The organism is Anaeromyxobacter soli (assembly GCF_022808855.1).
In the GTDB taxonomy this organism is placed as follows: domain Bacteria; phylum Myxococcota; class Myxococcia; order Myxococcales; family Anaeromyxobacteraceae; genus Anaeromyxobacter; species Anaeromyxobacter soli.
Genome location: NZ_JAKZLF010000012.1, coordinates 54,923 through 112,593 on the forward strand (window position 1 = coordinate 54,923; position 57,671 = coordinate 112,593).

Annotated in this window: 44 protein-coding genes (2 of these 44 running past the window's edge); 20 read left to right on the plus strand and 24 right to left on the minus strand. The window is 66.6% G+C overall.

Features of this window, described 5'->3' with window-relative positions; genetic code table 11:
• The 19 genes from MLV88_RS10925 to MLV88_RS11010 all read right to left on the minus strand — a co-directional run.
• Nucleotides 1-1,672, minus strand: partial view of an Hsp70 family protein gene (locus MLV88_RS10925; protein ID WP_243337489.1) — the 5' portion only. 824 nt of this gene lie to the left of the window's left edge; 1,672 of the gene's 2,496 nt are visible here — the first part of the coding sequence; its start codon is at nucleotides 1,670-1,672; its stop codon lies off the left edge, out of view.
• Nucleotides 1,669-2,022 (minus strand): hypothetical protein, encoded by a 354-nt coding sequence (locus tag MLV88_RS10930; protein ID WP_242343599.1) that lies wholly within the window; start codon nucleotides 2,020-2,022, stop codon nucleotides 1,669-1,671. The genes MLV88_RS10925 and MLV88_RS10930 overlap by 4 nt, the downstream gene beginning before the upstream one ends.
• 17 nt (nucleotides 2,023-2,039) lie before the next feature.
• Entirely contained in the window at nucleotides 2,040-2,396 is a 357-nt protein-coding gene (locus MLV88_RS10935) for a hypothetical protein (RefSeq protein WP_243337490.1), read from the minus strand.
• A gap of 251 nt (nucleotides 2,397-2,647) precedes the next feature.
• Entirely contained in the window at nucleotides 2,648-3,610 is a 963-nt protein-coding gene (locus MLV88_RS10940) for a PGN_0703 family putative restriction endonuclease (RefSeq protein ID WP_243337491.1), read from the minus strand.
• A gap of 178 nt (nucleotides 3,611-3,788) precedes the next feature.
• Entirely contained in the window at nucleotides 3,789-4,298 is a 510-nt protein-coding gene (locus tag MLV88_RS10945) for a hypothetical protein (protein WP_242343602.1), read from the minus strand.
• A gap of 95 nt (nucleotides 4,299-4,393) precedes the next feature.
• Nucleotides 4,394-5,686 (minus strand): hypothetical protein, encoded by a 1,293-nt coding sequence (locus tag MLV88_RS10950; protein WP_243337492.1) that lies wholly within the window; start codon nucleotides 5,684-5,686, stop codon nucleotides 4,394-4,396.
• A gap of 40 nt (nucleotides 5,687-5,726) precedes the next feature.
• Nucleotides 5,727-5,996 carry a hypothetical protein gene (locus MLV88_RS10955; RefSeq protein ID WP_242343604.1) on the minus strand — a complete coding sequence of 90 codons (270 nt, stop codon included), beginning with the start codon at nucleotides 5,994-5,996 and terminating at the stop codon, nucleotides 5,727-5,729.
• Nucleotides 5,997-6,049: 53 nt separating this feature from the next.
• Nucleotides 6,050-8,296 (minus strand): GmrSD restriction endonuclease domain-containing protein, encoded by a 2,247-nt coding sequence (locus MLV88_RS10960; RefSeq protein WP_242343605.1) that lies wholly within the window; start codon nucleotides 8,294-8,296, stop codon nucleotides 6,050-6,052.
• Nucleotides 8,297-9,082: 786 nt separating this feature from the next.
• A complete protein-coding gene (locus MLV88_RS24815) occupies nucleotides 9,083-9,535 on the minus strand; it encodes an ASCH domain-containing protein (RefSeq protein WP_408628795.1) in 453 nt (150 codons plus the stop codon).
• A gap of 82 nt (nucleotides 9,536-9,617) precedes the next feature.
• Nucleotides 9,618-11,066 carry an HNH endonuclease gene (locus MLV88_RS24585; protein ID WP_243337493.1) on the minus strand — a complete coding sequence of 483 codons (1,449 nt, stop codon included), beginning with the start codon at nucleotides 11,064-11,066 and terminating at the stop codon, nucleotides 9,618-9,620.
• A gap of 5 nt (nucleotides 11,067-11,071) precedes the next feature.
• Nucleotides 11,072-11,848 carry an HNH endonuclease gene (locus tag MLV88_RS10970; RefSeq protein ID WP_242343607.1) on the minus strand — a complete coding sequence of 259 codons (777 nt, stop codon included), beginning with the start codon at nucleotides 11,846-11,848 and terminating at the stop codon, nucleotides 11,072-11,074.
• Complete coding sequence (locus tag MLV88_RS10975; RefSeq protein ID WP_243337494.1) at nucleotides 11,845-12,654, minus strand: HNH endonuclease; 810 nt, start codon at nucleotides 12,652-12,654, stop codon at nucleotides 11,845-11,847. The genes MLV88_RS10970 and MLV88_RS10975 overlap by 4 nt, the downstream gene beginning before the upstream one ends.
• 11 nt (nucleotides 12,655-12,665) lie before the next feature.
• Entirely contained in the window at nucleotides 12,666-16,700 is a 4,035-nt protein-coding gene (locus MLV88_RS10980) for an Eco57I restriction-modification methylase domain-containing protein (RefSeq protein WP_243337496.1), read from the minus strand.
• A 1-nt stretch (nucleotide 16,701) separates the two neighbouring features.
• Complete coding sequence (locus MLV88_RS10985) at nucleotides 16,702-19,530, minus strand: helicase-related protein (protein ID WP_243337497.1); 2,829 nt, start codon at nucleotides 19,528-19,530, stop codon at nucleotides 16,702-16,704.
• Nucleotides 19,531-19,533: 3 nt separating this feature from the next.
• Nucleotides 19,534-24,882, minus strand: a complete 5,349-nt coding sequence (locus MLV88_RS10990; protein WP_243337498.1) for a DEAD/DEAH box helicase — start codon at nucleotides 24,880-24,882, stop codon at nucleotides 19,534-19,536.
• A 418-nt stretch (nucleotides 24,883-25,300) separates the two neighbouring features.
• On the minus strand, nucleotides 25,301-25,798 hold the full coding sequence (locus tag MLV88_RS10995; RefSeq protein ID WP_242343613.1) for an SLATT domain-containing protein: 498 nt from the start codon (nucleotides 25,796-25,798) through the stop codon (nucleotides 25,301-25,303).
• 3 nt (nucleotides 25,799-25,801) lie between these two features.
• A complete protein-coding gene (locus tag MLV88_RS11000; protein ID WP_242343614.1) occupies nucleotides 25,802-26,665 on the minus strand; it encodes a CBASS oligonucleotide cyclase in 864 nt (287 codons plus the stop codon).
• A gap of 22 nt (nucleotides 26,666-26,687) precedes the next feature.
• Nucleotides 26,688-27,938 (minus strand): nucleotidyltransferase domain-containing protein, encoded by a 1,251-nt coding sequence (locus MLV88_RS11005; protein WP_243337499.1) that lies wholly within the window; start codon nucleotides 27,936-27,938, stop codon nucleotides 26,688-26,690.
• Between the two features lie 268 nt (nucleotides 27,939-28,206).
• The gene (locus MLV88_RS11010) at nucleotides 28,207-28,722 is read right to left on the minus strand and encodes a DUF2378 family protein (RefSeq protein WP_243337500.1); all 516 of its coding nucleotides are present in this window, start codon (nucleotides 28,720-28,722) and stop codon (nucleotides 28,207-28,209) included.
• Between the two features lie 337 nt (nucleotides 28,723-29,059).
• On the opposite strand from MLV88_RS11010, the gene MLV88_RS11015 reads away from it, so the two are divergent.
• From MLV88_RS11015 to MLV88_RS11095, 17 genes are all read left to right on the plus strand, one after another.
• Nucleotides 29,060-29,341, plus strand: coding sequence for a helix-turn-helix domain-containing protein (locus MLV88_RS11015; protein ID WP_242343619.1), 282 nt, complete (start codon nucleotides 29,060-29,062; stop codon nucleotides 29,339-29,341).
• Between the two features lie 949 nt (nucleotides 29,342-30,290).
• A complete protein-coding gene (locus MLV88_RS11020) occupies nucleotides 30,291-30,710 on the plus strand; it encodes a hypothetical protein (protein ID WP_242343621.1) in 420 nt (139 codons plus the stop codon).
• An 87-nt stretch (nucleotides 30,711-30,797) separates the two neighbouring features.
• Entirely contained in the window at nucleotides 30,798-31,178 is a 381-nt protein-coding gene (locus MLV88_RS11025; protein WP_242343623.1) for a hypothetical protein, read from the plus strand.
• Nucleotides 31,179-31,183: 5 nt separating this feature from the next.
• On the plus strand, nucleotides 31,184-31,504 hold the full coding sequence (locus MLV88_RS11030) for a hypothetical protein (RefSeq protein WP_242343625.1): 321 nt from the start codon (nucleotides 31,184-31,186) through the stop codon (nucleotides 31,502-31,504).
• Between the two features lie 13 nt (nucleotides 31,505-31,517).
• The gene (locus MLV88_RS11035) at nucleotides 31,518-31,895 is read left to right on the plus strand and encodes a hypothetical protein (protein WP_242343627.1); all 378 of its coding nucleotides are present in this window, start codon (nucleotides 31,518-31,520) and stop codon (nucleotides 31,893-31,895) included.
• A gap of 59 nt (nucleotides 31,896-31,954) precedes the next feature.
• The gene (locus MLV88_RS11040) at nucleotides 31,955-34,486 is read left to right on the plus strand and encodes a TraC family protein (protein ID WP_243337501.1); all 2,532 of its coding nucleotides are present in this window, start codon (nucleotides 31,955-31,957) and stop codon (nucleotides 34,484-34,486) included.
• Between the two features lie 21 nt (nucleotides 34,487-34,507).
• Entirely contained in the window at nucleotides 34,508-35,482 is a 975-nt protein-coding gene (locus tag MLV88_RS11045; RefSeq protein WP_243337502.1) for a hypothetical protein, read from the plus strand.
• Between the two features lie 197 nt (nucleotides 35,483-35,679).
• Nucleotides 35,680-36,729 (plus strand): hypothetical protein, encoded by a 1,050-nt coding sequence (locus tag MLV88_RS11050; protein ID WP_243337503.1) that lies wholly within the window; start codon nucleotides 35,680-35,682, stop codon nucleotides 36,727-36,729.
• A gap of 42 nt (nucleotides 36,730-36,771) precedes the next feature.
• Nucleotides 36,772-37,506 carry a hypothetical protein gene (locus MLV88_RS11055; protein ID WP_242343633.1) on the plus strand — a complete coding sequence of 245 codons (735 nt, stop codon included), beginning with the start codon at nucleotides 36,772-36,774 and terminating at the stop codon, nucleotides 37,504-37,506.
• Nucleotides 37,496-38,425: a DUF2381 family protein gene (locus MLV88_RS11060; RefSeq protein ID WP_242343635.1), complete on the plus strand. Its 930-nt coding sequence runs from the start codon at nucleotides 37,496-37,498 to the stop codon at nucleotides 38,423-38,425. Before MLV88_RS11055 ends, MLV88_RS11060 begins: the two co-directional genes overlap by 11 nt.
• A 10-nt stretch (nucleotides 38,426-38,435) precedes the next feature.
• Complete coding sequence (locus MLV88_RS11065; RefSeq protein WP_243337504.1) at nucleotides 38,436-40,718, plus strand: protein kinase domain-containing protein; 2,283 nt, start codon at nucleotides 38,436-38,438, stop codon at nucleotides 40,716-40,718.
• A 106-nt stretch (nucleotides 40,719-40,824) separates the two neighbouring features.
• Nucleotides 40,825-43,614, plus strand: a complete 2,790-nt coding sequence (locus tag MLV88_RS11070; protein WP_243337507.1) for a hypothetical protein — start codon at nucleotides 40,825-40,827, stop codon at nucleotides 43,612-43,614.
• 63 nt (nucleotides 43,615-43,677) lie between these two features.
• Nucleotides 43,678-44,103, plus strand: a complete 426-nt coding sequence (locus MLV88_RS11075; protein ID WP_242343639.1) for a hypothetical protein — start codon at nucleotides 43,678-43,680, stop codon at nucleotides 44,101-44,103.
• A 20-nt stretch (nucleotides 44,104-44,123) separates the two neighbouring features.
• Entirely contained in the window at nucleotides 44,124-44,759 is a 636-nt protein-coding gene (locus MLV88_RS11080) for an outer membrane beta-barrel protein (RefSeq protein WP_242343641.1), read from the plus strand.
• Between the two features lie 177 nt (nucleotides 44,760-44,936).
• Nucleotides 44,937-46,016 carry a tyrosine-type recombinase/integrase gene (locus MLV88_RS24590; RefSeq protein WP_243337508.1) on the plus strand — a complete coding sequence of 360 codons (1,080 nt, stop codon included), beginning with the start codon at nucleotides 44,937-44,939 and terminating at the stop codon, nucleotides 46,014-46,016.
• Nucleotides 46,017-46,048: 32 nt separating this feature from the next.
• Nucleotides 46,049-46,993 carry an HNH endonuclease gene (locus MLV88_RS11090; RefSeq protein WP_243337510.1) on the plus strand — a complete coding sequence of 315 codons (945 nt, stop codon included), beginning with the start codon at nucleotides 46,049-46,051 and terminating at the stop codon, nucleotides 46,991-46,993.
• Between the two features lie 2 nt (nucleotides 46,994-46,995).
• Nucleotides 46,996-47,865 carry a phospholipase D family protein gene (locus MLV88_RS11095; RefSeq protein WP_243337512.1) on the plus strand — a complete coding sequence of 290 codons (870 nt, stop codon included), beginning with the start codon at nucleotides 46,996-46,998 and terminating at the stop codon, nucleotides 47,863-47,865.
• Between the two features lie 5 nt (nucleotides 47,866-47,870).
• Here the strand turns inward: MLV88_RS11095 and MLV88_RS11100 are convergent, their stop codons facing one another.
• Nucleotides 47,871-48,815: a GGDEF domain-containing protein gene (locus MLV88_RS11100; RefSeq protein WP_242343647.1), complete on the minus strand. Its 945-nt coding sequence runs from the start codon at nucleotides 48,813-48,815 to the stop codon at nucleotides 47,871-47,873.
• Between the two features lie 98 nt (nucleotides 48,816-48,913).
• Here MLV88_RS11100 and MLV88_RS11105 point away from each other — a divergent pair, with 98 nt between their 5' ends.
• From MLV88_RS11105 to MLV88_RS11115, 3 genes are all read left to right on the plus strand, one after another.
• The gene (locus tag MLV88_RS11105) at nucleotides 48,914-50,800 is read left to right on the plus strand and encodes a type IV secretory system conjugative DNA transfer family protein (protein WP_243337514.1); all 1,887 of its coding nucleotides are present in this window, start codon (nucleotides 48,914-48,916) and stop codon (nucleotides 50,798-50,800) included.
• Entirely contained in the window at nucleotides 50,797-52,104 is a 1,308-nt protein-coding gene (gene dnaG / locus MLV88_RS11110; protein WP_242343649.1) for a DNA primase, read from the plus strand. Before MLV88_RS11105 ends, dnaG begins: the two co-directional genes overlap by 4 nt.
• 76 nt (nucleotides 52,105-52,180) lie before the next feature.
• Complete coding sequence (locus MLV88_RS11115) at nucleotides 52,181-52,723, plus strand: ORF6N domain-containing protein (RefSeq protein WP_243337516.1); 543 nt, start codon at nucleotides 52,181-52,183, stop codon at nucleotides 52,721-52,723.
• Nucleotides 52,724-52,763: 40 nt separating this feature from the next.
• On the opposite strand, the gene MLV88_RS11120 is transcribed toward MLV88_RS11115, so the two are convergent.
• From MLV88_RS11120 to MLV88_RS11135, 4 genes are all read right to left on the minus strand, one after another.
• Entirely contained in the window at nucleotides 52,764-53,261 is a 498-nt protein-coding gene (locus tag MLV88_RS11120) for a lytic transglycosylase domain-containing protein (protein ID WP_242343651.1), read from the minus strand.
• A gap of 24 nt (nucleotides 53,262-53,285) precedes the next feature.
• Entirely contained in the window at nucleotides 53,286-53,777 is a 492-nt protein-coding gene (gene ssb / locus MLV88_RS11125) for a single-stranded DNA-binding protein (RefSeq protein ID WP_242343652.1), read from the minus strand.
• Between the two features lie 870 nt (nucleotides 53,778-54,647).
• Nucleotides 54,648-57,581 carry an AAA family ATPase gene (locus MLV88_RS11130; RefSeq protein ID WP_279324246.1) on the minus strand — a complete coding sequence of 978 codons (2,934 nt, stop codon included), beginning with the start codon at nucleotides 57,579-57,581 and terminating at the stop codon, nucleotides 54,648-54,650.
• Nucleotides 57,571-57,671, minus strand: partial view of a hypothetical protein gene (locus MLV88_RS11135; RefSeq protein ID WP_242343654.1) — the 3' portion only. Its footprint extends 433 nt past the window's final position; the window shows 101 of its 534 coding nt (coding positions 434-534); its start codon lies off the right edge, out of view — the gene reads right to left on this strand; its stop codon occupies nucleotides 57,571-57,573. The genes MLV88_RS11130 and MLV88_RS11135 overlap by 11 nt, the downstream gene beginning before the upstream one ends.

Genomic DNA, 57,671 nt, shown 5'->3' on the forward strand with positions numbered 1-57,671 from the left:
TGATGCCGATGAAGCGATTGTCCGAGACTGGATCTTCGATCTCCCCTTCCCAGAGCTTCAGGTTCAACGCTCCGTCGGAACCTGCCCTCAACGACTCGGCCGCCCTGAAGGTCAGTCTTCCCCGCTTGGGCAGCGGATCGCCCGCCCTCGCGAGCCACACGAGGCTGGGCCTACCTCCTCGGCGATCGGCGACTTCTACGCCCACGGAGTGGGATGCCGGGATCGCATCGACCGTGGCCGCCGTCCGCGTCATTACGATTCGGCTCGTCTCGAGCTGGATCGGGTTGCCCGTGCCGTCGAAGGCGAAGACCTTGAAGACGTGCTCTCCGTGCTTCTGGAGCTGCACGTCGATCGAAGCACCATCCTTCAGCGGCACCCGTCCCGAAGTCCACCCCGTGTCGACGCTGTCGACCTGGAACTCCATCCCGGCTGAACCGCCAGCTCCGAGCTTCGCAACGATCCGCGCCTTCGCGTCCGGCGTCCTCGCGGTGTACGAAAACGCCACCTGGACCGGGCCGCTCGCAGCCAAGGTTCCCTTCGACGTCTTGCGCCCGCGGCTCGCATCCTCCCAATCGATCGACTCCGCGAAGAGGGCCGCTCCCTCCGCCACGGCAGTCATCGGGTTCACCTCGGTGCTGCCCTCGATTCCGAGCTTCGATGTCACCTGATCCCGAAGAGGCTTGTAGTGCGTCGGGCCCCCGACGAACACAATCCGCTCCACGTCTTCCGGAGCGTAGCCAGCCCTGGCGATCGTCTCCCGGGTGGCCTCGATCGAATCCTGAACCTTGGGTCCGACGATCCGGTCCACGTCCTCGCGCCGCAGCGGAACCTCCAGGTAGATCTCGGTCCCCTGCGTGTCCCGGGTGCGGACCTCGGTTTCCTGGAGCGCGACGATGGCTTCCTGCTTGGCCGAAAGCTCGATCTTCGCCCTCTCCGTGGCCCACGTCGCGAGCCTGGAGAGCGTCAGGTACTCTGGTTCATGCAGAAACGTCTCCGGCAAGTCGAAGTGCTCGAGCAACCACGGCGCAACGACCTGCTCGACGAGCAGCCGGTCGAAGTCGCGACCGCCACACATCGCGATGCCACCGTGGGCGAGAAGGCTCACCCTGCCCGCGATGCTCTCCGCCACTGCGACGTCGAGCGTTCCGCCCCCGAGGTCGTACACGACGAAGATCCCGTCCGCCTTGCGGCCGCGCATCACGCTCATGACGGCCGCGACGGGCTCCTGCATGAGAGCGACCTTCCCGAAGCCGGCCATCTCCGCTGCCTGGAGGGTGGCATCCTTCGCCATCTGGTTGAACGCCGCGGGCACGGTGATGACAGTCCCGGCGTCCTCGGCCGCCCTCGCCTCCTCGGGCAGATACCCGTAGAGCGCCTTCAGTATCTCTGCGGAGCACTGCTCAGGCGTCATCGTGACGTTCACGGCCTTGAGGACGACGGGCGTGCTGCTTCCCATGAGCCGCTTGAAAAGCACCGCCGCGTTGTCGGGGGTGTGCGGGGCAGAATCGTAGGCGCGCCTGCCGACGTGCTTGTTCCCACGCCGGTCCATGTAGATCGCCGACGGCGTCACGTCGTTCTGGTCCGGGCTCTTCCAGAGGCGGAGGTTCTCCCCGTCGTACGAGCAGATCGCGCTGTTCGTAGTTCCGAGATCGATCCCGACGTACTGCTTCATGTCGTCACCTTCCGCAGGAGAACCGTTCCGGTGCGCACGACGCCGTTCGGCCCCATTATGATCGGCTCGAGCATCTGGTCGACCACGAGGGTGTCGTCCGGCCCGAAGTCGGCCGCGTTGATCGCGGTTGCCGCGATCCCGGGATCGAAAGCCTGCTCCTCGATGTTGACGATCCGCAGGCCTGCGGCGTCCAGCGATTCGCCAAGCCGCTTCAGATACCAGCGGAGCTGGCTGTCGAACCGACCCTTCTCACCCGCGTCGAGCTTCGCCATCATCCGCAGGAAGACGCGGCTGAAGCGCCAGGAGTCGATCGCGAGATCGACGAGAGCGCTCTTACCGGGTTCGGTCATGTGCAGGGGCCTCTCGGTCACCGCAGGTACATGACCTGAATCTCGAGGTTGCTCACCTTACGCTCGAGACCCTGAAGCTCATCGTGGGCGCGTTCGGCCTCAGCAGACGCCGCCTTCGCGTCCTCCGCGGCAGAGCTCACGTCCCATCCGAGCGCCTCGGCCCGGTGGCTTAGGTGCCCGAGTAGGACAACGAGAACCACGAGCCCGAGACCCTTCTTCAGAATTTGATCGGCGCTCTGCGATGCCGCCGACCTGTCGCGGAGCAAGTAGATCGCGAGCACGCCCACGATCAGGACCGGTAGGAAGTACGCGAACAGCCACTCCTCGGCCTCGAGCCCGTGATACGCGGAGACTCCCGCGAGGAGCACGGCCACCACCGCGAGTGTAATCTCCTGCCGACGGTTCATCGCCCCCCCGCTCTGCGTTCCATTCTGCGAGACACACGGACACGAGCCCAGAAGCCAGCACGCTTTACGGCTTCTCGAGTTGCGCTGCCTCAAGGTTCTCGGAGCGTCGTGGGGTATCGTAGCACCGGACATAGCCGGGACAGTGTCGTGCGTGTTCGGTACCTGCATGCAGAGCGCAGGAACGTTCGCCTGCGCTTCGCTCACCATTGTTGGGCCCCCTACGTCGCCGCTCGCGCGCCCCATCGATAGCGATCGCGTTGGTAGGCGTACCAAGCCGCCAATGCAGGATCACGGATCGCTTCCGCCGCAGCGAACACGTCCTCGTACGCGGCGCTCCGATAACGGCTCGGCTGGGTGAGCAGCGAACCCCAGACCTCAGCAACCGTCGCTCCCGCCGATTGAAGAGCCGGAGCCGTGATGACCTCGTGGAACGCTCGATTCGCACGCGGGCAGACGTGGACGCAGGTCACGGTCGAGAGCCCGAGCTCGCCGTCCTGCTCGGCTGCCGCGGCAAGGAGCTGTTGCCGGAGATGCTGGTCGAACGGTTCGATCAGCAAGTCCGGTACGGTGAGCGCCCCTTCGCGACGGAAGGGGCTCCAGGGACTTGCGAACGCCGGCTCGTATATCTGGATGCGGCTAGTTCCAAACGGACTCCGGGGCTGGAATGCTGCATCCCGGTAATCCTCGGTGTACTTTGACTCGAGCAGGATTCCGTGTCGCTGGCCTGAGCGATCCCGGTACACGAAGAGGAGATCCGCGCTTGTGGCGAACTTGCCTCGTCTTCGATGCCTTCCCTTCTCACCGAGGTAGTTGGTCCCGCTTCGGCCGATCCACTCAGGCTCTGCGAGTGCGCCGCTAGGACCCGGCGGTTCCACACCCACGAGTTCCGGAACGATGGTGCGGAGCGTCGCAGCCAATGCCGCCGGACTCCTCGCCAGTCCCCACCAGAAGTTCAGCGCGCAGACCTGAGAATCCAGGAGGTTCGGCGACGGGCCTCGTGACGTGCGCGTTCCGTAGTCCTTTGTGTCTTCTTCATGCCAGGCAATGTCGTATGTCTCGAAGAACGACAGCAGTTCGTCTCTGATGGCCAGCCACAAGTTGCAGTTCGCGGATGAGGCAGGAAGGAAGTAGTCCTGCTCAATCCCCCGCCAGGTGCCTTTCTGGCGCGCGTCGAGCGGCATCTCTTCGCAAGATGCGACCTCGAGTTTCCATCGGCCTTGGGCTCGACGCTCGGCAGTCTTGTATGCCGTCGCCGGCGATTTCGCACCGGGCCTACTGCGTACGCCGCCGCTTCGCTCCGGCATTGGTGGCTTCTCCATGGGTCTGCGCGCGAGGGCCCAGAGTGGACTTGGAAGGCCTCTACGTCACCAAGAACTCCACGACTCGGTCGATCATCTCGTCCCACGTCACGTACCGGTCAGCGAATGCCATTATGCGGAGGTTGTTCTGCTTCCCCCTCGCCACTGCACCGCCGGACGCTGCCGAGCGAAGTTCCGCGCAGTCAAACATCGCATATCGAGCCGACCCTCGGGGACGGGTCGTGTCGAGAAGGACCCAGCGCACCGCACCGCTGATCACAGCGAGCTCCTCAGAAGGACGCAGAAGCATCTCGACCTGCGTGCCACCGCCGGCGTCGTTGCCGATGCCGATGCGCCCCGCGGCCGCGCTGAAGCACTTCGCCTCGAGGAAACGCACACGCGTTCCTGTCGCATGTCGCATAAATACCGCGATGTCGAGGCCGAATTTCGGAAGAACCGAAGCATCCACGCCCGTTTGCTTCAGGCGTAGCCGAATAGTGGCCACGAGCGCGGCTTCGAACGCTTTCTCGTTTTCGACGAACGGATCGCCTGATATAGGCATCTTGGACATAGCGCCCCTGCACTCACGCGGGCTCACACGTCGAGGGTATCTGCCTAGCCGCGACGTTCCGACCAGCTCTACCGTGTCGTAGCCCTGGCCCACGTCTACGGCGAAGAGGATGCTCGTTTGCGGCGCGGCGGCATGTTCTCGGTCTGCCGCGCTGAAGAACGACACCCCGTCTCCTCCGGCTTCTCGAAGGACCAGTCGAATCCGGCCTTGTTCGCGGCAGCGCACGCGTTGATCAGGTCCGCAAGCTCCAGGTGTTCCTGTTTCTCTGCGTCCGTTGCCCCTCGCCACTGCTGCACGTCGTCCGTCACGTCCTTCGTCGTGACCTTCCTGATCGAGCAGGCTTCCGTCAGGTACGCGAGCGCCCACGTTTCGCGGACCTCGTAGACACTCTTGCAGTGTTCTTTGGCCATCCCGCCGCACCATTCCCTAGACTGCTCGACGATCTTCTTAACGTCCTCGTCCTCCGGGAACTGCTGCGACAACGCGACCAAGCGAGCGTGAACGGGGTTCACGTCGCGCGGCGTAGAGCAATGCTTCTGGAAGTCTTTGAACTCTCTCGCCCAGAGGACGAAGTGAAGCCGCTGCCTCTGAACGACGTGGACGTTCGTCGGCTCGAACTTGGTCAGCTCGCTCACCAAGCGGCACGAATCGAAGGCAAGCGCCTCTTTTTCGGCCAGCGCTGAGTCAGCGTCCGAGGGGATCTTCTCGAATCCCTCGTACCGAAACTGTCTCGGTGAGTCGATCCGGGTCTTCGCGATCTCGAATTCGCTCGACAGGTCGTACCGGAACAACCCGTCGGCATCGGCGCCGATGTCATCGGAGCAGCTCAAGAGCGTGGTGCACTCCGCTGGGGCCGGCGAGATCTGGTTGCCGAGCGCCTCACCACACGTTCTTGCGCGTCTCAGCCAGGCACGGGCGATGTCTGCTCTTCCCCGGAGCTCCTTCGGGTCGGTTACGAATCCTTCGAAACGATAGCCTTTGAAGATTCCGATCGCCGCCAGTGCGGGATACTTCTTGAAGACCTTCGACTCGGCCGCTTCGTTGTCGGCTTTCTGCTCCTCCTCCGCCTGCAATGCGGAGAGGTGCTTCGACACCTCGCGCATCCGCGGGTAGATTTCGTCGATGGCGCTGCTGAGCTTCTGGATGTGCGACAGCGCGGACCGTCTGACTTCGTGAAACCGCTGCGGGTCTTGAGGTGAAGGTAGCTTGAGGGCCCCCTTGGCCGGGAACGCGGCTCGGGGATCTTGGGCACTCGCTGGCGAGAACGCCACGATGGCCAGGAGCGATGCGAGCGTCTTCCCCCTCCGGCACATAGACTTCTGAGAGCGCGCATCTCCGCCTCGGGTGTTCTTCATCGGTCCCCCGCGCTGGGCGGTATCAATCGCCACGCGCACGAGCTTCAGCTGGTCGTTGCTTGTGCCGTCTCCGTCACCGCAGCTCTAGCCGCACGAACGAGTTCCACTCGTCGATCGCTTCACTCCCGGCCTCCTGGTGAGTTCGGGCCGCCTCCTTCTGCTCGCTGACGAACTCCTTGATGCACTCTCCGTATCGCTCCACTTCGTCCTTGAAGGACTCGAGCTCACTTTCAGAGCTGAAGCGGTACGGCTTGTAGGGCTTTCTGCAGTGATGTGACGGCGCGAAGTCGTCGGCCAACGTGCTGACCGCGGCTCCAGCACCAAGCACGAACATTGCGGCCATCAGCGCCGGTCTAAGGCAGTGGCTCACGGGTCCTCCCTATGCCTGCGCTCCAGTCACTTGAATCGTTGCTGGATGAACTGCTGCATCTGGTGCCCCGACAGTTCCGCCGTGGACGCTCCCGCTCGCACGAAGAAGCGCTGATTGTCGCCCTCCTTCAGGAACGCCGGAGACCCCGCTGGCTTCGCATCAATCACGAGGACGCGCTTGTCCTCGTAGCTGGTGAAGTGCGGATGGATGTACAGCGTGAACTGGCCACCGATGCGGTCCTTAAGAAGATTGTCGAAGTGAAGGAGCATCTTGTCCTCTGACTCGAACCCGTCTTCCTCCACGCCGACAGGGGCCCCGTCGTCGGCGACGCCGATGACGAGCGTCCCTCCCGACGCTGCGTTCAGGAACCCGGCGATCGTGCGCAGAACGGTGAACTCCATCTTGGGATCAGGCTTCCGCGTGTGGAGGTTGGTGCGGAGCGTCGACTTGAACTCCGTCGTGACGCCCTCGCCACCCTTCACGAGAGCCGGAACATCGAGAACCTTCGGCTTCGCGTGCTCGTGCGCACCGACGAGTCGCGCGTAGCCATCCCGGATGACCCGCGCCATGATCTCCCGGCGCTTCTCGAGAAACTCTGAGTACTGCATCGCCGCCCACCCGTCCGGCAGGGCATGCCAGCGGTGCATGTCCAGCAGTTCCTGGGCGGCGAGCCCCTTCGAAAGGGCGGGGAGGTACTTCGCCGGCGCGTCCTTCGAAATCTTCGCGTTGTCACCCCACTCCACCAGGGCGTAGTTCGCGATCTGGTTCGTATCCCGCGCCGATGCGATTCCGACTGAGGCGAGGTGCCCCTTGGGGAAGAGGTGGTGCTTCTCGATGGCGTTCCTCGGGCCGCTCACCGACGGGTCGAGCAAGTCGGAGACCGTCTGTTTCGAGAAGAGGACGCGCGCATCGAGCAACACCAGCGCCGCGTAATAGGCGAACAGCGCCGGGCTGCGCGCAGCGGACGTTGCTAGCTTGCCGGGAAGCGTGATCGACCAGAAATCGCCGGTCAGCTCCTCGTCGCAGGCGGCCTGAAGCGTCTTCACGAACCCATCTGCGTCTTTCACCCCGCGCAGTCTCGCGAGGTCGAACTCCATCGTGGACTCGGGAGAGCTGCTGTAGCGCGCCGTGAGGCTGCTCATGAAGAACCACTGCGCGATCAGCTTCCGGAGGCTACCCTCGTCGACCTTGAACTTCGAACGGCCGAGCAGGTACAGCACGTAGCTGTAGACCAGGGCCGTCTCCGAACTCACCATCGAGTCGTTTCGATAGCCGGCCTGCCGGATCGCGTTGAAGAAGCCGTGCCAGTGTGCCAGGTCGAGCGTCTCCGCCTGCGCACCCTTGAACGTCTCGAACTGCTCCGCGCGCCGCTCAGCGGTCACCGCACCGGTGTCGAGGTCCTTCCCTCTCAGAAGGGAGTACACGTGCTTCAGCCGGGCGCGCTGGAACCCGAGCCCAACTGCGATTCGCAGAAGCTGATCCGGCGACGGCTTGATGAAGTGGTTGTGAGGTGACTTCGCCTTGGGAGCCTTCGCGTCGCGACAGAACTGCTCGAGCTGAGTGCGCCCTTCGTCCCAGTAGACGCTCATTAGCGTGAGGATGAAGTCCGACTGGACGAGCGACTTGCCCTGACTGTTGATGCGCACGAACACTTCGGCGACCTGGTCGTCCTCCACCGTGGAGGCGAGCTCGAGCGCGGTGAACGGGTATGCTCGCAGCGAATACAGGCGCTGTATCGCCTGCTCTACTCGCTGCCGTTCGCCGTCATCGAGCTGACGCACAGTCGCGATGCTCTGGAAGTACGTCTTGACCAAGTCAAAGAGGCTTAGGTGGTTGCTCCAGAGAACGGAGATGTCCGGTAGGACCGTCTTGTCTTTTCGGGTCGCCGCGTCTCCGACCTGGAACTCCTGGGTCAGCGGATTGAACGCGATCTCGATCTTCTCAGGCGTGTAGTCCTCTCGCACGACTGGCACGCCACGCAGCACCGCGTACAGCGATGTGAGCCGCTGTTGCCCGTCGACGATGAGAAGGCGCGCGGGCTTCTGTTTGCCCTCCGTGCCGATCGCCTTCGCGTCGGTGGCAAGCGCGTTTTGCCAGAACAGCAGGTAGCCCACCGGGTACCCGCGGTACATCGAATCGAACAGGTCGCGGACCTTCGCATTTGACCAGACGAAAGGTCGCTGGAGATCGGGCAGCGCGAGTTCCCCGAGCTCGATGAACTTCACGAGCGCCTCGAGGTCGTATCGGACTTCCGTGAAGAGAGTCTTGCTCATGTTGTCACCGTGTACAGCGCATCTGGTTCGTCAGTGGTTCGGGCACAAGTGGGGTGCCGCAGGAGGGGCTCACGCTCGTCTGCGACTTACGAATCGTCCAAGAAGCACGACACCGGGGTAGCGGTACGAGGTGATCGGCGAGCGTGGCCACGGTGGCGGCGAGAACCACCACGCGGCGAAGTCGTGAGGTGTCTTCCGGATCTGATGAACAACTTCTGGAGCGGCGAAAGCGTCGAAGTGCTTCGGAGCAACGTCCGGCACGGCGAACACAACCCCAGCGCGCTGTGGTGCAGCGCTGTAGGGCAGACATCGAGCATCACGTACGGCCTCGGCCATTGCTCCTCTGACGCAATCCTGCCGCTGCGCGCCGACGATGGTAGGCCACGCCTGCTTCGCCTCGAGTCCCAGTTCGAGCGAGCCCACGCGGATCCACAGGTCCGCTCGCCCGTTCCCGACGTCGCCTCTCGGCCCCGCCCGCTTCGGTGACGAGTACTCCTCGAGCGCGATCCCACCGCTGGCCCAGGCGGCAGCCGCTACCATGCTCAGGGTCGCACGCTCGTTGTACCAGTACGGAAGATCATTTGGCTGCGTCTGACAGTACTTGCCGATGAGCGTGTTCCATGAGTCGAGGACCGGGCCGAGGCTTCGGGCCCGAGGGGACGTCCACACGCCCGAGTAACTCCGAACCGGCGAAATCTTGGTGACCGCCGTCATCTGGCTATCTCCTCGTCAGTGTTCAGCGGTGCGGCAAACATCCTGGGTTCCGGTGGAGCCTTTCGCGAGCGGTCATGAACGCACGCGCTCGATGTGCACCGCGCGACGTCGCGGAAGCAACCGCGTCACGGCCGGCGTAAGTCGGACCCAGATAATCGCGCCGCGCGGATGCCGATACGCCACCGGCGCGCGCAGCCTCCGGGCGCTGCTGACGATCCATGCATACGAGCCGGGCGCCGGAGGAGTTCCGCGTGAGAACCCCGCTCGGCGAGCGTTGCGCTGGCAGTCCGCGCGCGTCAGCGGGCCGACACATCCGGTGATCGTGCAGGTACCTACGATGGTACCGGACCCGCTCTCGATCAACGCCACGGGTCCGCGAACGGCAGTGGCGCGAGACCGAATCTCCAGCGTCTTCGTGCCGGCCAGGATCTTGTCGAGCGGCCCAGGGAGGATGATGAGTCCGCGTGAGATCGCCGCTCGTTCCTGAATTGCGCCCCTCCTCTTCGAGCGCGCATGCGGACTCATCGGCAGTTGTCCTTCCTGGAAGCGAACAGGAACGGCCAGGCGACCTTACCAGCCTTCCGCGGTGAGATCCCCCGCCTCCGCATCACATCATGTCCCGGCGGTGGGCCAGAGCGTCTAGCGATGGCCGCGAAGCCTCGTTCGTGGGAAGCGCGATCGCCTTCCCCTCGTATTCCCAGTACGGCGTGTGGCGCAGGCTTCGGTCCAGCCGGACGCGCCATTCGGTGTCGAGCTCGAGAAGTCGCAGGTCAAAGAGCGTGTGCAGGTCAGCCCTGAGAAGTAGACCGTTCTGGACGTGATTGGTCTCCTCGCCGCGGAAGGGCACGATGTGAGCGGCCTCGAGGACCTCCGGCACGTCACAGCCCGTGATCGCGCACGTCGAGCCGTATGCGCACAGCAGTGAGTCGCGGAACGGGCCTTGTCCCTGCCGACGGACGATCGCCGCCATCACCGTTCGGCGCCCGTCGGGTAGGTCTTTGGGATCGAACGGCTCGATCTCTGGTGCGGCCTGCGAGGCGGCCTCGGAAGCCGGGGGCGCCGCCTCCCGCACCGAGACAGCTCCAGGACACAGGGAATGCGGCACCTCGAACCCCAGCACCCTCAGGTACTCAATCAACTCCGGCGAGTACCCGACGTGCGGGGTAACCGGCTGCCGCTGCGCTGCGATCTCCATCGCAGCCACGTGGCTCCTCCACGCTCGTCCGTGGACCTCCGCGAGCGAGCCCAGAGGGAACCTGAGCGCGAGCGTTCCAGGCGCGCTCCCGAAGACTTGGCCTTCCTGGACGGCGAGACCAGCGCTCTTGAGCGCGCCGGGCAGCCCGTCCTCGCTCCTAACGATGATCTGGCACCCGTCCGGCGCGAGCGTCAGCGCGTACGGCATCCCCACGTTGAGCCGGACGAAGCTCGGCGCGAACGTGACGGTCCAGCAGGTCCCCCCGAGCGCGTTCGCCGACAGGATGGACCGGGAGAGCATCCGCGCGGCGTCTCGCCGAATCCCGGCGTCGGGGAACAGTGCGGCCCAGCGCGCCGCAGCGTCCCGGTCGCTCTCCCGAGAAATTTCAGCCTGATCGTCTTCGCGCGCGATGCCCGCGGCACTTCCCCCCCGCTGGCGCTCGTCCGCGCCACCGAGCCGTTCGACCGCGCGGTCCCAGAGCGCGAGCAGGGCTTTTTTCGACCAGGGATTCCTTTCGGCCATCTCGAGCAGGAGCCGCCTCGCGGCCTCGTCCTGCTGGATCTCGGTTGGGTTTGGTCCGAACCACTTTGCCTTGCCCCGCGAGTCGAATCCCAGGTGAACGCCATCGTCCTGGATCGGCACGGGGACCTTCAACGGTACGTCGCCCGCCATGACGCCCATGAAGACGCCGCGGCTTCCGGGCGGCGCGGCCGCGTCGGGATCCTGCATGTAGGCAAACACGATGCCGTCGGCCGTCGCCGGCATGACCTGCCCCGTCCTCCCGTTCTTCAGCCGGTACGTCGACATGCTGGGCTTCAGCAGGTGGAAGTTCTCCTCGAATGGGCCGTAGTAGACGGCCACGTGTCTCATCGGTTCGCCTCCGCTCGGCGGAACTCCTTGAGTCGATGCCAAGTCAGGTACGTCCGGTGCTCCGGCGCGAGACGCCCGACCCGCAAGCGAGCGTCGAGCCCGAGCCATCTTCGATCGGGAACGGACAAGTGCGGGGAGACCAGGATCTCGCCGTCATCCGCGACAGTGATGAAGCCGGCGTCGAAGGCGGCATCGAGGTGCGGTGCGAGCAGGAGCCCGTTGTAGACGTCGAGCCGCTCGGCGTCCGTGCCGCACGCCGCCCACGGCTTGATGTGGCTCGCGCGGAGTAGCTCGGGGACGGTCAGGCCGGTCACGGCGCACCGGCCCTCCCAGTACTCCATCAGCCCGGCGCGGAAGACGTCCTGGCCTACCCGCTGGACGACAAGCCGCTCGGCTTCGGTGGCGCGCGGGAGCGCCTTCGTCTTTTCCTCAAAGACGTGCAGGAGCTCGTCCGGCAGGGTGCGCGCGAGCTGGTATGCCCGGCGCAACAACTCGTGCAGGACGTCGAAGCCTGGCGTCATCCGCGCAGCCGCAGCCCCGGGGGGCAGCCCGACAGTAGTCGTCGTGCCGAGCGCGCCAAGCGCGCGGTCCACGTCCATCCGGGAGAGCGCGACGACGGGCTGGCCGGCCTTGGCGACGCCGAGCCACACGCGAAGCGGCGCGTGATTGCTTCCGAACGCGAGCCAGTCGCCATGCGCGCCTCGCGGACGGTCGAACCCGTTGTCCGCCGCAGCCTTCTCGAGCCGTGTGGCCGTCAGGGGAGCCAGGCTCACGTCGCGGCTCCTCGCCTACCCTTCTGTAGGATCCGGCGGAGCTCCTCGATAGCCATGGGAATCTCCCGGCCATGGTGCACGACGCGATGGCACGTCGCGCAGAGCAGCGCGAAGGCGTCCGTCCCCTTGGGCACCTGCGGCCCCTTGCTGAGCGGGATGCGGTGGTGCACCTCGAGGACCTCGGCGTGCGAATCGCCGTACCGAGCGCCGACGTCGATGCCGCACGCATCGCAGCGGAGCGCTCCGACAGCCGCGCGAACCTGCAGGAGCCTTTGGCGGTTCGCCGCGTTGCGCTCGGTTGCCACGTGCGTCCGCAGCACCTTCCGCCCTTCCGGCGCGAGCTGAAGGTCGCCGACCTGCTCATCCACGATGGCATCGAGCGTGGGACGCGTCAGCTTGCGGGCACGGACGTTTCGTCCCCGCGTTGGGGAGCACCGGTCCGCTTCCCGGAGCAGGGCATTCAGGCGGCTCGCGATCTCGGCGGGAGGAGTGGCGTAGCTCCGCGGATACCGAAGCCACGCCCATTCCGGGATGCTGCGCCGGACGTCCGCGAGCTCAAGTGGGCGCTGCAGCAGCTTCAGTTCTCCGACCAACGACCTGAATGCAGGACGGTTGCCAAACAGGCCGCGCGTGGGCTCGTCCTCGATGACACCAGTCGCGGTGAACTGCGATCTATTGAAGAGGAAGACTGCATCGTTCCCCGGTTGTGCGTCTTTCGGCACGATCCAGCCAATCGGCTTGCCGCGGCGTGCCGCCCGCTGTAGGGCATTCTTCGCAGTGTTCTCTCCGACCAGAACCCGCAGCATCTCCCCCCCTATCAGTTCTTGCGTCGTGCCGCCTTGCGGCCCGTCTCCTCACGAGGCGGGTGCGCGACACGAGGATCCGCCGGAGACGGGTCGAGCCGCGTTCGGTACGGGCGGCGGGTACGGATAGCGTCCGCCATTGCGGCGTACACCTCCAGGATCACGCGCTTGGTGCGGTACTCCCCGTAGGCCTTCTCATCGTTCTTCCGTACGATAGGGAAAGTGTCGAGGATGTACTCGGCGTCCTCGTGGGAGATGCCGTAAAGATGGAAGAAGGCCGCGTCGAGCTCGCAGCGAAGCGCGAAGCGCCGATCGGGATCCCAGCGGAAAGGGGGGCCGCCATAGCACAGATCGTTCGCAAAGCCCTCCAGGTCCCACGCTGTGTATGTGAGCTCAAGGACGTGAGGGCGCAGCCACTCAGCGACTGTCAGGCCCGCTCCCCAAGCCGCTGGCTCGGTGTACGCTTCCGGTCGCAGTACAGGAAGCTGTTTCAGTATGAAATAGGTAAGGGAGGTCCCACCGACCTTCTGGCGCGCCGTGTAGTCGAACGGAAGCGCACAGAGATTCGCGTACAGCGCTGCAACGAGCCGGGGGTCCGCACTGGACATCATCAAAGGAAACTTATGCCCTACGGCCGCACACGGGAGCACCGAAGCAACGACGGTCCTCTCGTTGTAGCTCTTGGACACGTCTCGCCAGCCCAGCAGCCACCCGGATGCCTTCGACTGCCCGAGACGCGCTGACACGTCCTCCGCTGCGACCCAGTATCGCGGCGATGGAGAGTAGTAGGGATCGGTGAGCTTCGTGAGTGGCACGTCTGGAAGAGCGCGTGTATCCGTCCCCTCCTTCTCCGCGGGGCGATCCGCGTAGTCGCCATACCTGTGATCGAAGTGGTGCAGCATCTTCCCTTCGATCAGCGGCAGGTAGCGAGTCCCGTTCCCGACGTATCCGCTCCCGTCACGCGCACACCCGCTTGACTCTAAATCCGCTCGAGAACGGAATAGTTCCGAGTCATTCGCCATGTGAAACATGGTCATGAACCGAAGTGCCCACGGATTGCCGAGCGGATCTTGTTCGCGCCAAAGGACACCTACCCTCCGATACAGCGCTAAGTTGATGTTCGCGTCGCGCCCTGATCGGAAGGTAGGACAAGTCCTCGTGTTGGGATTGACGACGCGAAAGTCGGCTGCCGCAAGCGAGAAGTGCCGTAGCGGATTACTGAGATCAGCCACCTGGTACGCAAAGAAGAGTAAGTCGGCCCGCTCCCGACCCGATCCGATAGTGAGCAGTGAGAACTTCGTCTGCCTTGCCACGTCGACGAAGATGCCGTCTTTGTTCTCAAAGTCGTAGATGGAACGCAGTTGATCGGCGTCGACCAGCGCACAGAAGTATTCTTTTGTTGTATCGTCCGTTGCGATTCCAGTCGGCACGATGAAGCCGGCGCGCCCCGACGGTCCGAGAATGGTCCGGTTATGCTCGGCAAAGAGCGTGTACGTGTTCACGTCTCCCTTCCCGCACAGCGGGAACCGGCCTGAGTTGCGAGCCAGGTGGCTTTGACCTTCGGCCTCCCGGCTCGCCGCCTTCCAGTCGCTCCACAGGGCGGGGTCGATCCTGGGCAGGGCGCTTATGAGCTTCTTGCGGGACGCAGCATTGGGAGCATCCGCGATCTCGGGGCTGCGCGAGGCGAAGAACTCCTGTTCCTGAAGCTTCACCCGCTCCCACGGTGGGTTTCCAATAACGACGTCGAATCCTCCCCGCGCAAAGATTTGAGGGAACGCAAGGTGCCAGTGAAAGAATCGGTACTGGCTCGATAGGTCTTGCACCGACTTCTCGGTGAGCGGCGGCTGACCCCTTCCATCACGAATCTGCCTCCACAACTCGTTCGTCGGTGCTGCCTCCACAATCGGGGAGGGCTTCTTTGGTTCTAGAGGTGGCTTGGGCCAAACAAACGCCGCGCACCAAGCATCGGCCACAAGCCGTTGGTGCCGGTAGGCAGCGGAGGCGCGAAGATCTTCCCAGCGAGCTTCCTTGCTAGCCACGGCTGCTAGATCCGCATCGGGAGCCTCGTCGAGCGCGGCAACTGCTTTGGCTACCTCAGCGGACTCCCGCTCGCCAACCGGCGCTTTCGACAGATCAAACGCTCGCTGCCCTTCTGCGGCAGCCTTGTTTTTCTTCTTGAGGAGGCTCGCCGTCTTCTTGTCGTCCCCCTCGATGGGCTCGAAGGCGGCATCGGGCACACCCCTCTTCATCAACTCCGGCGTCGCACCGAGGAGCGCATTCCCGCGTTGGACGTGAGAGTCGAGGAACGAGAGCGGTTGCCCGGGCTCGACGGCCTCCATCCAAAGACTCACGCGGCAGAGTTCCACCGCCATCGGGTTCACGTCGACACCAAAGACGCACCGACTTATGACTTGGCGGAGCGCGTGGCGGTACTCCGCGGGCAAGGGAGTTCCCTCGGCTTGGAGCCGCGCCACCTGCGCCGCGAGGCGGCGCGCAGCAGCGAGAAGGAAGTGACCGCTGCCGCACGCTGGATCGACGATGGCGAGGCGGAGGAGCGCCTCCGCTGGGCTCGCGGGGTTTGCCGCGATGGTCTGCTGCACCACGGGTTCAAGCGCGGTATCGAGTAGAACCTGCACGAGCGAATCGGGGGTATAGTAGCTGCCCGTCGTCTTCCGAGCGTTCCCCTTTGTCTCGGCTCCCGTAGCGAACGTGAAGCCTCTTCCTCCTCCAACGATGCGCGGCACTAGCTCGAGGAGGCTCTCATAGACGCTGCCGAGCTCCTCAGGCCCCATGTCGCGCCAGTTCACGCGCGAGAGCCCGGAGTCCTCGCGCAGCCATGAGAGCTTGAATAGCGCCAAGAGAATGGCGCGGTTCTCAAGCCTCGCGGAGTCCAGGTGAGGACACTGGTGCGCGGCGAAGATGCCACCGAGTGCGGGCAGGGCGAGTCGCGGCTCGCCGGTAGCCACGCCGCGCAGTACGACCTTCAGTCCCTCCCACAGGTCTGAGAAGCGATCGTGTGCGCTTCGCTTGAGCGACCGATCGCGGACTCGGCGAAGGGCGTACCCGTCCGCGTAGAGCTTGCGCTGGGCTTCGTCCGCGCCGTCGGGGTGCAGCACCCCGCGCTCCTCGACGGTCAGGAGGAAGATGATCCGGTAGACGAGGCGGAGCAGTTCCTGGAAGTAGGCCTGTGTCGTCAGCTTCCCGGCGTGCAGCGCCTCGCGTAGGCCTGCGTTTCCAGGGTGTGCGAGGAAGCCCGTCCCGAGCGCGACAAGAGCGTCCTCCACCCCGTTCCGCAGGTGCTCCCGAGCACGCGTGCCCTCCTCGCGACCGGCCGCGCGCCACGCCTCGAGGGCACACTCGGCCGCCGGAGTCCCGTGCCTGCCGAAGCGGGTTTCGTGTGCGACGAGCCACAGGGCGGCGAAGTCGGCGTAGCGGGTCTCGGTGAAGATCCGCTCGAGGTCGGCCTCGAGCCAGGTCGGGCGCGTGAGGCTCGCGTTGTCACGGAGCACGCGGAGCGTGACCCCATCGCTGGCGATCCCCCACATCGCGCCGTCCGAGGCGTTCAGGTACTCCTGGGCGAGCCCGAAAGCACTTCGTCGACGCGCACCGTCGCCGAACACCGGGTTGGGCCGGTCCAGACCCGAGCCCGCAGAACCGATCACGACGGGCACGCGACCGCCAAGCGCGACATAGCCGAGGGGGTACATCCTCCCCTCCACCTCGAGCGATCCTGTCGCGGCGAGCGACGCAAAGCCGAATGCCTCGCGCAGGAGCGCCGTCACGAAGCGCTCCGCGAGCGCCTTCGGGTCCGCGCCCGCGGCCTTCCCGGCGGCGAACTCCGCCCAGTGCGCCTGCGCGATGCGCCAGTAGCGGCCGATCTCGTCCCGGACGTTGAGGCCCTTCGGGATCCGATAGTCCGCCTCTCCCTGCTGGTCCGCCAGGAGCTGTGCCACGCGCGCGAGCCACTCGGGCGAGAGGAGCCCACCTTCGATGGTGAGCGCCTCGAACGCGATCTGGACGTCACGGTCGCGGCGGCGACGGGGGGCCATCTCAGCGATCTCCCGGGAGGAGGACGTAGACCCCTACGACATCGGGCGGAAGGAGCGCCTTCACCGACCACGAGCCGCGTGCATCGGCCGCCTCGCGGACCCGCCTGTGATCAGCGAGGAGCGCCTCGGCACGACGCCGCGTGAAGGCTTCCAGCTCCGCGATCCGGTCGGAGAGCAGATTGACGGCCTTCGCGAGAACGCGCTCCACCACCCGCGCCGGCGGGTCCTTTAGCGGGGCGAGCGTCAGGAGCTTGAGGGCGTCCAGTCCCTCGACGACCCGCGGGGACTCGACACCGCCCCAGGCGAGAGCGGCGGCCTCCTCGACCAGCAGGGTGGAAACCCGTCCCCTCCTCGCGGTCAGCTGGTGGCGCAGCCGCAGTAGCGCCACGGTGGTCTGCTCCGAGACGTCCTTAGAGACCCAGCAGCCGATGCGGCCCAGCACGCCGGCATCGGGGGCCTCGCCGTTCCCGGCGTCGTCGCGAACGTCTGCGAGCGTCCGCTCTAGGAGAGTCTCCGCAAGGATCGCGACGAGTGGGTGGCTACGCTGCACGGCCCTGCACCGCGGCGCAGGAGGGGTCGCGAAGTCCACGAGCGGGGCTCCCGTCAGCCCCTCCGCCTCCAACCGTTCCCGCACGTCCTCGGGGAGCGGCGCGAGCGCCGCCTTGAAGCCCCGGCGCTTCGTCGACGAGAGGGGCTCGAGCCCGGACCCGAGGCGGGCGAGAGAACGACCCGTGAACCGCTCCACGTCCCCCTCTCCGCCGATCGCGGAGAGGGTCTTCTGCCACTCGGGGAGGACGTCGTCGGGCCTGAGGCGGCGCTGGGCGAAGACGGTGCGGTTCGCCTTTGCGACAATGGCGGCATCGCGCCAGCGATCGTCGATCGCTCTGGCCTCCGGCGTCTCGCTGAAGTCGAGCACGCGCTGCTTGCGATCGGACTTGTGTCGCAAGAAGACTGCACGCATCAACGCCTGCGTGAGTGAGTGGCTCTCGTCCGGCAGCGGGACCGGGACGCCCAACTCCTGCCGGATCTTCTCGGCCTTCCGTAGGATGACCTCGAGGACGGCGCCGTCGACCGGGTTGTTCGCGCCGTAAATGAGCGTCGCGCGGACGACAGGGCTCTTCTGGCCGAAGCGGTCCACCCGTCCCTCGCGTTGCTCATGACGAGTGGGGTTCCAGGAGAGGTCGTAGTGAACCACCGCGTCGAAGTGACCTTGCAGGTTGACGCCCTCTGACAGGCAGTCGGTCGCAACGAGGAGGCGCCGCTCCGCTTCGCCCATGTCCTCGACCCGCTCCTTGCGCTCGTCCGACGTCAGCTCGCCCGTCACGACGGCCAGCTTCACGCCACCGAAGCGCCCTTCGAGGTGCTTCGCGAGGTAGTGCGCGGTAGCGATGTACCGGCAGAAGACGACCGGGTTGAAGCCATCGTCGATGAGCTTGCCGAGGTGGTCGGTCAGGAGCTTCAGCTTGGGATCGCCGGACTGGCCAGCCAGCTTCTCGGCTTCGTCGATCAGGCCGGCCAGCGCGCGATCCTCGATCTCGAGAGGAGGCTCTACGTCGTCCTCGACCAGTACATCGCTCGAGCCATCGAAGATCCGCTCTTCGAGAGCATCCTCTTCGAACTCCCCTTCGCCTGCTCGGGCGCGGCTGCGGAGCGCCTGCGCTCCGGCGGCCGGGCTCGAGGCGACGCAGCGCATCAGCGCGAGCGTGCCCCAGAAGTTCAGGCGTCGCCGGCGCTCGTCACCGCCGGCGGCCTCCACCACCGCAGCGCAGTAGTCCAGTACGCCCTCGAAGAAGCGGTCCCAGGCACCAGTCAGCTGGTAGGTGAGCTCCTTCGTTTCGCGCTTGGGGAAGGTGTGCCCTTCCTTCCACTCGTCGAGGTCCGGCCTGCGCCGTTGAACGAAGTGGCGCGACAGCGCCTCGCGGAGTTCCTCCCGCTCCTTCCCACTCGCGTCCTTGAGCGTCCCGAACCGCGCGTCGATGAGACCGAGGAGACGATAGAAAGCGTCCTCGTCGCCGCTGTGCGGCGTGGCGGTGAGCATCACGAGGTGGCGGGCAATCGCCGCCGCGCCGCTCGCGACCAGACCCTTGAGCAGCTCGTAGCGCTGGTGCCGCCCCGCTCCGGGTGCCGCGCACGTATGCGCTTCGTCCACGATGACGAGCTCGGGGCACGCCCGCAGGAAGTCGTCCCGGCGCCGATCGCTCTTGATGTAGTCGAGGCTCACGACGGTGAAGCGGTGGACAGAGAAGATGCTCTCCGTCTGCGGCAGGTCGCGCTCGAGCCGGTTCGCCGTGCCGGCGGTCACGGCGACCGCTCGGATGTGGAAGCGGTCCTCGAGTTCCGCAAGCCACTGGTCGACGAGGTGGGGCGGACAGAGCACCGTGAACCGCTCGATCTCCCCGCGATCGAGGAGCTCTCGCGCCACCAGCCCCGCTTCGATGGTCTTGCCGATGCCCACGTCGTCGCCGATGAGAAGGCGAACGGGGTCGAGCTTCAGCGCCATGAGCAGCGGCACGAGCTGGTAAGCGCGGGGCTCGACCGAGATCTGGCCGAAGCTGCGGAATGGGCCCGCGCCGCGGCGGAGCGAGAGCAGGAGTGCGTCGCGGAGGAGGAGCGCCGAGTCCTGTCCGCCCTGCTGGGCCAAGGCCGGAACCGGGAAGGTCGCGTCGGTGACTGGCTCGGCCTCGAGGCCGAGGTGCACGACGGCGAAGTCCTCCTCGGAGCCCGAGACGGGCCGCAGCCTGAGAACCTCCGCATCGCTTCCCGTGAGGACGATCCACTCGCGCCCCCGGGCGCGCACGAGGCTGCCCGGGCTGTACTGGACGTTGGGCATGCGCTAACCCCGGAGTTCCTTCGCGAGACGCTCGAACGGCTCGCCCCAGCGGTCCTCGGTTCCTTCGAAGGCGATCACCTCGTACCCGCGGTCACGCAGCGGGCCAGCCTGCGAGGCGTCGCCGAGCACGACCGCGACGAAGAGGTCGCGCCAGACGAGCGGGTACGTCTCGCCGTTCGCGGCGAGCGGCTCCGGATCGGGGCGCGGCAGATCCCGATCGAGCGCGAGCGCGAGCCACCGGGCGACCGCGGGAGACGCGGATGGGCCTCGAGGAGAAGCCGGGGCGGCGGGCTCGGTGGACGGATCCTCCACCTGCTGGGCGAGGCCCTCCACCCTGGCTGACGCGAGCCTCCAGAGAATCTCGCGCGCCTTCTCGTCGCGGCGGTCGAGTAGCTCGTGGTCGGGCTGGTTGTAGTACGACATCACGCACCGGTAGCACGCCGCCACGCAGCGCGTCCCCGCCACGTCCCGGAGCTTCTGCGGATCCGGGGGCAGCGTCCGGCCGTCGGGGCCGAGGTCGAAGTGCAGGATCCGAAGCGCGCGGAGCGCGATCTGCGCGACCGACTCCGGCTCCGCTACGAGCCGGGTGAGCACGCCCGCGCCGCCCTCCGTCGCCTCGTAGAGCAGGAACCCCTTGCGGTCGTCGCGGGTCGGCATCGGCTCCGCGAGGATCTCGCTCTCCTCGAGTTGGAAGGCCGACTCGATGCCGCGCAGCAGCGCGTGCTGGACCGTCGCGAGCGTCTTCTCGTCGAGGCTCGTCTCGGCCGGCTTCACGAGGAGCGCGTTCTTGCGGTCGAGCACCCACGGCACGATCCGCTGACGAGGCGCCGCGGTGGGATCGCCGGTCCCGTCGCCCTCGTCCTCGTTCTTCGCCCAGTAGCCCGTGACCGGGTCGATGAGGAACCCGAGCTGCTTCCGGTTCGCGCGACGCCGGAGCCCCTTGTTGATGCGAGAGATGGTGGCCCCGGGGCCGTAGACCAGCCGGACGACCTCCCCGTGTCCGTCCGCCGCCGCGCCCTTCCGGAAGTCGAGGACGCCCTCGCGTCGCGCCCACTCGAAGGTCGTCTGGAGCTCGAAGCCCTGGCGCTGACGCTCCTCGTCGTTGGCGGTGATCCGCTCCGCCTGGAGAGTCGCCACGTTCTCGATCCGGTAGATGCTGTTCACGATCTCGGCGTCACCCAGCGGAACGCCGCAGGCGTGGCACACGGAGGTCCTGTCATCGAAGTGTCCCCCGCCGCACTCCCTGCAGATCCGGACGGTCTTCGTCGGCAGCATGGAGTCGGGCGTCGCGCTCTCCTTCTGGTTGAGCGCGAGCAGCGCCCGGACGACGCGATAGGCGCGGCCCTCGTGGTAGACGAGGCTCCGCGGCCCGAACTCAGAGAGCGCGAGGAAACGGGGACGCTGCAGATATGTCTGCTTGCCGCGTCCGTCTGCGGTGGCCGGCACGTAGGCCATGAGCGGCAGCCGCGGGAAGTTGTACCCGGGAAGGAAGCCCTCGGTGGCGAGGTATCGGTATGTGTAGAAGTCACTCGAGAACGTGCTCGAGCCCTTCTGCAGCAGGTTGATCTGGTCGAATGCCTGCGCGTGGCGACTCTTCGCCGCCAGCCGGTCCTGGTTGGACGCCGAGTAGTCGTCCATCATCCGTCGGGAGGCGTCGCGCTGCGCCTCGGCCGCGGCGAGAAGGTCGCGCCAGCGGTCGAATGCCTTCGAGAGCTCGTCCAGGGCGCGGCCAGCCACCTGCTCCGCGAACGCCTCGCGGCCGGGGTACCAGGGCGCGGCCTCGCGCGTCAGCTCCGGGTCGACGAGCTCCAGCAGGCGGCGAATGCGCGCGGTGGCCTCCTGCGTGACACGTGGCTCGGCCATCGGCTTTCGCACGTCCTCGCGCATCGGCCGCGCGGGGTCTGAGAGGACGAGGATGTCCGCGATGGACGGATCGAGCGGCTGCTCGGTGCAGGCGAGCCAGATCGCCTGCAGGTGGCTCTCGACCAGCTCGCGGTTCGCGAGGTCGAGGAGCGGCGGGCGAACCTCTCCGTACACCATCGCCTTCGGATCGCTGAAGAAGTACTGATCGTGCGGGCTCTGCGCCGCGCAGTAGGTGAGCACGAGCGCGGCCTGGCCGCTGCGCCCGGCGCGCCCGCTGCGCTGCGCGTAGTTTGCGGGGGTGGGCGGCACGTTGCGGAGGTAGACGGCGTTCAACGCGGAGATGTCCACGCCGAGCTCCATCGTGGGCGAGCAGAAGAGCACCGGCAGGAATCTCGTCGCCTCACCCATCTGTCGGAGCTGATCGGCCGCCGTCTTCAGCTCCTCCCGCTCCTTGTCGCCGTAGCGGAAGCGCTTCTCGCGGATGACGCGCTTGTCGCCCTCGACCTGCGCCGTGTGCTCGCGCGCCTCGAAGCCGAAGAGCGGGTGCGCCGGCGAGCGGAGTAGATCGGCGAGGGTGCCGTAGAACTCCTCGAAGTAGGGATTCCTGACGACGGCCGACTTCTTCCGCCGCTTGCGGCGCGGCTGCGCCGGGTCGTCCTGCCGGAAGAGGACGCAGTCCTCGTTGAGCCGCCAGCCGGTCACGTCGCCGAAGGGCGTCGCCTCCTCGGAGACCAGCCCGTGCTCTCTCGCCGCGCGGAGGATCCCGACGATGAGCTTCTCCATCTCGTCGGTCTTGAGCTGCCGAACGGCGCCGCTATCCCAGAGCTCCGTGTCTCGGAGGATGCGGCCCAGCGCGCTCCGGGCGCCACCGCGCACGACGAGATCCTCGTCGCGCAGCGCGATGTCGCGCCGGCTGAGGGGCGCTACGATCAGCCAGCGTGCGCGCCGCGGCTGCTCGTCCTCGCCAAAACCCCAGGGCGGACGCAGCCGTGCGAACGATCGGGCGCGGAGCGACTCTACGTTGCTCGCGTCCAGCACGACGCTGCGGATCGCCATCCACTTCCGGAGGTGATCGAGGACCTCGCGGTAGACCTCGCGACGCACATTGACGCTCGCCGCCTTCAGGATCGGGCTCGCCTTCGCGATCTCCTCCTCGTCCGCGATGAGCTCCTCGAGGCCGAGGTACTCGACGTCCACGAGCCCCAGCTGCTCGAGGTTTGGGTTCGTGTAGCGCCACCCGCGCCGCTGGTCGAACCAGATGCGGTAGGCGAGCACCTCGCGGAGCGTCTTCTCCGCCTCCTGCAGGTTGAAGCCCTTGAGGCTCGGCTCGAGCAGCCACTCTGCCCTGATCTCCTGGATGGGCCGATCGAACCCGAGTGACTTCTGCTGCGCGTCGCCCAGCCGGTCGCTTCGCAGGCCCGCTTCCCCCGCCGCCTCGAGGGCGCCCAGGAATCCGCCGCGGAGGAGGCTCGCGAAGAGGAAGTCGTTGAAATGCCCGGACTGAAGCGCGGCGTCCTGCCGGTTGTCGGTGAAACCGAGCAGCTTCCGCTTGAACGCATCGAGCCCGGATTCCTCGCCGTGCATCCATCGGAGCGAGCTTGCGACGAGGACCGTGGTCGCGGAGCTGCGGCCCTCCGCGGAGAGCGAGGCCAGCCGGTTGCGGTCCCGGGCGGCCGTGCCCTGCGTCTCCTTGCAGCGGAGGCACAGGCGGAAGCGCCCGGGCGTGAACCAGGCCCGGTTGCCCGAGCCCACCTTGCCGGTAGGCTCGACCCGAAGCTCTTGGGCGCGGTTCGCGCGGTAGTGTGGCTTGAGGCGCGGCGTCTGGTTGGCGTCGTACTCCAGCCAGTTCTCTGGGTAGTCCTCCACCTGATCTGAGAACGCGAACTCGGCGTCCGGTGGGTGGAGGGTGAGGAACCCGAACACCTCGCCATCGAGCACACCCTCGGTCTCGTCGGACGCCTCCGCCTTCTCGTCTCCCTCGGGCTTCGGCGGTGCGGCGTCGTCGATGTCCCGCGCGAGCACCGTGCGGTCGCCGGCCTCGGTCTTCAGGCGCACCGGGTGATACTCCTGCCCGCACGTCCTGCAGAAGTGGAGGGGGTAGAGCCGCTTGTCGGGGTGGCCGGGCAGGAACTGCTGGCCGTCAACAGTGACGACCCGCTGTCCGGTTGGCTCGACCGTCGCGAAGGCGTGACCCGCGCCCGAGATGAACTGGTGGAGCTTGAAGGCGAAGAAGCTCGCTTCCTTTCCTCCCGGCCCCGTTCGCTCGACCTCGGGTACGCTCGAGACCATGAGGAGGTTCCGGAGCGCGGTGCGGCACGCGGCCTCTTCCTTTCCCGAGTCGCGCGCGAGCGTCGTCACGGCTTCGCTCACCGTGAGTGGCTGCGCCCGGACGAGGCGTTGGTCTGGCTCCGACCACGTCACTCCGAGGCGGGTCTCGACCCAGATCGCGAGCGGGTGAACACGCAGCGCGTCGTCGGAGATGTCGGCGGGGATCGGCGTGTCGATCGCCACCGCGAGCGCGTCCTTCACCCGGTCGGCGTCCCGGTCCGGATCGGTGACTCGCTCGAGCTTCTCGGTGATGACGTTGTTCGGCGTCACCTTGACTGAGAAGAGCTTCGAGGCGACCCGCGCAACGGCCGCGTTCTTGTCCTCCTGCGAGCCTCCCGAGGCCATCGTGGCCGACGTGCCCACGCACTGGAGGCCGGCCCGGGCGAGGCGTTCCCGGACGCGTCGAACGAGGAGCGCCACGTCCGCGCCCTGCCGACCGCGGTACGTGTGCAGCTCGTCGAGCACGAGAAACCGCAGACCGTGGCAGTTGCCGATGACCTTCTTGTCGAGCGGGTCCTGACGCGTCATCAGGAGCTCGAGCATCATGAAGTTCGTGAGGAGGATGTCCGGCGGATCGTCGGCGACCGCCTGGCGCTCCTCGGTGCTCTCCTGGCCGGTGTAGCGGGCGAAGGTGACGGGCCGCGGGCCCTGGACGTGCTTCAGGAACTTGTCGAGCTCCTCGAGTTGGGAGTTCGCGAGCGCGTTCATCGGGTAGATGACGATCGCGCGCGTGCGCTTCGCCGCGCCAGCCTTCTTCTCAGCGAGCACCGCGTCGACGATGGGAATGAAGAAGCAGAGGGACTTGCCCGAGCCTGTTCCCGTCGTGACAACGTAGCTCTCGCCAGCCGACGCAAGCGAGATCGCTTCTTCCTGGTGCTTGAATAGCTTCAGCGTGTCGCCGCGGGGCTGTTCCGGGGTCGGATCAGTGCGGAAGATGTCCGCGCATGCGGGCTGCAGCTCGCCGGCGACGACCAGCTTCTCGACCGTCGTTACGCGCTGATAGTTCGGGTTGATCTGGATCAGCGGCTCTGGCCAGTACCGCTTGTCGGCGTAGATCGCGTCGATCTGGTTGCGGAGGTCATCCGCGAAGATCGTCGTGAACGAAGTCGCGAACTCCTCGTACTCGCGAACGACGGTGTCTCGAAGTGAGAAGACATCCATGGGGTGGACGAGGCGCGGATAGTGGTGTGACTGCGGCCCCGCCCCGCCGAGACCGAGAATGGTACACCGGGAGCGGACGTAAAGCGTACCTCATGCCCGCCCCCGACCCCTGACCAGGGGACGCAAGCGGCCCAGGATGAGGGTTGGGCCGGCGCGCCGCAGGCCGGCGTCGTCAGACCGTCTCTCTACGATGCGCGCGGGCAACAACCCGATCGCGATGACCGCCGCCAAGAGCGAGTCGATCCTAACGCGGGATCAGAAGATGCTGTGGGGGTGCAGCGTCAGCGCGCTGCTCGTTTACGAAGTGCGGCAGGCACCCCGTAGCGGATCCGTCGTCGCTCGAGCCTGAGGACATCGTCGGCGAGATGGCGCATATCGTCTCGCGGCGATTCGCATACTCGAGCGACGGCTCGAGATGCTAGCGCCGGTCTGCTTGATACTCGGCCTCCCCCTCTTCGATGCCGCGTCGTGCTGCGCGGAATGCTCGCCTCGGAATGCGAGGGGACTCAGCGTTCAGCGCGTCCCGTTCAGATGCCAGCGCAAGGAGCTGGTCGCGCAAGCCAGGTTCGTCACCGAGCGAGACCTCGACTTCTCTGAAGATACGCGCTCGGTTTCGCAGCGAGCCGTATTTCGCGCCTGAGGCCTGGTGGGCCCTTTCCTTCTCGGACGGATTCAGGAACGTGGACACCGCGGTTAGGCCTGCGACGATCGCCGCAAGTATTCCCGCAAGCGCGGGTTCGTCACGGAATGCGCTTCCACTCGCGACTGCAGCGATCACCACCGACGGTATTCCTACCCACAGCCGAACGGACGCCCATCCTTCACCCGCGTTGTAGTGCGACTTCGAGGAGAACGCGCTGTCTTCCTCGATTCGGAGGGCTTCGCGGCCAATAGCGTCTCTCACGTGATTTTCCATTGCCTATCCGAATGCCGGGAAGTACGTGCCGAAGACGGTTCGCCATTGCTCTATTGCGATGCTGGGATAACCGAGCCAGTTCGCCTCTACAGCCTGCGACGCCACCTCGTGAGCACGGTCGAACACGGCGACAGCGTCGGCAACCGAGGACACGGCCCTGAGCCCCTGAACGTCATCACCGAATCCAGCCGGATCGGGAATCACATACTTGATGGCGTTACGTCCCTTGTCGAACAGCGATGTCATCGCAAGAGCGTAGTCCGCGATAGCAACATTCTCGAACAAGCGTTGAGTCATCATCTCGAGGTAGAACCCGGAAAACGGCGAGCCCGTCGCGCGGTTCCATCCCTTGACCATCTTGACCAGCGGCACGAGGGCGCCACCGTGAGCCTTGTTCGCGGCCGTAATGATTTCCTGATGCCTCTTAGGATCCGTGCTGATCCAACCGGAGCGGGTCGTATCTGGAATAAGAAACCCTCCACCATTTCGGTAGAACCCGGGGACCACGTCGACTGCGAAATCCTCAAACGTGATGGTGACTGCTTGACCGTTTCGGCTGATCCTCGGCGTCCGCGGGTACCGCCTCAGCAGCACCTGCCTCGCCACCTCGAGCAACGATGCAGGCGAGTTGTTCGCGAAGTATGAGGCGTCTAGGACGACGAAGATGTCGATGTCTGCCTCGGACATCGGGCCGATCATCGTCGAACGAGCGTAGGAGCCGGTCAGAAAACTGTCCAACACCTTGATATGGTTTCCGACGGCTTGCCGCACCGCGTGGTGTCGGGCGGAAACCGTTTCTACCTGAAGCCCGGTGATCCCGAGATTCGACTGCAATTCGCGGAATGCCTCCCCGACGGCTCGGGCCATCCCAGCCTCCTTCCGCGACCAGCTACTCCGGAAAGGTGCGGTTGAACAGACGATCCCACGCCCGCCACGCGGCCTCACTATCCCCGCGTTTTTCAGCAGTGAGCGCGGTGGTGGCGAATGCGACAGCGGAACTGATCGCCTCGCCTGCGGCCTGCCTCTTCGCCTCTGTTGAGCATGCTGGCACTTCCCCCGAGATGCCCAGCGGGTCGGTGATCGGCTGACACTGCGCGCGCTGCAGGACTTGGAGGCCAGAGACGAAGCATTCTGCATAGCTCATCCCAACACGACACACATCCTCTGCCGAAAGCCGAAGCTCAATGTGAAATGACCCAATCGGAACCCGCAACGAACGACAAGTACGCCAGTACTTCAGGAGCTGTGCGGTAGCGCGAAGTTTCTTCCCGCTTCGCGCGTTGGCCTCGAGGATGTACTTGTTGTGCCCCTCCGGACTGGTGTCTAGCCAGCCACCGCGCCCATCCGGCATCCGGTACAGCGGGCGGCCATTGGTGGACATCCCCAGGAACACGGCCGGGACCACATCGACCGGGTCTTCTCCATTCTCGAAACGAACGACCACCGCCTGGCGGTCCTTCCCTATCTCGGTTCTTCTGAACCGCTCCTGCAGTGCCGTTCGGACATTTTTCAAGACAGCATCTGAACTGGCGTACTTGCCACCCCAACGTGCGTCGTCCCGAGCAACGACGGCGAAGTAATCTACGTCGCTGACCCCCCTCACGGCCGTTCGACGTGAGTGGCTCCCGACGATCATGAGTTTGTTGAGCGTGAATGCTTCTTTGAGCGCCGCCTCAATAGAGTTCGCGTGCGACTCTGCGCGAGCGATATCCGATTCCGCCGGTTGAATCGAACCGACAAGCTTCGCGAACGACGCCGCGATCGCATTCCGTGCCTCATCTCCGGTGGAACGGGTGACCCCCCGAGCTTCCCCCTTGTGGAGCATCTCGGGCGCAACCGCGCTGTCGTCGTCGCTAGCAGGAAGTGTCGCAACCCGCCCGAGCTCAGGAAGCGAAGCCGATCCTGACCGAGTCTTCCCGAGCATGGCAGCGAGGAGGGCGACGACAACGCCCACCCCGATAGCGATCGTGGCCCTCGGGTGCCGAGATGCCCACACTGCGATCTTCTTGAGTGCTTCTTCGAGTGGGTTTGAACTCTGCAGTTCTGCGATGAGCCTCGCCCCATCGCCCCCCGCCTCGGAGACGACCAGCGTGCGACCATCCGCGAATGCGAGCGCCCAGCCGCCAGTCGTCCGCTCCATGCCGCACCAGCCCGGATGCGGCAAGTGCGCAGGCACCTCAAGCCGGGTCCCGGCGACTAGCTCTTGCCAGGAACTCCTCAGCCACTGATCCCAAGACGTGTCCATGATTCAAGGCCCGAGGCGCGAAGGATGCGAGCGAGTCGTCGGAGGATACTTCATGCCGATGACACGCATCTCGCTCGGCCCGACCACGTCGGCTACGTGAGTCCGTTTCGCGGCGACGGCTCAAGACGTGCGACGCGTGTGTTGAAATCGCGAGTCGGTAGGGCTACCGAGCCGCCGCGTGGAAATCCCATTCACAGAGGTACTGACAGCATGACGCCCCCGACGATCGGCAGGCGGTCTCCGTCACCAGCACGGTATCGGCGCCGGACAACTCGAGCCCGCGCTGAAGACATCCCACAACGGTCCAGCAGTGGTCGGCGATGACGAGACCCTCAGCGTCGAACGTACGGATCACGGCAGCGTTGTCGCCGAGCGGCTCGTATTCCCGGCGGCCCACGGTGTAGTACGCGTGGTACAGGCGCGGCACCGTTTCCAAGAAGACCTTCGGGGTCCCGCCGGTCGCCTTCTGTCGGTGGCTGCGGGCGAGGATGGCGTCGGCATATGCGCGGCCGACCTCGACGAAGGCCTCTGCCCGGTCGCCGAACGACAAGACGGAAGCAATCGCGTCGTCGAGGCGAAGCTGAACGCTGAGCGGATACCAGGAAGCAGGACGAACCGATCGCCGCAGCATGCCGGCATCGGCCGGCGCGAGCTGCGAGAGAACTTGGTCCAGCAGCACCGTGGCGCCCTGGTTCCGGAGATACTCAAGGCGGCTTAGAACAAGACTGCCTCTTACCTGCGGTTCGCAACGAAATTTGGACACGCGCGCCCTCCAACGCGGGGCGCTATGTTAACAGCGGGAGCATAACGCACAATGAGTGCGTGTTGACCTGCGACGCCGAAGCGCGCGCTCGCGCCGCGCCGCGGTGGCTCCTTGGCAGATCCCCTCGAAATGCGCGGCTTAGCGATCCTGCCCCACGGCTTCGTATTGCTCCGGCCGCCGTTCTCCAGAGTCGATGAAAACCCAGTAATGGACTCCGCTGTTTCGCTCAGCGGACGAAGAGTACCCGGCTCGGATGCCGGAGCTCTCGCGGTCGGAGGTCCTCGCTTACGTCGCCGCGAACGTTCGCCGGCTGCGTACGCGGAGGTTCACTCAGCAGCAGCTCGAAGCCGCGACGGGACTGGACGTCCAGTACATCCGGAAGATCGAGGGCGGCCGGGTGAACATCACTGTGGATACGCTGCGCCGCCTCGCGAATGCGCTTGGCGTCGCGCCCGGAGCCCTGCTCAGGAAGGCGCGGCTCTCACCGGCTAAGCCGGGGCGCCCGCGGAAGCGTTCTGTGCGCCAGGCGCGGTAGCGGCGGTCCGCACGTCAGCTCCGGGCGAGCTGCGCCGCACTTGTGTGCCGCGGCGGCTGCGGCTCGCGGCGCCCGGGCCCATGCGAGGCGACGAACCCTTGAGATCTCCGAGGCACCGGGGCCCTCGAGAGACCTCGTTTGGGCATGTAGGGAAGTGTATTGCAAGGTGCGATGCATCGATGCTAGGCTCCGCGCATCGCGTGGTGAGGCGACGGTGCCGTCACGCAGGAGGGGCGCAAGATGCGGGCGATCATCGATGTGCTTCGGGCGGTTGGGCTGTGGTTCGCCACGGGTGGCGTCGGCGTCCGGCGGTTCGTCGTCACGCTGCCTCCCCTGGACGCGGACGTCACTCCGGAGCGCCGAGTCACTCGCCGAGTTGTGAGGCCGGACCGCCGGGTCGCTGCCCGCGTCTAGGCCGCAGCCATGCGCTCGCGGCTCGACGCTATCGTTACGGCATCCGGGCCGGTGACGAGCGGCGCGATCAACCAAGCGCGCCACGCGTGCGACGAGGCCGGCTCTCTTGCCGCGCTCGCGGCCAAGCCAACTCCCGCCTAAGACGTTCGCGCTGCGACCAGCTCGAGCGCCGCTCGAGTGGTGACTGGCGACGCTCGCGCACCAGCGAGCTTCGAGCTCCATCCGAGGTGCCCCGGAGCGACGCAGCAAAAGACCGGTGTTCCGATCTGGCACAGCGACGGACCCGCTCGACGCGCGCCGTGGAGGCCCCGCCGTCGTAGACGTCAAGCCGACGGTTATCGGCGCCCCGTGCTAGAGTTTTTAGCCACTTACGTGACATTCACCGGATCGCTATGGAACCACGACTGCGTTTCGTGCGAACCGCGGCTTCGACTCACCTTGCCGCACGTCTGGATGGCACCAGAGTGCATTCCGGCGCATCGATGCGCAGGGTGGATCTTAACTGTCTCTAGATTAACCGTCAGAAGGATGCTAAATGCCTGCTAAGAACAAGAGCGCAGAGGGGCGCCACACAGGGGAGACCACGCCGCGCACGGGAGAGAAGGCCGTGCTGAGCGTTCGGATGCCGATGGAGCTCGCGAACTTCATCCAGGAGGAGGCACGCGCGCGCGCGCTGGCCGCCGGTGTGTCCGAGAAGGACCTGCCGGAGCCCGGAGAGAGGGCGCTCAACCTGACGCGGATGGTGAACACCATCCTCGACGCGTTCCGCACCTACTTCAGCCTGCCGGCGATCCTCGTGGAGCGGCTCGAGGCCGACCGCAAGGCGCTGAAGCTGGGTCGCCTCGATTACCTGCAGCACATCGTCTACATGCGCAGCGAAGCGGTCATGAGGAACGGGCCGGGGTTCGACAAGAGCGGCGCGCCCGCCCCGAAGTCGGGCGGCGGTCGAACCTAGGGGCTCGGAGGGGGCAACCTGAGGAAGCAGCGGCGCACATGGCCTGAGCTCACGGTTCGAGAGCGGCTCCGCCTCCTGCCTCTCTCCGTGCGCGTCTTCCTCGTAGTTCTCCTCGTCGCTGTCGCGTATCCCGGATTCGCGGCCCTCTACTCGGCGCTTCACGGCGCCCAGTCGGGCGGCGCGCTGGCGTGGTCCTCCCGTCACTTTTCGCTCGTCTGGGCCGGCGCGGCCGTGGTCGTGATCGCTGCGCTGCTCGTCTTCGAGCCGCCACGCAGCCCCTCGGCGCGATCGTACCTCGCCCAGCTGCGCGATCGTTTCCGCACGGTTCAGGACGACTTCGAGCGCGCCGTCGCGGCTGCGCTCCGCGACGGGAACGACAGCCAGCCTGACGCGGCAGGTCCCGAACAGCCGGGTCCCGCACCAGAGCGACTCGACGGCCTCGGGGCCGCCGACAACACGAGGAGGTAGGTCCCATGCGGAAGAACGTCCGTCTCTCTGCTCGTCTCCAGCTTTCGGTCGCGCGTGCCGCCGTCGGCCCGCTAGCCGCCGCCGCCGTGTTCGCCCTCGTCGCGCCCGCGGTCGCGCTCGCGTACCCCGGTCAGACGCTGCTCGAGTACGGCCGGAACTTCATCATCGCGCCCCTCGGCCTCTTCGCCATCGTGGTCGGTGTCGGCGGGGCGATGTTCAAGCCCGATCTGGTGAAGGGCGCGATCTGGACTGCGGTCATCTGCGCCTTTCTGTTCGCGATCATCAGTGGCGCGCCCGCGATCATGAGCGCGCTCCAGAACAGCTAGCCCGCGGCGGCTCGTGCGCGCGCCGGTGTACAGGAGCCTCGAGGCGAAGAACACCGTTCTTGGCCTCGCGTTCCCCACGGAGTTCACGGTCGTGCTCTCCGCGTGGTGGGCCGGGATGATCTCCGCCGGCGCCTTCATCGGCAGCGGCATCGCCGTCGCCGCATACGTGCTCATCCGGGTCGCCAACTATGGACGGGCGGAGGGGTTCGTGCAGCACTTCCTCCAGTTCAAGGTGCGCCGAGTCGTGAGCCGCGGCCGCCTCAGCGCGGCGGCGCGCGTCGGCGCCGGCCGGGCGGCGGCGTTTCCACACGGCGAATACGCCTACGAGGGCCAGGACCTCGCCGAGCGTCTGTTCGACATCGTGCGCTCGCGCACCGGAGGTAGGACGTGATCCGGGAGACGCCGCTTGCCGATCTCATTCCGCTGTGGAGGACCCTGCGGGAAGAGGGGGTGACGGCGCTCGTCACTCCCGCGCTCGACTACGTCGGTGCCCTGGAGCTTGGCACGCTCGACGTGCGGTTCAGCGCCAGCGAGCAGGCCTCCAACATCGGCGAGGGCCTGCGGAGCCTCATCGGTTCGCTCGAAGACGAGACGACCCTGCACTTCGTCTACCAGGTCGACACGAACATCGAGCACGTCATTCGCGAGTACGAAGCGACTTGCCGAGCGGAGGAGCCGGCGCTCCGCGCGTACGTCGCTGGCCGCGCGCGGTGGCTGCGCGCGCAGCGGGTACGGCACACGCGCGTGTACCTATTCTTCTCGGAGGCCTCGCCGGCCGGTGGCGGACTCGCGCGCGGTCAGCTCGGGTTGCAGCTCCTCTACACCCGGTCGCCCGCGAAGCTCTCGGAGCCTCAGCACAGGGCGCGCGTGAAGAGGCTCGGCCAGCTTCGTGACCGTCTCACCGGACGCCTCGGGCAGCTCGGCATCTCCAGCCGCGAGCTCGACCTCGCCGACGTGCGGCGCGTCCATTTCGAGCTCCTCAACCCTGGCCGAGCCCGGGTTGGCGCCGCTCCGCCGAACGTCACACTCCGCGAGCAGACGTGGAGCCCCGAGTCGGTCCGGCGTCATGGAAACCACCTCCTCGAGCTGACGGAAGCGGAGCAGCTCTGTTTCGAGGACGTCGAGGACGGGCGCGGAGCGTTCCGGCACGGCTCGGTCGTCCGGCGCGTGTGCACGCTCAAGGTGCTCCCCGAGGCGGGCACGAACTACTGCTCCGCGGATCCGCTCCTGCGACTCGCGACCCGCGACTCGGGGACCGAGCGGGCGCCGTTCCCGTACACGCTCGCGGTCACGGTCCACGTGAAGCACCAGGGGAAGACGCGGTTCGCGCTCGACCGATCGCACAGCCTCGTGAAGCACATCAAGAACGCGCTCCCCTTCCTGCAGAACGAGAGCGTCGATCAGGACGAGGCGGAGCGCGCGAAGCGCGAGAGCATCCGAGGGCTCTTCGAGGAGCTGAACAACCTCAGCTCCAAGATCGTGGCGCTCTCCGTGAGCCTTCTCCTCGAAGGCAAGTCGCTCGAGGAGGTGGACGCGCAGGCGGAGGCCGCCCGCGTAGCGTTCTCGCAGTGCGGCAACTCCGAGATGCTGGTCGAGGAAGTCACCCAGATCCCGGCCTTCCTCTCGATGCTGCCCGGAGCGGGTCCCTACCAGCTCCGCAAGAAGGGCTGCACGAGCCGGAATGCGGCGGACTTCCTTCCAGTGTTCGCCGCCTGGAACGGCACCGCGAAGGCGGCGTCCGTCCTGCTTACGCCGGGAGGGGATTTCTTCCGCCTGCACCTCGCGGACAAGCGGCTCTCGACCGCGCACCACGGCCTCGTCGTGGCGGACACGGGCAGCGGCAAGTCGTTCGCGTTCGGGAACCTCGTCCTCGACGCGCTCGCGGCGGGAGACGAGGCGATCCTCATCGACAACGGCAACTCCTGGGAGCCCCTCACGGCGCTCCTCGGCGGGATCCACATCCCCGTCGACATCAAGACGTCCGTGAGCCCGTTCGTCGAGTACGCGGCGATGCTCGACCGCGAGACCGGCGAGTTCTCGAACGAGGAGCTCCAGGACGTCGTCACGTTCCTGCAGGTGTGCGCGACCGAACCCGGCCAACCCGGCTTCGACAAGGTGACGTTCGATGCCGTCGCGCGCGCGGTGCGCTGGTCGTACGAGACGCACTTCCGGGATCGCCCAGCTGAACGACCGCTCCTCGGCCACTTTCGCGACGCGCTGAGGCACTACCCCTGGGAGAATGCCGACGATCGCGCAATCGCCGAGCGCGTCCACCGGAAGCTCGGCCCATTCGCGGACGGCATGTATGCGGACTTCGTGAACCGCCCGTCGAGCCTGCGGTTCGACGCGAAGCTCCTCACGTTCGACCTCCAGCGCGTCTCGCAGGACCCAGTCCTGAAGCAGCTCGCGATGGCCTGCATCATCCAGGCGGTGACGAATCGCGCGTCCAGCCGCCGTGCGCACACGATCGTCGCGGTGGACGAAGGGCACGAGCATCTGGGGCAGGACGACGTCGGCGAGCGCTTCCTCGCGGGCTGTTACCGCAAAATGCGCAAGTACGACGTCTCGATGTGGATGATCAGCCAGGCGCTCCGGGACTTCGTGAATGCGAAGGCCGGCCCCGCGATCATCGCGAACAGCGCCCTCAAGATCTTCCTCTGGCACAACCGCGGCCACGAGGAGGTCGCGAGCTACTTCGGCCTCTCGCCGGGCGCGCTGGAGGCGTTCCGGCGCCTCGAGCGCAAGCCGGGCCACTACTCGGACTTCCTGCTCATGTACGGAAAGGAGGTCACGACCGTTCGGCTCGCGCCCCACCCGCTCGCGTACTGGATCCTCACGACGGACCCGCAAGACAAGGAGCTGCTCGCGCGGGCCCAGAAGAAAAACCCGATGCTCGACCGGTTGCGGCTGCTCGAGGAGCTCGCCGCGATCTACCCGCACGGCGTCGTCGGACAGGGAGTGCGGTCCCGTTCAGCTGCATGAGTGTTGGAGAAGGAGGGCTCCATGTTGCGCAGACTGCCGCGCGTCGTTCTCGTCGCCATCCTGTGCGTCGCGCTCTCGCTCGGGGTCGGGATCCAGGCGGCCTACGCGGACCTGTTCGGTGCTGACGTCCCGATCCTGACGAATATCCTCACAACCTCGCTCCAGCAGCTCGACACCGCCACCAAAACGTTCGAGACGCTCGGCAAGGCGTACCAGGAGACGAAGCGCCTCGCCAGCTACGCAGCCGACGCGCGGGAAGCGTACGAGGAGATCCGGGCCTTCAGCGGCGAACGCCTTGCGAACAGCGGGCTGAACGCTCTCCATCGCGCGTACCCGGAGATCTCCTTCTTCCAGGGTGAAGCCCAGTACGGCTACCGGAGTTGGGGACAGGGCTACGGCGGGTTCTCGCCCGAGCTGCAGCGGTGCCTCCAGGACATCACCAGGGATGCCGTGCGAGGCGCGGGCGGCACGAGCGCCTCGTGCGACCAATGGCGGCGGACGGTCACGGCGCAGAAGCTAGATCAGGATCTTCGGCGCACGTTCGGGGATCTGCCACAGGGGCGCCCAGACCTCGACCTGGTGCGCGCAGAGGACATCGCGCGGGAGCAGCGGTACCAGGCCGAGATGGTCAAGAAGGCGGCGGTCGAGACGCAGGTGTACGACCCCGAGAACGGGATGCTCCAGAAGTGCCTGACCGCGCGCGACCCCGTCGTGTGCCAGACGCTCGCGGCGCAGGCGCAGATCCAGGCGTTCGAACAGCAAGCGGAGACGAATCGAAAACTCGAGGAGCTCATCCACCAGCAGACCATCGCGAACGAGCTGAAAATCGCGGAAGCGAAGCGCTTCGAGGACGAGGAGAGCGCGCGGCGCGCGTCGCTCGTCGACGGGCTGCGCGCGTTCGGCTGGAAGGGCGAGGCGCGGCAGACAAGCGGCAACGCGCAGCCACCTGCCGCGTCGCCGTCGCCAGCGCCAGTGCCGGGGGGGAGCCCACGATGACGCCGCGGGCGACGCAGCTTTTCGTCTCGACCGTGCTTCTCGCGCTGCTCGCCGCGGCGCCGGGCGCAGCCGCGGCCCAGAAGAACCCGCCGGCTACGCCGTGGGCCAATCAGGGGTGGGATTCGCAGGCGAGCCGCGAGGGTCTCCTCGGTGGCTTCCACTGGAACTTCGAATCAACCGACCCGAAGCAGGCGGCGATGCGTGACCTCATCGCGAAGGTTCGGCGCATCGCGTGGGAGTTCTTCCCGCTCGCCCTCATCCTCGGCCTGCTCATCGAGGCGTTCGGGCGAGCACCGGGGCAGGGACGCGACCTCTCCGTCGTGATCTGGCGCGCCGTGTTGGTGATGTTCCTGCTCGTCTTCTACGTCCCGATCTTCAACGGCCTCATCGTCAACGTGTTCGACCCGCTCGCGGACAAGGTCACGCCCGTGAGCGGCATGGGCGAGTTCCTCGACCGCGCCGCCAAGGCCGCTCAGGGCATGCCGACGAGCACGGACCCGAGTACCACACTCCCCCAGCCGCCGGGCGCGAGCGGCGGAGGCGTCGTGAGCGGCCTCACCTCCAAGGTCGGCGGCTTCTTCTACGACAGCCTCGTCGCTTTCCTCCTCCTCGTCGCCGAAGGGCTCGTCATCGTCATGGTGAAGCTGGGGAAGGTCCTGGCCGCCCTCCTCTTCTGCATCGGGCCGCTCGCTCTCGTCGCCGCGATCCCGCGTCCTTCGTCGACCGGGACGAAGTGGTTCGGCCACTTCGTCACCGTGCTGTCGTGGCCGATCTTCACGGGCCTGCTCCTCAGCATCATGGTCGCGATGGGGAGCGAGGGCGCCGAAACCGCCGGCTACATCGCGGCGGTCATCGCGTCGCTGCTCATGGGCGCGATCGCTCTCTCGACCCCGAGGCTCGCCGCTCAAGTTGTGGGCGGCACGCTCGAGAACCTCATGTCTAGCGGCTTGCGGTCCGTGAAGGATGTTCACAAGGACGCGGTGGGCGGTGCGAAGCACACCGGGTCCGTGGTGGCGCACACCGTCGGTGCAGCAGGAGTGGCGGCGGGCGTCGCCGGCAGTGCGGCGGGAGCGGCAGCGAAAGCAGCAAACGCGACGGCGACGTTCGGAATGCCCCAGGGACTCGATCCCGAGACCCTTGCCGGCGCGATGCGGGCCACCGGAACCGTCGCGTCAAATCCTCCGGGTGGCGGCTCCTCCGGCGCGACGCAGTCGCGGAACGCCCCCGGCGGCGGACGCGGCAGCTGATCCGGACCCACTCGTCCCTCCACGGGGGAAAGGAGCACCAAGATGGCTACCTCACTGCCCACAGTCCGAACCGAATCCGCGGATCCCCGGCCGCCCGGCGCGCCGGGCGCGGTCTGGGACGCGTTCGCGCGCCAGGCTGCTTGGAAGAACTGGGCGCTCATCCTCCTATTCGGCCTCCTCCTGCTCTCGATCCTCGCGAACGTCCGTCTCGCGGCGCGTCCCCCGGAGTTCGTCGTGGTCGAGAACCCCGGCGGGAAATCGACTCTCGTGCAGCGGGGCGTGGCGACGGACGCGCTCCTCAAGTTTCTTGCGGACAAGACGAAGCCGCCGGAGATCGCAGTCGTCCGCTTCACGCGCGATTTCGTCCAGCTCGCGTTCGGGATCAACTCGTCCACCATCGACGCCAACTGGCCTCAGGCGCTGTTGATGATGACGGAGCCGATGCGAGAGCGGGTGAACAAGCAGACCGAGTCCGCGAAGCTCCTCGATACGTATCGCGCCGCACAGGTACGGAGCGATCTCTCCATCGAGGACATCATCCTCATCGAGCAGACCCCCACGCTCCTGCACGTGAAGACCACCTTGAGCCGCCGGAAGGGACCGCTCCTCGGGGGCGGTCCCTTCACGGTCGATCGGCTCGCGGTCGACCTGGTCGAGGCGGTCGTGCCCGTGTCTCCCGAGCATCCCGACGGCCTCGCTATCGCGGAGTGGCAGATCCAGGAGCTGCCCGCAACCCCCCCCGCGATGGCGAAGACGGAGGCCGGCAATGCTCCGTAGCCTCGCGCTCGCGGTCCTGGTGACCGTCGCGCCCGCCGCCGCGCTTGCCGCCGGAAACGCGAAGCCTGCGCGCGCGGACGGCGCTTCAATGAAGCGTGAGCTGCGCCGCCGCTCCCTCAGCATCAACGACCGCAACGTCTCATCGCTTCCGGAGATCCACGTCGCGGGAGGGATCGCGACGATCCTCAGCTTCCAGGTGCCGCTCAGGGACGGCGGAGCGTTCATAGCGGACGTGAACGGCCTCATGAATCCGCTCAGCCAGAGCGAGCGATTCGTGGTGCTCGTGCCGAAGAAGGACCTCCGCGCTCCCCTGCCCCTGAACGTCTCGCTCGCCGATGGCACGGTCCTCACCTTCAAGCTTCTCACCGTCGCTACCGACGCGGATGCCCAGGTGGACGTCGTCCTCGACCTGCAGAAGCACGCCGCGCCCGACTCGGCGGCAGCCCTCAAGGCGAGCCTCATCTCCGTTCGAGCGCAGCTCGACGAGTGCCAGGCCGGTTCCGCAACGGCGGGTGTGGCGAAGATCGCCTCGCTCTTCATCCAGCAGAACCTGGACGCGCCGCACGCCTTCGAGCGCCACGCCGTTCGCGGGGGCGACAAGCAGAGCCGTCTTCTCGTCGAGGCGCGGTGGGCGTACCGCCTCCTCGGGATGACCTACCTCGTGCTCACGGTCGAGAACCGGGATCCCTCCAAGTCCTGGGTGCTCGACCGGGCCGAGGTGAAGCTGCGCGGCAGCAGCAGCGTCGACGTGAAGGTGCTCTCGATCCAGGCGGAGCTCGCGGCGCTGCCGCCGGACGTCGCCGAGAAGTTGGTAGTCGCGTTCGCGACCCCGCCGCAGACCGCTCGACAGAAGGTGAGCCTCTCGTTGTTTGAGAGAGACGGCTCGCGGCACGTCGTGCTCGAGGGGCTCGAGCTCTAGGAGGGTGTCCATGCCCGCGCACGTCGATCCCGACAACCTCCAGGCCGGCACGTCCGTGGGGGTCTACACCGTCGTGCGGCGCGTCGGCGCCGGCGGGTTCGGGACGCTCTACCAAGTGGAACGCGACGGGAAGCACTACGCGCTCAAGCTCTCGCGCGAGCGGCTCGGGTCGCTCACTCCGGAGAAGCGGAAGCGCTTCGAGGACCGAACGGATCGCGAGGTCGCGGCGCTCAAGTCGCTCCGCCACCCGAACATCGTGTCGATCTACGCCGTCGACCGGTGGCCGGAGCTCGAGACGGGCTACCCGTTCCTCGTGATGGAGTTCGTCGAGGGGCAACGGCTGGATGCGTGGTGCAGGACGGGATCGCCATCGCTCCTGCGAATCTGCGAGGTGTTCGAGAAGATCGGCCGGGCCGTTCACCACATGCATGAGCGGCAGCTCTTCCACCGGGACCTGAAGAGCGAGAACGTGCTCGTCCGAGCGGACGGCGAGCCCGTCCTCATCGACTTCGGGATCGCGAGAGCACGCGCGTCATACAGAGTGACGCGTCAGCTCGACGTGGTCGGCACGTCCACGCACTACGCGCCGGAGTACCTGAATCACGTCTACTCGGAGGCATTCGAGCGGGGTGTGGACTTCGAGTGGACCGCCGCCACCGACCTGCACGCCGTTGGCTACATGCTGTACGAGATCCTCGCCGGCCGAGCGCCGTTCAGCGGCGACAGCGAGCCCGAGATCTGGCGGGCGATCCAGACGGTCGTGCCGCCGGCGCCGTCGTTGGTGAATCCGAGCGCGCCAGGAGCGCTGGACAACGTCGTCCTGAAGCTCCTCGAGAAGGACCCGCGTGATCGGTACCAGAGCGGCACCGAGCTCGCGGATGCGATCCAGCGCATCCGCGACGACAAGCTCGGGGACTCCGCCTGGACCGGCCCGTTCGACGTGGCTCCCGAGGCGCTCGGGACCGTCGTGACGACCGCCGCGAGGCCGCGGCCAGTACTGGGGCGTGTCGCAGACGAAGGCGACATCGAGCCGATCCTATCGATGGCTGGACCGAGGCGGGCGACTTCTGGCGTCGACGATTTCCTTTCGACGACGCCGCTCATGCAGGCCCTCGAGAAGGGTGCCAGGCCGGGCGTGCCGGCCGGCCCCGTCGTCGACGAGGTTCCGTTCGCTGCGCCGTCGGGCGTGAGGCCGGTCTTCGTGGCACCTGCCGACGCCCCCGCGGCGCCTGCGTCGCAGCGCTCGAACGGCCCCCCCGAGGTTCCCTCGGCGATACGCCGCGTGAAGGAGCAAATCGAGCGGGCGGATCGAGGAACGCGGAAGCTGCCGCCGGTCGGCGTCATGGTGGGGCTCGGCGCGGTCGCGGTGCTTCTCGGGTTCCTCGCCATCGTCGGAAGCTCGAGCCGCGCCGAGCCGAAGCCGAGCAGCCTCTTCGAGAAGGTCCGGAACGGGGCGGACGCCGGAGACGCCGCGAGTGCCGCCGCCCCTACGCCTGCCCCGGTCGTCCCGAGCATTCCCCTGCCGCCGCCGCCTCCTGCTCCAGAGTCACGGCGCGCGTCCGTGACCGCGACGGCGCCGACGAGCGCCCCGAGCGCTGCGGACGCACGCAGCATCGATCGTGCGCTCGTCGAGCGGTATGGCGGCCGTCCCACGATACCCGGCATCGCGAGCGGGACTGCTGCCCAGGGGAACGCGGAGAGTGGCGCAACGCCGGAGTGGATGCGCCGGTCTCAGCCTCTCCACGCGCCCGTGCGCGTCGCGGCCACGAACGCGCCTCTGGGGATCCCGACTGGCGCCCACATTCCGGTGCGGCTCCTCACGACGCTCGACAGCCGCACTGTCGGCAGCGGGCCCGTCGAGGTGAAGCTGCCGCGCCCCTTCGTCGTCCAGGGGGAACTCGTGCTTCCCGCGGGGACGCTCATGTACGGGCAGGCGTCGGCCATGGATGGGCGCTTCACGATCCGGTTCTCGAAGCTGCGCCTCCCCGACGACCGAGAGGTCGACTTCGCGGGGCTCGCGATGGACCGGGACGATGGAAGGCCAGGTCTCGCGGCGAGCCGGCGCGTCGCCGCCGCCCCGGTACGGGGCGAGGGGCTCGGAACGACTGTCGCCAAGAACACGGCGGGCGTCCTCCTCAGCACGGTCACCGGAGGTGTCGCGCAGGACGTGGCGCGACGGGCTGGCCAGACCGCGCTCAACCACCAGGACGTCGTCGCAGCGGGTGGGGCCGGCGACATGCAGCTCCTCGATCCCGGGGTCCTCTTCGACGTGTGGGTCGAGCGCGCCTTCTAGTACCCCGCCCGCCGTCCTTGACATGCAACTCCAATGGGGCAAGCATTTGGCTTCCTGTTAGATGCTAACAAACGCCCTTGTGACAGCATCTTGCTCGGGAGGGGTCATGCAGCGCATCCTCGGTATTCTCCGGGCGCGGCTCGGCGGCGCCCCAGTGCTCCCATTCGCCCCGTTGCAGCTCGCCCTCCTTCTCGGCGGCACCGGGCTCGCCTCGGCATGCGGCGGGGGACAGGGCGCGACGCCAGGAGGTGGGGGAAGCGATGGGACCATCACGGGCCTCGTCGTGAAGGGTCGGGTAGAGAACGCCACCGTCACCGCGTACCGCCTCGACTCGACGATGACGCGGGGGGCGGCGCTCGCCTTCGGGCCTTCCGCGCAGAACGGCACCTTCACGCTCCGCATCCCTCCGTACAACGGGCCCATCGAGGTGGTCGCGAGCGGCGGGACTTACCTGGAGGAGGCCGTCGGCGTGACCGTCCAGGTGACGCGCGAGCTCTCCGCCGTGCTTCCCGCCTTCCAGTCGGGCGGATCCGCGACCGTGACGCTCAGCCCCATCTCCACGATCGCGAACAGCTTCGCGCACGGCGAGGCCACCCGGGGCTCGTCCATCACCGATGCGGTGAACAACGCCTGGACGCACGTCAACAACCACTTCGGCGGTCTCGACTGGCGCATCGTTACGCCCACCGACCTCACACCGAACGAGCCCGTGACCGTGACCATGTCCGACGCCACCAAGGCCGGCCTCGTCCTCGCTGGAATGTCCCAGGCGGCGAGAGTGCTGGCCGAGGCGAGCGGCCTCAGCCCCGGCACCTCGGTGACAGGCGCCACCCTCGGCGGCGCCGCCGGAGACGATGGTCGGGACGGCACGTTCGACGGCGTAGGGCCGGGAGGGGCGCTCGTCCAGGGGTCGGTCGGTCTAACCGGTCAGACGTTCCGGCGAACCCTCGGGCAGGCCATCCTCCAGTTCGTCCAGTCGTCCCGCAACAAGACACAGCTCACCGGTGCCGACGCTCTGGCGCTCGCGAGCGCGATCGCAGCCAACAGCGACCCGTACCTCTTCTGTCCCAACCAGATTGCTTCCGCGAGCTGCGCCGGGGGACCGCTCGAGCTCACGCCGCCCGTGATCGCCTTCGTCGATCCGCCGTCGTTCGTCGGCTCCAACACGATCGACCTGAGAGTCACCGCGAACCAGCCTGTCGCGGGCGTCTCCGCGGTGTACGCACAGACCGCGGCCGGCAGCGGACCCATCGCCGCCACCTTGACCGATGGCGTGTGGACGATCGCCGGGATTCCACTCGTCGAAGGTCCGAATCTCATCTCGGTGTGGGGCGTCGATGGCGCCGGTGGCGGTACCATCGCGAACGCCGCGACCGTGACCATCACGTGCGACACGGTGGCGCCTACGCCCTACGTCCAGACGTCTACGGCCGCGTACTACGACGAGCGTGCGATGACGCTCGCGGACGCGACCGTCCCTGCGAAGTACCAGTTCCCGCCGGCCGCCGCCAAGGTGGCTCCCATCCCCCAGGGCGCCGTCTACAAGAGCACCGCTCGGCTCTCTTGGGCGACTGCGCCCACGGCGTCCGTGCTCGAGACCACGAACCCGGACAACACGCCCTTCGTTCAGCTCGCGGTTCCGATCGGCACGACCCAGGCGCCCATCGCCGCCGCGATGTATTCCATCTCTGTCGGCGGGAACGTGTACGCAGGAGATCTCGCCCCTTGGCTGAGTCCCGCCAGCACCACGACGACCGCCTACTACGATCTTCCCCTCGCCGGGAACCTCGCGCCGGTGCTCGGGACCACCCCCGGACCCGTGATCCTCGAGATCGCGACCACCTTCGTGGACGCCGCCGGGAACAGCGGCACGGTCGGTCCGATTTCCGTCCCTTTCACCGTCATCGCTCCGCCGCTCGTAATCGAGGAGGACACGTCGTTCCCGTCGTACGCCGACGCGAAGAGCACGTATCCGTACAAGCTCGCGAACAACACGTACGCCCAGCTCTTCGACGCTAGCGGCGGCAGCTTCTACGGTGGGCAGGTGCGCCTCGTGCGGTTCATCGTCCGCAACCCGAACTCCGTCCCCGTCGGCCTTCGGTCCGCGTCCGTTGGCTCCTGGACCGCGACCGAGACCTGGGACGGGACGCGGACGCGGCTCACGCCACGGAACCCCGTGACCATCAACAATTGCGTCTGTTTTTGGTCCTGCAGCTTCACCCCGCTCGTCCTCACCATGGACGGCTTCACCTTCTCGGATTGCTACCAGAACGTTGGCAACACGTGCGCGCCGAAACCGGAGTCGCAGGGAACGCCACCCACCCCCGAGAACGTCACCGGCTGGTTCACGCATGTCGCCGGTGACACCGCGGTCCACACGGCCTGCAAGCCGAAGCGCTGGTACGCGGGTGCACAAGTCGTCGCAAATTCGACTGTCGCGGCCCAAGGGTTCGTCGGGCCCGCTCCCGCCGCCGGAGAGGTGACCCCCGCCCCTGCCATCGGCGACTTCGCACTCGTCCCTGCAGCGACGGGCTCCACGCCCGGCGGGATCGCGGTCTACCTCATGCGGCCCTTGACCGCCGCACGGACCGTGCCGCTAGGCGTCTGGAACCAGTTCACCGCCGGCAATCGCTACGAGGCGAACAAGGGCTACGTCTTCATTCCCGACAGCTACACCGTCACCTCGAGCTACGTGTGGTGGTACAACGGCTCCGGTACCAACGGATGGGTTAGCGAGGCAGCCGCGCACCAGGAGATCGGCTATGTCACCGGCGCTTCCGAGTCGGTGAACGCCACGGTCGCGTTTACTACCCAGGGCGTGCACGGCTCGGCGCTCGTCGGCGAGACCGTCGCCGCGTACTCCGCGACCATTGACCGCAGTCTCACCAGCCACTGAACCCTGAGCGGGGGCCCGGTGCTCTAGCACCCTAGGATCGCCCGTCCACGTGGAGGGACCAACATGCGAACGATGCTGAGCAAGCCGACCGTTCTCCTCTTCGCCCTCGTCCTGGCCGCGTGCGAAGGGCCGACCGGCCCGCAGGGGCCTGAGGGACCCGAAGGGCTGCCGGGCGAGCCCGGCACGAGTAACCCCTACGACCGCGCCGCCAGCTACTGCCTCCAAGGCACCGGCGTCACCGCGGCGTCGGGCTGGACCGTCACGATTCGGTGCGCGCAGGTCGCCGACATTCCGGTCGCTGGCAGTTGCTACGCCGCGGATCTCCCGGCGGGCGGATTTGTTGCCTCGAGCCGGTCCGTCGACTGGTCGAACACGGCCCAGGCCGCAGGCTGGACCTGCACCTGGGACTGGCAACCAGGAACGGAGCCCACTGGCGTCGGCTTCTCTTTCGGTGGCACCACCGAGATCTGCTGCGTCACACCACAGTAGCGCCAGGGGAGAGCGGCTCCATGCATGGACGCGTCCTGGCCACGTTGCTGGCGATAGCCATGCCACTCGGCGCTTTCGCCGATCGCGGTGCGTTCTCGCTCGACGCCGGCGGCATCGTCGCCGGTGTCCGCGCCGACCCCGCCATCGGTTCCGGTGACGCGGTGGCCGGTACCGTCGCGGGGGTGACCCTCGGAACGAGGTACGCCCTCACCAATCGCCTCGAGTTGACGGGAACGGCCGACTGGTTCGCCGCGGCGCCGTTCTACAACGACGACACGACGATCGTGACCGAGAACGGGACGTTCCGGGGGCAGATGCAGAGCCGCGTCAGCCGGTACTCGGCGAAGATCGGCGCCCAATACGTTCGCGGCCTCACGTGGAGAATCAGGGCCGGAGCCGAGATCGGCTGGACGCGAACGACGTCCGAGCGGCTCGATCTCGTCGACGTGACCGGGGCCGTTCCGCGCAGCTTCGGCCTGGGTCTCGGCTCCCGGACGACGGATCACCTCGTCGTGGTCGGGCTCGCCGGAGTCGAATGGGCCATCTCTGACCACGTCTCGCTAGCGATCACGCCGCGCGTCGAGTTCCCGTTTGGCGGCGGCCTGATGGCGATGACGGTGCCGCTCACGGTCGCGTACAGCTGGTACATGCTGTAGTGCTTCTCGACGTCCGCTGTGGCGTTCGTACTCCGCTGTGGGCCATGTTCCGATCCCCTGCTCGCCCGCAACGCTCCTTTCCTCCTCGGGGAATTTAGAGGAGCCCTGAGGGGTACGCCTCCGGCGCTCGCCACAGTGAGATTCTCTACGACGTCCCTCCAGGGAAGGAGGAACGTCGTGGGCGTGAAGAAATACGCGAATACGCGTGGTTCGTTCTGGAAGATCGATGTCTCGGTGACTCTCCCGGACGGGCGCGCAAAGCGCGTCCTGAAGCGGAAGATCCCGACCCGAGAGCAGGCGCTCGCGCTCGAAGCGAAGGTCCGGGCTGAGGCGTTCGAAGGCCGCTTCTTCGATCGGCTCCATGTACCGAAGGTGACTGTGGTTCAGCTCTGGAAGGAGTGGCAGCCGATCAGCCGACGCGACAAGGACTCGTGGCAGAGTGACGTAGCCAGGGCGCGATACCTGTGCGACGTCCTTGGTGACCGAGTCGCGAGCGGCCTAACGCAACGTGACATCGACGAATACCGCAACCGGCGTCTCACGTACCACACTCGCAGAAAGAGCCCGCCATCCCCCGCATCTCTCGATCGAGAGATCGCGCAGCTCAAGCGCATGTGCAGCTACGGGGTTGAGTGCGGGCTCCTGCAGACGAACCCGGTCGCGCGCGTGAAGCTACTCAACAAGCCGAACGTGCGGCGCACGATCATTGACGAGGCGGAGTTCGCGACCCTCGTTGCCGCCGCCGATCCGGAGCTCAGGCCCATCCTCATCGTGGCGTACGACACCGGCATGAGGAAGGGCGAGATCCTCAACCTCCGCTGGTCGCAGATCGATCTCCGCATCGGTGCGATCAGGCTGGCGGCTGAGGATACGAAGACAAACTTCGCGCGAACCGTCTACCTGACGAACCGCGTGATAGACGAACTAAAGAAGCAGCCGAGACACATCGGCACCGATCACGTCTTCGTGAACCCGGAAACGTGCACGCGCTGGGAGGATGCGAGGAAGTTGTTCGTTCGGGCTCGCCGCAACGCAAACCTGGCGCATGTCTGGTTCCACGACCTCCGGCGCAGCTTTGTCACCAACGCACGGCGCCGCGGTGTGGCGGAGTCGGTCGTCATGCGGATGTCGGGTCACCGGACCCGGAACGTGTTCGACCGCTACAACATCGTCGAGGACGAGGACGTGCGGAACGCAGTCAAGGTGATCGAGGCCGGGACGGCTCGCGACCTCGCGGAGTTAGCAGCTTCACCCTGAAGTTTCGCCCCGACCGCGCGTAGAATGCGGACGTGCGAGGCTTCGTAGCCAACACGGATCTGGAGTGGTTCACCTTTCTTCGCGAGCGTCAGCCGCTCGAAGAGGTGAACTTCTGGCAACCATCTGGCCACGATGCCTTCCGCGCGCTCCACCCGGGCGAGCCGCTCCTTTTCCGCCTGAAGAGCCCTCACAACGCGATAGCCGGCTTCGGCCTCTTCGCTCGACACGAGATCGTCCCGGCGTGGCTGGCGTGGGAGTCCTTCGACGTCCGGAACGGCGCGCCGGACTACGACACGATGTGCCATCGCATCGAGCGGTACCGGCACGGGCAGCCGGCCGATCCGCATCGCCAATACCGGATCGGCTGCATCATGCTCTCGCAGCCCGTCTTCTTTGCAGACGGTGACTGGGTCCGGGAACCGGCGGAGTGGCCACGGAATACCGTCCGCGGAAAAGGGTACGATCTCGCCGAGGACGAAGGGCGGCGCGTCTGGGAGGACTGCCTCGCCCGCCTCCGCTCGGGGACGTCGCCGCTCGCAGCCGAACCTGTCGTCGTGGCGGGCGGGGAACGTTTCGGTGCACCGCAGATCGTACTGCCGCGGCTTGGGCAGGCCACTTTCCGCGTCGCGGTGACGCAGGCGTACGGCGCGTGCGCCGTGACGGGGGAGCACTCGCTCCCGGTGCTCGAGGCAGCGCATGTCCAGCCGTTCTCGAAGGGCGGTTCGCACGAGGTGAGGAACGGGTTGCTTCTCCGGACCGACATCCACCGGCTCTTCGACCGTGGATACGTGACGGTCACGCCGGAGCTGCGCTTCGAGGTGAGCGACCGGCTCAAGGCGGAGTACGACAACGGCAAGGCGTACTACGCGCTGCACGGGAGTCGCATCCACATCCCCGGCCGCGACACAGATCGTCCCGATCCTCGGCAGCTCCGCTGGCACAACGAGAACGTCTACGAGCGCGGGATCGCCGCCTGACGATGCAGGTCGCGACGGTCACTACGTCTGATCGGTCGCTCCTCGGGGCAGTGCGCGGCACGCTTGCGACCGCCGAGGATGCGTTTCTGTGCGTCGCGTTCGTCCAGGAGAAGGGCGTTCACCTCGTCGAAAAGGAGCTCGAAGCGCTTCGCAAGCGACGGGGCCGCGCCAGACTTCTCGTGACGACCACGTTCCAGACGACCTCGGCGCCGGCGCTCGGGATGGCGGCACGACTCGGCCTCGAGGTACGCGTCCTGAACCCTGGCTCCGGCTCGACGTTTCACCCCAAGCTATACCTCGGCCGGAACGGCGCCCGCGCACGCGCCGTCATCGGCTCCGCTAACCTGACCGGCGGCCTCGCGACGAACCTGGAGGCGGCGGTGGCGCTTGATGGCGAGCGTAAGGACGAGCCACTCTCGCGGGCGTGGGAGTGGGTTGAATCGCTCTGGACCGACACGCGGGTTCACGCCTGGTACCCCGGCAACGGCGTCGCCGAGCCCGCCGGCGAGGAGCTCGACCCCGAGCTGTACGCCGCCATCCGCGCCGAGTGGCTACGGAACCCCCTGTTCCACACACTCGGGCCGCATCGCAGACGAAACCTCGTGACGGACGTCACGCCGAGCGTCGTCTACGTCGAGACGGCGCGGTCGCGGAGCGAGCGTGGCGGCGCAGCCGAGATCCCCGCGTGGATGTTCAATCTCGCGTGGGACCAGCTGAGAACGCATGGGATCCTCACGAACCGCACGCTGCTGAAGGACTTTCGCGTCCACCGTTCGAGCGCAGTCTGCGCCATCCTCGCACGATTACCGGGTGTCGACGCGGACGCGGGCAGGTACATCACGCTCCGGTGGAAAGGCCGCGAGGTGGCATGAGGTACTTATGACGAGACCCGATTCCGGCCCGACCGCTTCGATTCGTACAGCTTCTCGTCGGCAGCCTTCATGAGCTGTTGTGGGGTCTTCATCTCCGGACCGAGCTCGGCGACGCCGAGCGAGATCGTCACCGGAATCACCGCACCGTCGAAGCTGAATCGGTGCCGCTCGACCGCCGTGCGAAACTTCTCGGCAACCGTGGCGGCGCCCTCGCGTGTTGCCTCCGGCAGGACGAGGGCGAACTCTTCGCCTCCGTACCGGGCGAAGCACTCCTCGGCGCGAACCTGGGCACGGATCATCGCGCCGAGTTCCCGGAGGACCTCGTCGCCGGCAAGGTGACTGTGTGTGTCATTGATCTTCTTGAAGTGGTCGATGTCGAACATCACGAGCGACAGCGGACGGCCATGGCGGTGCGCGCGGACGATCTCGCGCTCGAGCGTCTCCAGGAGGAAGCGCTTCGTGGACGCCTGTGTCAGGGCGTCGGTCACCATGAGGGTGTAGATCTCCTCGTGGTACTGCGCCTCGACGTCGCCGCCCGCGAAGTACTTGAAGATGGCGGGACCCACCTTGAAGCGGTCCCCACCGCGGAGCGTCTGCTCGGAGACGAGTCGATCGTTCAGGAACGTCCCGTTGGTCGAACGCAGGTCCACGAGCGCGTGGTCGCGCCCCCGCGGCTCGATTCGGACGTGCAACCGCGACACGCTCGTCTCGTCGACGACGATGGTCGCGCCTGTACCACGCCCGATAGTCACGGCCTCTTCCCAGCCCAACGCCCACTTCCGGCCAAGGTGGCTCCGATCGTGGGAGTGGATGAGCACGATGCAAGCGCCCGCAGGCCGAGCCTTCTCACCAATGAGCGAGAGCCGCGTGAGGCGCGTTCGGTTGGAGGACGCGGCTGCCGCCGTTTCATCCTTCACTAGCACGAGCTGCTTCCGGTCTCCCTCGTCCATCGCTCCCTCGCGCGCGGGTCTGACGCATCTTAGCATCTAGTTGTCATCCGTGTGGCGGCTGGGTATGGTTGCGTCCCGCGCTCCCCAGCGCAGGGCGCATGCCGCCGGACAGACCTACAGCACCGTTCCCTCTCGTCCTCCGGCTGGGCGTAGCCGTCCTTGCCTGCGTAGCGCTCGCGGAGGCGCTCTACCGGTTGCAGGGAGATGGGTTCGTCGGGGCCGGTCCTGGCGGACGTGTGATCGCATTCGCCGCCGCCCCCGTAATCCGGCGGTACGAGCCGATCCGCGCGTGGATCGTCGCGCACCCGAGGCTCGCCGTTTTCACGGCGATCGCAACCGCCACGGTTCTGACTCTCCTTGCACGTCAACTGCTGCTGTTCTGGCGAAACGAGGTGGTCGCGCGCATCGCAGGAACGCACTTCGAGCCCACAAGCCTCGAGCTCCCGTCCGCCGAATTCGACCTCGTGAACGAGTTGCGCGCGCGCCCACCGGGAACGACCTTCGTCGGCAAGTCACCTCGACGGCACTGGGGACGCTGGCGTTGGACGCCCGTCTACCTGACAGAGCAGCAACGCGATTCGCACCGGCACGTCATCGGAAAGACGGGAAGCGGCAAGAGCCACGGCGTCATCTGGCCGCAGGTGCTGCAGGACGTTCTCGCAGGTAAGGGCTGCGTCGTGATGTCCGGGAAGGGCAGCGACGAGGAGATCGCGATCATCAAGGCGATCGCGAGCGCGGCGGGGCGGGAGCAGGACCTACGCGTGTTCGCGCTCCCGGCCTGGAACCAGCCGCACCTGTTCACGCATTCGTACAACATGGTGCACGTCGAGCCCCGGACACCCGACGACCCCGGAGGCGACCCGGTGGTCACCGCCGAGCGCGTCTTCTCCGTCCTGCCGCTGGGCGACAACGCCTACTACAACACCCAGGCGCAGATCTTCTTCACGAACCTGTGCACGCTGCTGCACGGCATGGTCGATCGCGAAGGGCGCGGCCTTCCCTTCACGATCCGCGACATCGGCGTCTGCCTCAAGGGCGTGGGCGACGACGGCTGCTGGAACCGGGCGCTCTCGTGGTGCCTCGAAACCTCGAAGGAGCGCAGCGCTGCGAAGGAGATCAAGTCGCACATCGTTCGGCTCGGGCGCGACATCCACAAGGCGCTCTCGGGGCTGGTGGGTGTCGTAGACAAGTTCCAGGCGTCGCAGGTGAACGCGTACGACCCCGACATCGTAATGCGGGATGTCCTCGAGAAGGACCAGATCGTCTACATCCAGCTCCCCTCTAACCTCTTCAAGCTGCAGGCGCCCGCGCTCGGCAAGGTGTTCCTCATCGACGTTCAGCAGCAGGGCTCGCTGCGCCAGGTGCACCGCACGACCCGCAACCAGCGGGCGTTCAGCGTGGTCGTCGACGAGTTCGCTCGCTTCGCTGACAAGTCCGTGGTCGACAGCCTCAACCAGCTCCGCGACGCGCACGTTCAGTTCACGCTCGCGCACCAGAGCGTCGCGGATCTCGAGATCGTGAGCCGCGAGTTCGCCACGGCCGTTTGGGACAACACGCGCTGCAAGGACATCCTCAAGCAGGACAACCCCGCCCTCTGCGAGCTCGTGAGCAAGTCGATCGGGACCGTGCAGGAGGTGCAGAAGACGGTGCGAACGGAGAAGGGCCCACTTCTGACCGCGCTCGCGACGCGAGAAGCGTCCACGCGCCTCGTGGAGTCGTACAAGCTCCACCCGAACGCCATCAAGAATCTCGCCCGCGCAGGCCAGGGGTACGTCTTCACCGACGAGGGGCTTCGGCCAGTCTGTTACGGGATGCTCCCGGAGAACTTCCGCGCCACCTACTCGCTCGCGCGCAAGGATCAGTCGGGCGCGCGTGGTCTCAAGCTGTACGAGAGGTTCGTGCTCGGGTCCGCGGAGGTCCGTCTCGAGGATGAATCTGCCCCCTCGGGCGTCGGCACGCTGGCTGTGAACGGGAGGGCGACATGATCGCCGAGTCGGTCATCGACGATATCCGGGCACGGCTGGACGCGGTGGCCGTGATCGGTCGCCACACCAAGCTGCGCAAGAGCGGCTCGAGCTTCGTTGGAGCATGCCCGTTCCACGCTGAGAAGAACCCGAGCTTCCGCGTGTATGCGGAGAAGAAGCGTTTCCGCTGCTACGGGTGCGGGGCACACGGCGACGTCTTCGAGTTCCTCCAGAAGCTGCACGGGAAGGAGTTCCCGGTCGTCGTTCGGGAGCTCGCCGTCGAGGTGGGCATCGCGGTGCCCGAGAGGAAGGCGCCCGCGCACCTCGAGTCTCTTCGTCAAGAGAAGGCGGGCGCGCTCGCCGCATGCGAGGCCTCGGCGACGCACTGGATCGCGCACCTGTGGGCTGCCGCAGGCGACGACGCCCGCCGTCACCTGAATGCTCGCGGCGTGAACGAGGCTACCGCGCGCGAGTTCAGACTCGGTGCGGCCGTGAAGGAGTGGCACGACCTGCATCGCGCCGTCGCCGGCAAGAACGGGCTATCGAACGCGGACCTCGACCGGGCAGGCCTCGTGCTCGACAAGGGGAAGGGCGTTTACGACCGATTCCGCGACCGGCTCATCTTCCCTGTGACAGATCTCGAGGGCCGCGTGATCGGGTTCGGTGGCCGAGCGCTCGGGCATGAGCCCGGGCCGAAGTACATCAACTCGCCCGAGACCCTCCTCTACAAGAAGTGCCGCGTCCTGTACGGCATCTCTCAGGCGAAGGACGCGATCCGCAAGGCAGGCGTGGCGATCCTCGTCGAGGGGTACTTTGACGTGCTGCTGCCGCACCAGGCCGGCATCCGGAACGTCGTGGGCGTATGCGGGACCGCGCTCACGCCGGAGCAACTCGAGCTGCTGAAGCGGTGCGACTGCCGCGAGCTCGTCATCCTCTTCGACGGCGACGCAGCGGGCAGCAGAGCGCCACCCCAGGTCGCGGCCGCGATCTTCCAGGCTGGGCTCTCGGCGCGCGTGGCACGACTTTCTGGTGATCCCGACGAGTACGTGCGCGCCCACGGACGCGCCGGATTCGAGGCGCTCATCGCCGCGGCGCCGGCGCTCACCGAGTACCTCATCGACCAGGCCATCCAGCGGCATACAGGCAGCGCGGCGGCCACCCACGCGTCGGTCGAGCAGAAGATCGCCATAGTCCGGATACTGACGCCGCATGCCTTCGCGCTGCCCGAAGGGCTCGCGCGCTCGGCGTTCGAGCGTCGGATCGCGCAGCGCCTGGCGCTGGACGTCGGCGCGCTTCGGGCGGAGGTGCAGCGGCTCGCGAGGTGAAGGGCATCCCCCTCGCTGCGGCCGGGTCGCCGCGCAGGAACCGTAGCGCGCGCAGGATGCGCTCGAAGGAGACGATGTGACCACTGCCCACCGCCCGCTTCTCGCTCCCGGGATCATCGAGCGCAAGATCCTCGTCCTCCGGCGCCACCGGGTCATCCTCGACGAGCAGCTCGCGCCCTTGTACGGGGTCGAGGTGAAGGTCCTGAACCAGGCGGTGAAGCGCAACCGGGAGCGCTTCCCCGAGGACTTCATGTTCCAGCTCACCGCGGAGGAGACCGCCCTTCTAAGGTCACAAAATGTGACCTTAGACGCTGGCCACGGCCGCGGCGCCCATCGGAAGTACCGGCCCTACGCCTTCACCGAGCAGGGCGTCGCCATGCTGTCCAGCGTCCTCCGCAGCCCTCGCGCGGTGCAGGTGAACATCGAGATCATGAGGGCCTTCGTGCGCCTCCGGCGGATGCTCCAGGAGAACGCGGACCTCGCCCGGAAGCTCGCGGCGCTGGAGAAGAAGTACGACGCGCAGTTCAAAGTCGTGTTCGACGCCATTCGGGAGCTCATGGAGCCGCCGGTCCAGGCCTCTCGGCCGATCGGGTTCACGAAGAAGTCGGAGCCGTCATGACAGCGCACAGCATTCAGCCGAACTCGCCCCTGCGAGTCGCTCACCGGGCACCTCGTGCATCCTCGGGCACGACGTGCAGCTTCCCGCCAGCGTACCGTGCGTACGACTCCAGCACCGCCCTCACGTACCCTGGCGTCTCTCCGTTCTGTGGGATGGGGGCGAACAGCTCTCGCGGGCGAGCGTTGTATGCCGTGAGGGCGCTGATCACGTCGCCCCGGTAGTGCCGGAGCAGGACCGCGAGCAGCCGTACGCCGCCGAGGATGTTCTTCGCCGGGTCGAACAGCTCCTCGCGAGATACACCGACCTTCGCCGCCGTCGCGGGGAGGAGTTGCATGAGGCCGAGTGCTCCCGCTCGGGAGACGGCGCGCGGGTTCCATGAGCTCTCCCGCATGATGACCGCCTTCACCAGCGCGGCGGGGACATAATGCACGTCGTGCACGTCCTCGATCGCTGCGGCGATCTCGCGGTCGTACCGCGTGTCCGGCGGCGCTGAGCTTGCGACGACCAGCGCGAGCGTAAGTACTTCGAACTCGAGCATCTCCGAGATGCCTCGCGAGCCCTGCTACGGGATCCGCTCGAGTTCATCGAGATCGGGTGGCGGCGTCGGCGGAGGTACGTCGTCGGCCGCTAGCAGCGGTTCGTCGGCAGCGGCGGCGATCGCCTCGGAGGATGCCGCGAGTTCGGGGCGCGCCAGCGATGACGGCGCATGGTGGGGGCCGTGATGCTCGCCGCCACCGAGGAACTGGACGAGCTCGGCGACGACCTTCACACGCTGCCGGTCCTGTCCGCTCTGCTTGTCCTTCCAGCGGTCCGTCTTGAGCCGACCGGCCACGTAGACCTGGCGCCCCTTTGCGAGGTACTGCCGGCAGAGTTCGCCGTGCCGCCCCCACACCTCGATGTCGTGCCACTCGCGTTCCTCCGTGCGGTGGCCGGTTCGCTTGTCGATCCAGCTGCGGGAGGTTGCAAGACGAAGGATCGCGACGGTCTGGCCGCCGGCCTGTCGCATCTCGGGATCTCGGCCGAGGTTTCCGACGAGGATGACCTTGTTCACCATGCGGCGCCCTCCAGTTCATCCGATTGCCGCAACAGCGAGCGGTACTCGCGTGTCCGATCCGCGACCGTCCTTCATCGCACCGCACGGCTGGCGATAGGCGGAGGCGTCGCCCCCACCCCGGTGGCGGCCCCGCGTTGGGGCACGTTCCTCGGCGTTGGGTGCACCAGCTCGAGGAGCAGGAGGCCGAGAATGAACAAGAGGAGCCCGAGCAGCAGACGGCGCGGAAGACGGAGCAGCACCCCGACCACGCCAAACATGCTCTGGAACAGGAACACGCGACCCCTCCGTCTCAGGGTGAGTTCGCCATGTTCGCCATCTAGATGTCAAGAGGATGCTACGTGGCGACACCGCTGGGGGCCCCGTCGCGGGAGAGCACCGAGATCGCGTGGATCTCGTGCACGAACGAACCCCCTCGCGACGAGCCGCCTACTTCGCCGACTGGACCTGCCGGGCCAACTCGCGCAGCTTGGCTATGGCCGCGCGCATCTCGGCGTCATGGCAGGTGGGGCAGCCGCCAGCACCATAAGACTCCACCGCTCGGAGCCGTTCCTCGAGGACTGAGACGGCGTACTCCACGGTCTGCCGGTCGAGCGGGGGCGGAGGAGGACGAGTCGTTCGCCGCATGCTGGGCGCAGTATCACGCGCCCTGAACGTCTGTCCAGCTCCACATCCAGCCTCGCCGTGTCGAGCCGACGGCGAGGTACTCACTTCACCTGGCATCGCAGGTGCGCGCCCAACACGGCCGCGGGGACCACGATGCGCGCAGGAGGACGTTCCTCCACCTCTTCGACCCACCGCGCTGCATTCGTAAGGAAGCGCGCTGAGGCGCAGGTACCGCATTTCGCCGCCCGCTCATGAGTCGCCCATATCCTAAGCCCCCGCGGATGCGGAGGTGCTTCGGCCCCCGACCTCAGACGACAGGATCGGCCCTGTCTCGCGATCGAAGTCGACGAATTCGTGGGCAACTACGCGGTTGCCGGTCGCATTCCCCCAACGCTGCATCTTCAGCTTGAGCAGGTCGCCGATGTTGCGGTCGGCCGTACTCACTATCACCTGCCGCTCCTGAGCGACTCGCTTCAGTACTTCGACGAAATTCAGGAACTTCACGTCGTCTAGGTGCTGAACCGGTTCGTCCAGCATGATGACGTTGAGGCGGCTCCAAGCTTGAAGGAGCGATACGCCCAGGAACAGCGAAAGCGCCAAGCACGTCAACTGGCCCGCCGAACTATACGGCTTCGGATCGACCCCTGCGGCGAGCCCCCGTTCACCGATACGGAGGGTTCCGTCGCGCAGGATTCTGACGATGTTGAGGTGCCTGTGAGGCGTGAGCAACGAGAGGATCTCGTTCACCGAGGCGTCGCTCTGATTGAGACGAGCTTCTGCAGCTCGTTGGACAGATGCCTCCATCGAATCACGTAGGGCGCCCAGACGTCCCCGGGCTTTGTCGAGCCGCGCCTGCGTCGCCGCTGCGTCGTCAACGATCCGTGTGAGACTTGCCAGCTCGATCTTGAGTCGCGGTAGCTCAGCAGTCCTGAGAAGGGATGACATCCGAGTAACGAGCCCCGAGCACGTTGCTGCGCGCTCTGATGTTGCGGTTGCCTCTGCCTCCTTGACCGCTACGTAGGCGTTGAGTGGCTCGGGCATTTCCTCCAGGGTGGCGCGATCGACTCCCATCTCGCGGGCCGCAGCCAAGAGTCCGATACCGGCGACTTGTAGCTCCTCGTTGGTGCGCTCAAGCCCCCTCAGCTCCGCATCGACCGCATCTCGCTCCTTCCGCGCTCGAGCGAGTTCGGTCGCGAGTCCATCCCGCGCATTCGCAGCGCGGCGCTGCGCAGCATCAGCCGCGGCAACGCGCTCTGCCGCTGTCCGGACATCCGCGGCGGCACGCGTGAGGTCCGCTTGCACGATGCGGTCGTCGGTGTCAATCGTTCCGATCGACGCAAGGCGATCCTCGAGCGAGCGTACCAGGCCGACCTGCCGAGCAAGGTCGCTCGACGCCTTTTCGAACTCGGACTCGGCTCGGCGACTCGCTTCTCCTGCACTCGACGCTTCGCGCTTGCGCCCGGTCAGCTCCGCTTCAGCGCGATCGCTTTCACCCTCGCCCAGCGGAGCGACGTCGCCGTACGTCGCTTGAGCAGAGGAAAGCTCCCTCTGCGCCCCCTCATGAAGCGCCGTTAGAGACTGCACACGAGCGCGCTGACGCTCCACATCGAACGTTGCCCTCTTGAGAGAATCCCTTGCACGCTCGTACTCACTGTCGAGCGTCTGAAGGCGAGCGATGTCGCCGACATGCCTCGACGTCCGCTCAAGAGCCCGAGTTATCGCCGAGTGCAACTCCTCAGGCGATGAGTATGCGTGTCCACACAGCAGACACTCGCACGCGTCCTGGCGCTGCAAGGTGGATAGCTCTCGAACTGCTGCAACGACGCGCTCGGCGATTGTTCCGAACTGCGCTGCGCGTTCGCGCTCCCGCGCAACGGCTGCAGCAAGTTCTGCTTCTACGCTCTTCTCCTGGTTCGCTCGTGCCAACGCGTGCTGAAGCGCGATCTTCGCTTCCTCAAGCTGCTCGCCACTGAGAAAAACTGCTGACCTCGCCTTCTCAAGCAGGGAATGGGCCCTGGCGCGCCTTTGCACTTCCTCCCACGCCGCTGCCGCGTCCGCGGCGCGTGCCCTTGCTTCGTCAAATCGATGAGCAAGTTCCGCCGCTCGCGCCTTCAGCTCCTGAGCCTTGTTCGTAACTTCGGGGAGGGCCGCGGAAACCTCAGCCATTTGTGACCGGGTTGCACGAGCCTCAGCATTCCTCTGGCTTGCTAGTTCGAGTTCGGCCCTCCGCGCCCTTAACGCCTCCGCGTTCGTCACCGCGAGTCGATGAGCTGCGCCGCATTCCAGCAACTCCTTCTCGGCGGCCTCCACCTTGAACACCTGCGCCGCGACTGCTGACTCAAGAGCGCCTCGACGCTCGACGTACGACTGCACTCCGAGCCAACACTGACTGGCCCTCGCAACGTGAGCGACAATCCGCTCCCGTAGAGAGCGCCCGCGAGTAATCTTTTCAACGGCGGCGCCGGCCGCCTGCGTCGCTTGCCGCCCAAGCTCCGAAAGACTCCCGACGACTTGCTCTATCGGCGCGGTCATCGCCCGATCCCCGAGAATCAGGCTGGCTTCGCGCCGAACTGGCTCTTCTTCAGTCAGCCTCTTGTGCTCGAGCTCCAGGATCTCAGCAGAGACTTCGCTGATGCGCTGTTGCGCCTCGTGACTGGCGCGCGCCGATTCGCGGGTCGACTCGTCCAGCTTCTGAAACACCTTCTTGATCCCTGTCCGTACGGTGTCGGCAAGCGGAACACCGGTCAGGGCCCGCAACAGGGTCGCTCGGTCCTCCGGATCGGATACCGCCAGTTCACGAAGCGTGTCTTGCGATAGATACGAAAGCCCTCTGAGCGCAGACAGCAGCGCCCGCGTGTCGTTGAATACCGAGGGATCCGTGACTAATTCCTTCGCGTCGTATTCGTCGCCGTTGAGACTCGCCCCACGTTCCGTTCGCGTGAGCGAGAACCCGTCACCGGTGAGCGTCACCTGTGGTGGCGCCGGCTTCCAAAGGTTCCTACACACCCCGTCGTGATCGGACCCGAGCCGAAACCCACGTCCGAACAGCGCCCAATCGATCGCATCGAACACCGTCGTCTTGCCGAGGCCGTTGCGGCCGAGCAACAACGTCACGCGGCCGAGCTCGAACGTTCGTTGATCGCGAAAGCCCCGGAAATCGGTGAGTTGCAGCTTCGAGGCAGTGATGCGCTCAGTTGGCATCGCCCGGCTCCCCGGACAGGATCCGGATCAACGCGTCGACTTCTTCTCGAGGCTGCCGTGGCTTTAGCAAGACCTCCAGTCCTCTTCGCA

Coding starts and splice junctions, on each gene's coding strand:
- ssb (WP_242343652.1), bottom strand. CDS start 53,777: ATGGTGAACAAGGTCATCCTCGTCGGAAACCTCGGCCGAGATCCCGAG.
- MLV88_RS11000 (WP_242343614.1), bottom strand. CDS start 26,665: ATGGCCCGAGCCGTCGGGGAGGCATTCCGCGAATTGCAGTCGAATCTC.
- MLV88_RS11070 (WP_243337507.1), top strand. CDS start 40,825: ATGCAGCGCATCCTCGGTATTCTCCGGGCGCGGCTCGGCGGCGCCCCA.
- MLV88_RS11095 (WP_243337512.1), top strand. CDS start 46,996: ATGCAGGTCGCGACGGTCACTACGTCTGATCGGTCGCTCCTCGGGGCA.
- MLV88_RS11050 (WP_243337503.1), top strand. CDS start 35,680: ATGCGTGACCTCATCGCGAAGGTTCGGCGCATCGCGTGGGAGTTCTTC.
- MLV88_RS11120 (WP_242343651.1), bottom strand. CDS start 53,261: ATGCTCGAGTTCGAAGTACTTACGCTCGCGCTGGTCGTCGCAAGCTCA.
- MLV88_RS11105 (WP_243337514.1), top strand. CDS start 48,914: ATGCCGCCGGACAGACCTACAGCACCGTTCCCTCTCGTCCTCCGGCTG.
- MLV88_RS11020 (WP_242343621.1), top strand. CDS start 30,291: ATGCCTGCTAAGAACAAGAGCGCAGAGGGGCGCCACACAGGGGAGACC.
- MLV88_RS10980 (WP_243337496.1), bottom strand. CDS start 16,700: ATGGCCCCCCGTCGCCGCCGCGACCGTGACGTCCAGATCGCGTTCGAG.
- MLV88_RS11080 (WP_242343641.1), top strand. CDS start 44,124: ATGCATGGACGCGTCCTGGCCACGTTGCTGGCGATAGCCATGCCACTC.
- MLV88_RS24815 (WP_408628795.1), bottom strand. CDS start 9,535: ATGAGTCCGCATGCGCGCTCGAAGAGGAGGGGCGCAATTCAGGAACGA.
- MLV88_RS10960 (WP_242343605.1), bottom strand. CDS start 8,296: ATGAGCAAGACTCTCTTCACGGAAGTCCGATACGACCTCGAGGCGCTC.
- MLV88_RS10955 (WP_242343604.1), bottom strand. CDS start 5,996: ATGGCCGCAATGTTCGTGCTTGGTGCTGGAGCCGCGGTCAGCACGTTG.
- MLV88_RS11055 (WP_242343633.1), top strand. CDS start 36,772: ATGGCTACCTCACTGCCCACAGTCCGAACCGAATCCGCGGATCCCCGG.
- MLV88_RS11060 (WP_242343635.1), top strand. CDS start 37,496: ATGCTCCGTAGCCTCGCGCTCGCGGTCCTGGTGACCGTCGCGCCCGCC.
- MLV88_RS10940 (WP_243337491.1), bottom strand. CDS start 3,610: ATGCCGCTCGACGCGCGCCAGAAAGGCACCTGGCGGGGGATTGAGCAG.
- MLV88_RS11005 (WP_243337499.1), bottom strand. CDS start 27,938: ATGGAGCGGACGACTGGCGGCTGGGCGCTCGCATTCGCGGATGGTCGC.
- MLV88_RS10990 (WP_243337498.1), bottom strand. CDS start 24,882: ATGGATGTCTTCTCACTTCGAGACACCGTCGTTCGCGAGTACGAGGAG.
- MLV88_RS11030 (WP_242343625.1), top strand. CDS start 31,184: ATGCGGAAGAACGTCCGTCTCTCTGCTCGTCTCCAGCTTTCGGTCGCG.
- MLV88_RS10985 (WP_243337497.1), bottom strand. CDS start 19,530: ATGCCCAACGTCCAGTACAGCCCGGGCAGCCTCGTGCGCGCCCGGGGG.
- MLV88_RS10945 (WP_242343602.1), bottom strand. CDS start 4,298: ATGTCCAAGATGCCTATATCAGGCGATCCGTTCGTCGAAAACGAGAAA.
- MLV88_RS10995 (WP_242343613.1), bottom strand. CDS start 25,798: ATGGAAAATCACGTGAGAGACGCTATTGGCCGCGAAGCCCTCCGAATC.
- MLV88_RS11065 (WP_243337504.1), top strand. CDS start 38,436: ATGCCCGCGCACGTCGATCCCGACAACCTCCAGGCCGGCACGTCCGTG.
- MLV88_RS10930 (WP_242343599.1), bottom strand. CDS start 2,022: ATGACCGAACCCGGTAAGAGCGCTCTCGTCGATCTCGCGATCGACTCC.
- MLV88_RS11130 (WP_279324246.1), bottom strand. CDS start 57,581: ATGCCAACTGAGCGCATCACTGCCTCGAAGCTGCAACTCACCGATTTC.
- MLV88_RS11100 (WP_242343647.1), bottom strand. CDS start 48,815: ATGGACGAGGGAGACCGGAAGCAGCTCGTGCTAGTGAAGGATGAAACG.
- MLV88_RS11015 (WP_242343619.1), top strand. CDS start 29,060: ATGCCGGAGCTCTCGCGGTCGGAGGTCCTCGCTTACGTCGCCGCGAAC.
- MLV88_RS11075 (WP_242343639.1), top strand. CDS start 43,678: ATGCGAACGATGCTGAGCAAGCCGACCGTTCTCCTCTTCGCCCTCGTC.
- MLV88_RS10975 (WP_243337494.1), bottom strand. CDS start 12,654: ATGCTGCGGGTTCTGGTCGGAGAGAACACTGCGAAGAATGCCCTACAG.
- dnaG (WP_242343649.1), top strand. CDS start 50,797: ATGATCGCCGAGTCGGTCATCGACGATATCCGGGCACGGCTGGACGCG.
- MLV88_RS11045 (WP_243337502.1), top strand. CDS start 34,508: ATGTTGCGCAGACTGCCGCGCGTCGTTCTCGTCGCCATCCTGTGCGTC.